43 protein-coding genes and 1 tRNA gene (1 of these 44 only partly in view) are annotated in these 57,671 nt (G+C 71.5%); 35 read left to right on the top strand and 9 right to left on the bottom strand.

Going from position 1 to position 57,671, the window contains the following annotated elements; genetic code table 11:
- From ACFW9Z_RS02450 to ACFW9Z_RS02425, 6 genes are all read left to right on the top strand, one after another.
- Window positions 1–3,562, top strand: the 3' portion of a protein-coding gene (locus ACFW9Z_RS02450) for an Rne/Rng family ribonuclease (protein ID WP_384633067.1). 728 nt of this gene lie to the left of the window's left edge; only the last 3,562 of its 4,290 coding nucleotides appear in the window; its start codon lies off the left edge, out of view; it ends in the stop codon at window positions 3,560–3,562.
- 334 nt (window positions 3,563–3,896) lie between these two features.
- Entirely contained in the window at window positions 3,897–5,015 is a 1,119-nt protein-coding gene (locus tag ACFW9Z_RS02445) for a DegT/DnrJ/EryC1/StrS family aminotransferase (RefSeq protein ID WP_384633064.1), read from the top strand.
- Window positions 5,012–6,037 (top strand): Gfo/Idh/MocA family protein, encoded by a 1,026-nt coding sequence (locus ACFW9Z_RS02440; protein WP_384633061.1) that lies wholly within the window; start codon window positions 5,012–5,014, stop codon window positions 6,035–6,037. Before ACFW9Z_RS02445 ends, ACFW9Z_RS02440 begins: the two co-directional genes overlap by 4 nt.
- Window positions 6,034–7,650: a glycosyltransferase family 2 protein gene (locus ACFW9Z_RS02435; RefSeq protein ID WP_384633058.1), complete on the top strand. Its 1,617-nt coding sequence runs from the start codon at window positions 6,034–6,036 to the stop codon at window positions 7,648–7,650. Before ACFW9Z_RS02440 ends, ACFW9Z_RS02435 begins: the two co-directional genes overlap by 4 nt.
- A gap of 5 nt (window positions 7,651–7,655) precedes the next feature.
- Complete coding sequence (locus ACFW9Z_RS02430) at window positions 7,656–8,939, top strand: nucleotide sugar dehydrogenase (protein ID WP_384633055.1); 1,284 nt, start codon at window positions 7,656–7,658, stop codon at window positions 8,937–8,939.
- A 28-nt stretch (window positions 8,940–8,967) separates the two neighbouring features.
- Entirely contained in the window at window positions 8,968–10,524 is a 1,557-nt protein-coding gene (locus ACFW9Z_RS02425) for a glycosyltransferase family 4 protein (protein ID WP_384633052.1), read from the top strand.
- A gap of 112 nt (window positions 10,525–10,636) precedes the next feature.
- Here the strand turns inward: ACFW9Z_RS02425 and wecB are convergent, their stop codons facing one another.
- The 3 genes from wecB to ACFW9Z_RS02410 all read right to left on the bottom strand — a co-directional run bounded on the left by wecB (window position 10,637) and on the right by ACFW9Z_RS02410 (window position 13,655).
- Window positions 10,637–11,731, bottom strand: coding sequence for a non-hydrolyzing UDP-N-acetylglucosamine 2-epimerase (wecB, locus tag ACFW9Z_RS02420; protein ID WP_384633049.1), 1,095 nt, complete (start codon window positions 11,729–11,731; stop codon window positions 10,637–10,639).
- 196 nt (window positions 11,732–11,927) lie between these two features.
- On the bottom strand, window positions 11,928–12,938 hold the full coding sequence (locus tag ACFW9Z_RS02415; protein ID WP_384633046.1) for an acyltransferase family protein: 1,011 nt from the start codon (window positions 12,936–12,938) through the stop codon (window positions 11,928–11,930).
- A gap of 114 nt (window positions 12,939–13,052) precedes the next feature.
- Window positions 13,053–13,655 (bottom strand): acyltransferase, encoded by a 603-nt coding sequence (locus tag ACFW9Z_RS02410; protein WP_384633043.1) that lies wholly within the window; start codon window positions 13,653–13,655, stop codon window positions 13,053–13,055.
- A 290-nt stretch (window positions 13,656–13,945) separates the two neighbouring features.
- On the opposite strand from ACFW9Z_RS02410, the gene rplU reads away from it, so the two are divergent.
- The 12 genes from rplU (at window position 13,946) to ACFW9Z_RS02350 (ending at window position 30,313) form a co-directional block, all read left to right on the top strand.
- Entirely contained in the window at window positions 13,946–14,266 is a 321-nt protein-coding gene (rplU, locus tag ACFW9Z_RS02405) for a 50S ribosomal protein L21 (RefSeq protein WP_008738952.1), read from the top strand.
- Window positions 14,267–14,280: 14 nt separating this feature from the next.
- Entirely contained in the window at window positions 14,281–14,538 is a 258-nt protein-coding gene (gene rpmA / locus ACFW9Z_RS02400) for a 50S ribosomal protein L27 (RefSeq protein ID WP_015608479.1), read from the top strand.
- A gap of 143 nt (window positions 14,539–14,681) precedes the next feature.
- Window positions 14,682–16,118, top strand: coding sequence for a GTPase ObgE (obgE, locus tag ACFW9Z_RS02395; protein WP_384633038.1), 1,437 nt, complete (start codon window positions 14,682–14,684; stop codon window positions 16,116–16,118).
- A 307-nt stretch (window positions 16,119–16,425) separates the two neighbouring features.
- Complete coding sequence (locus ACFW9Z_RS02390; protein WP_384633035.1) at window positions 16,426–17,922, top strand: SDR family NAD(P)-dependent oxidoreductase; 1,497 nt, start codon at window positions 16,426–16,428, stop codon at window positions 17,920–17,922.
- 227 nt (window positions 17,923–18,149) lie between these two features.
- The gene (locus ACFW9Z_RS02385) at window positions 18,150–20,252 is read left to right on the top strand and encodes a hypothetical protein (protein ID WP_384633032.1); all 2,103 of its coding nucleotides are present in this window, start codon (window positions 18,150–18,152) and stop codon (window positions 20,250–20,252) included.
- Between the two features lie 229 nt (window positions 20,253–20,481).
- The gene (locus ACFW9Z_RS02380; protein WP_384633029.1) at window positions 20,482–21,717 is read left to right on the top strand and encodes a glycosyltransferase family 2 protein; all 1,236 of its coding nucleotides are present in this window, start codon (window positions 20,482–20,484) and stop codon (window positions 21,715–21,717) included.
- Window positions 21,718–21,893: 176 nt separating this feature from the next.
- Window positions 21,894–24,662 (top strand): CDP-glycerol glycerophosphotransferase family protein, encoded by a 2,769-nt coding sequence (locus ACFW9Z_RS02375; RefSeq protein WP_384633026.1) that lies wholly within the window; start codon window positions 21,894–21,896, stop codon window positions 24,660–24,662.
- Between the two features lie 293 nt (window positions 24,663–24,955).
- On the top strand, window positions 24,956–26,074 hold the full coding sequence (gene proB / locus ACFW9Z_RS02370; protein WP_384633378.1) for a glutamate 5-kinase: 1,119 nt from the start codon (window positions 24,956–24,958) through the stop codon (window positions 26,072–26,074).
- Between the two features lie 127 nt (window positions 26,075–26,201).
- Window positions 26,202–26,693 (top strand): hypothetical protein, encoded by a 492-nt coding sequence (locus ACFW9Z_RS02365; RefSeq protein ID WP_384633023.1) that lies wholly within the window; start codon window positions 26,202–26,204, stop codon window positions 26,691–26,693.
- A gap of 96 nt (window positions 26,694–26,789) precedes the next feature.
- Window positions 26,790–28,073 (top strand): glutamate-5-semialdehyde dehydrogenase, encoded by a 1,284-nt coding sequence (locus ACFW9Z_RS02360; protein ID WP_384633020.1) that lies wholly within the window; start codon window positions 26,790–26,792, stop codon window positions 28,071–28,073.
- Between the two features lie 314 nt (window positions 28,074–28,387).
- Window positions 28,388–28,963, top strand: a complete 576-nt coding sequence (locus ACFW9Z_RS02355; protein WP_384633017.1) for a hypothetical protein — start codon at window positions 28,388–28,390, stop codon at window positions 28,961–28,963.
- Window positions 28,964–29,140: 177 nt separating this feature from the next.
- Window positions 29,141–30,313 carry a hypothetical protein gene (locus ACFW9Z_RS02350; protein ID WP_384633014.1) on the top strand — a complete coding sequence of 391 codons (1,173 nt, stop codon included), beginning with the start codon at window positions 29,141–29,143 and terminating at the stop codon, window positions 30,311–30,313.
- Here ACFW9Z_RS02350 and ACFW9Z_RS02345 read toward each other — a convergent pair.
- A complete protein-coding gene (locus tag ACFW9Z_RS02345; RefSeq protein WP_384633011.1) occupies window positions 30,240–31,379 on the bottom strand; it encodes a M48 family metallopeptidase in 1,140 nt (379 codons plus the stop codon). The genes ACFW9Z_RS02350 and ACFW9Z_RS02345 overlap by 74 nt on opposite strands.
- 111 nt (window positions 31,380–31,490) lie before the next feature.
- Between ACFW9Z_RS02345 and ACFW9Z_RS02340 the strand changes: the two genes are divergently transcribed.
- The 8 genes from ACFW9Z_RS02340 to ACFW9Z_RS02305 all read left to right on the top strand — a co-directional run bounded on the left by ACFW9Z_RS02340 (window position 31,491) and on the right by ACFW9Z_RS02305 (window position 36,382).
- Window positions 31,491–31,643: a hypothetical protein gene (locus tag ACFW9Z_RS02340; protein ID WP_384633009.1), complete on the top strand. Its 153-nt coding sequence runs from the start codon at window positions 31,491–31,493 to the stop codon at window positions 31,641–31,643.
- An 84-nt stretch (window positions 31,644–31,727) separates the two neighbouring features.
- Window positions 31,728–31,889 carry a hypothetical protein gene (locus ACFW9Z_RS02335; protein WP_384633006.1) on the top strand — a complete coding sequence of 54 codons (162 nt, stop codon included), beginning with the start codon at window positions 31,728–31,730 and terminating at the stop codon, window positions 31,887–31,889.
- A gap of 38 nt (window positions 31,890–31,927) precedes the next feature.
- Entirely contained in the window at window positions 31,928–32,545 is a 618-nt protein-coding gene (gene nadD, locus ACFW9Z_RS02330; RefSeq protein ID WP_093693259.1) for a nicotinate-nucleotide adenylyltransferase, read from the top strand.
- A 19-nt stretch (window positions 32,546–32,564) separates the two neighbouring features.
- On the top strand, window positions 32,565–34,421 hold the full coding sequence (locus ACFW9Z_RS02325) for an LCP family protein (protein WP_384633002.1): 1,857 nt from the start codon (window positions 32,565–32,567) through the stop codon (window positions 34,419–34,421).
- A 149-nt stretch (window positions 34,422–34,570) separates the two neighbouring features.
- A complete protein-coding gene (gene rsfS / locus ACFW9Z_RS02320) occupies window positions 34,571–35,002 on the top strand; it encodes a ribosome silencing factor (RefSeq protein WP_384633000.1) in 432 nt (143 codons plus the stop codon).
- Window positions 34,999–35,652: a histidine phosphatase family protein gene (locus ACFW9Z_RS02315; RefSeq protein WP_384633375.1), complete on the top strand. Its 654-nt coding sequence runs from the start codon at window positions 34,999–35,001 to the stop codon at window positions 35,650–35,652. The genes rsfS and ACFW9Z_RS02315 overlap by 4 nt, the downstream gene beginning before the upstream one ends.
- Window positions 35,653–35,785: 133 nt before the next feature.
- Window positions 35,786–35,858, top strand: a tRNA-Ala gene (locus ACFW9Z_RS02310).
- A 290-nt stretch (window positions 35,859–36,148) separates the two neighbouring features.
- A complete protein-coding gene (locus ACFW9Z_RS02305; protein ID WP_073216832.1) occupies window positions 36,149–36,382 on the top strand; it encodes a hypothetical protein in 234 nt (77 codons plus the stop codon).
- Window positions 36,383–36,726: 344 nt separating this feature from the next.
- On the opposite strand, the gene ACFW9Z_RS02300 is transcribed toward ACFW9Z_RS02305, so the two are convergent.
- Window positions 36,727–38,304, bottom strand: coding sequence for an NADH-ubiquinone oxidoreductase-F iron-sulfur binding region domain-containing protein (locus ACFW9Z_RS02300; RefSeq protein ID WP_384632997.1), 1,578 nt, complete (start codon window positions 38,302–38,304; stop codon window positions 36,727–36,729).
- Window positions 38,301–39,899 (bottom strand): hypothetical protein, encoded by a 1,599-nt coding sequence (locus ACFW9Z_RS02295; RefSeq protein ID WP_384632995.1) that lies wholly within the window; start codon window positions 39,897–39,899, stop codon window positions 38,301–38,303. The genes ACFW9Z_RS02300 and ACFW9Z_RS02295 overlap by 4 nt, the downstream gene beginning before the upstream one ends.
- A 532-nt stretch (window positions 39,900–40,431) precedes the next feature.
- On the opposite strand from ACFW9Z_RS02295, the gene leuS reads away from it, so the two are divergent.
- From leuS to ACFW9Z_RS02270, 5 genes are all read left to right on the top strand, one after another.
- Entirely contained in the window at window positions 40,432–43,305 is a 2,874-nt protein-coding gene (gene leuS / locus ACFW9Z_RS02290) for a leucine--tRNA ligase (RefSeq protein ID WP_384632992.1), read from the top strand.
- 157 nt (window positions 43,306–43,462) lie between these two features.
- A complete protein-coding gene (locus tag ACFW9Z_RS02285; RefSeq protein ID WP_384632989.1) occupies window positions 43,463–44,260 on the top strand; it encodes a hypothetical protein in 798 nt (265 codons plus the stop codon).
- 159 nt (window positions 44,261–44,419) lie between these two features.
- Window positions 44,420–45,265 (top strand): DegV family protein, encoded by an 846-nt coding sequence (locus tag ACFW9Z_RS02280; protein WP_384632987.1) that lies wholly within the window; start codon window positions 44,420–44,422, stop codon window positions 45,263–45,265.
- Between the two features lie 773 nt (window positions 45,266–46,038).
- The gene (locus ACFW9Z_RS02275) at window positions 46,039–46,704 is read left to right on the top strand and encodes a helix-hairpin-helix domain-containing protein (RefSeq protein WP_384633372.1); all 666 of its coding nucleotides are present in this window, start codon (window positions 46,039–46,041) and stop codon (window positions 46,702–46,704) included.
- Window positions 46,701–49,469 carry a ComEC/Rec2 family competence protein gene (locus ACFW9Z_RS02270; RefSeq protein ID WP_384632984.1) on the top strand — a complete coding sequence of 923 codons (2,769 nt, stop codon included), beginning with the start codon at window positions 46,701–46,703 and terminating at the stop codon, window positions 49,467–49,469. The genes ACFW9Z_RS02275 and ACFW9Z_RS02270 overlap by 4 nt, the downstream gene beginning before the upstream one ends.
- A gap of 67 nt (window positions 49,470–49,536) precedes the next feature.
- On the opposite strand, the gene ACFW9Z_RS02265 is transcribed toward ACFW9Z_RS02270, so the two are convergent.
- Window positions 49,537–50,025, bottom strand: a complete 489-nt coding sequence (locus tag ACFW9Z_RS02265; RefSeq protein ID WP_384632981.1) for a pyridoxamine 5'-phosphate oxidase family protein — start codon at window positions 50,023–50,025, stop codon at window positions 49,537–49,539.
- Window positions 50,026–50,348: 323 nt separating this feature from the next.
- On the opposite strand from ACFW9Z_RS02265, the gene ACFW9Z_RS02260 reads away from it, so the two are divergent.
- The gene (locus tag ACFW9Z_RS02260) at window positions 50,349–51,233 is read left to right on the top strand and encodes a YceI family protein (RefSeq protein ID WP_384632978.1); all 885 of its coding nucleotides are present in this window, start codon (window positions 50,349–50,351) and stop codon (window positions 51,231–51,233) included.
- Between the two features lie 12 nt (window positions 51,234–51,245).
- Here the strand turns inward: ACFW9Z_RS02260 and ACFW9Z_RS02255 are convergent, their stop codons facing one another.
- Window positions 51,246–51,491, bottom strand: coding sequence for a hypothetical protein (locus ACFW9Z_RS02255; RefSeq protein ID WP_239475925.1), 246 nt, complete (start codon window positions 51,489–51,491; stop codon window positions 51,246–51,248).
- A 112-nt stretch (window positions 51,492–51,603) separates the two neighbouring features.
- Here ACFW9Z_RS02255 and holA point away from each other — a divergent pair, with 112 nt between their 5' ends.
- Window positions 51,604–52,590, top strand: a complete 987-nt coding sequence (holA, locus tag ACFW9Z_RS02250; protein ID WP_384632975.1) for a DNA polymerase III subunit delta — start codon at window positions 51,604–51,606, stop codon at window positions 52,588–52,590.
- 437 nt (window positions 52,591–53,027) lie between these two features.
- Here holA and rpsT read toward each other — a convergent pair whose 3' ends face one another.
- Window positions 53,028–53,294 carry a 30S ribosomal protein S20 gene (gene rpsT / locus ACFW9Z_RS02245; RefSeq protein WP_384632972.1) on the bottom strand — a complete coding sequence of 89 codons (267 nt, stop codon included), beginning with the start codon at window positions 53,292–53,294 and terminating at the stop codon, window positions 53,028–53,030.
- A 228-nt stretch (window positions 53,295–53,522) separates the two neighbouring features.
- On the opposite strand from rpsT, the gene lepA reads away from it, so the two are divergent.
- Together lepA and ACFW9Z_RS02235 are read left to right on the top strand one after the other, a co-directional pair.
- Window positions 53,523–55,397 (top strand): translation elongation factor 4, encoded by a 1,875-nt coding sequence (gene lepA, locus ACFW9Z_RS02240; RefSeq protein WP_384632969.1) that lies wholly within the window; start codon window positions 53,523–53,525, stop codon window positions 55,395–55,397.
- A 322-nt stretch (window positions 55,398–55,719) separates the two neighbouring features.
- Window positions 55,720–57,609 (top strand): AMP-dependent synthetase/ligase, encoded by a 1,890-nt coding sequence (locus ACFW9Z_RS02235; RefSeq protein ID WP_384632966.1) that lies wholly within the window; start codon window positions 55,720–55,722, stop codon window positions 57,607–57,609.
- The last annotated feature ends 62 nt before the right edge of the window (window positions 57,610–57,671 follow it).

Raw genomic sequence — 57,671 nt, 5'->3', positions numbered from 1 at the left:
CGCCCCGGCCGGAGCCCCGCAGGCCGCCGCCTCGGAAGCCGTGAACGAGCCCGCGCCCGCCGCGGAGCCTTCTTCTGAGGCCGTCGAGCCCGCCGAGGAGGCCCCGGCGCCGCGCAGCCGCCGCCGTGCCTCCCGTAAGGCCTCCGCCCCTGCCGGTGCCCCGCAGGTCACCGAGGCCGCCCCTGTGGAGGAGCCCGTCGAGACCGGCGAGAGCCTGCCCGCCGCCGTGGCCGAGGAGCTCGCCGCCGAGGTGGAGGAGGTCGAGGAGGCCGCTCCGCGCGGACGCCAGCGCCGCCGGGCCACCGCCGCCGCGGGCCGCCCCGAGTTCACCGCCAAGACCGAGGAGCCGACCCGCAAGGGCCGCCGCGCCACGCGCCCCGCCGTCGCCGTGTTCCAGGCCCCGGTCTTCGCCGAGCCGATGTTCCAGACCCCCGAGACGGCGGCCGCCGCCGCTGCCGCGGCCGGTTCCTCCTCCCCGTACGACGAGGTCGAGGAGGCCGAGGAGCAGCAGACCGCCGAGGCCGAGCAGACCCCCGCACCCGCCGAGGCCGCGCCGCAGGGCGGCTCGCGCCGCCGTCGCCGCCGCCGTGGTGAGGCCGCCGAGGCCGAGCAGGCCGCCGCACCCGCCGCCCCGGTGGAGGCGCCCGCCGAGCAGAGCGCCGAGGACGCCCCCGAGGCCGAGGCGGACGAGCACGAGGGCGAGGAGACCGACGAGTACGGCGACCGCCCCTCGCGCCGTCGTCGTCGCGGTGGCCGCCGTCGCCGTCGCGGCGAGGCCAGTGACACGGACGAGGCCGAGCAGCAGCACGCCGACGAGGCGCCCGCGCCGTCCCGCGCCGAGGACGACCAGGCACCGGCCCAGGTCCAGGAAGCCGACGACGAGGAGGAGGACGACCACGACTCCGCCGCCTCCGGTTCGAGCAGCAGCAGGCGTCGCCGCCGCCGTCGTCGTCGCAGCGGTGAGGGCGCGGCCGAGGCCGACAACGGCACGGACGACCCGGAGCGTACGGTCGTCAAGGTCCGCGAGCCCCGCAAGAAGGAGGAGCGCGAGCCGGGCACCGGTTTCGACGAGGTCCAGTCCATCAAGGGCTCGACCCGTATGGAGGCCAAGAAGCAGCGCCGCCGCGAGGGCCGCGAGCAGGGCCGCCGCCGCGTCCCGATCATCACCGAGGCGGAGTTCCTGGCCCGCCGCGAGGCCGTCGAGCGGGTGATGGTCGTCCGCCAGAGCGGCGAGCGCACCCAGATCGGCGTCCTTGAGGACAACGTGCTCGTCGAGCACTACGTCAACAAGGAGCAGGCCACCAGCTACGTCGGCAACGTCTACCTGGGCAAGGTGCAGAACGTCCTGCCCTCCATGGAGGCCGCCTTCGTCGACATCGGCAAGGGCCGCAACGCCGTCCTGTACGCCGGTGAGGTCAACTTCGAGGCGCTCGGCATGGCCCACGGACCGCGCCGCATCGAGACCGCGCTCAAGTCCGGCCAGTCGGTCCTGGTCCAGGTGACCAAGGACCCGATCGGCCACAAGGGCGCCCGCCTCACCAGCCAGGTCTCGCTGCCCGGCCGCTACCTGGTCTATGTGCCCGAGGGCTCGATGACCGGGATCAGCCGCAAGCTGCCCGACACCGAGCGCTCCCGCCTCAAGACGATCCTGAAGAAGATCGTCCCCGAGGACGCGGGCGTCATCGTGCGCACCGCCGCCGAGGGCGCCAGCGAGGACGAGCTGCGCCGTGACGTCGAGCGGCTCCAGGGGCAGTGGGAGGAGATCCAGAAGAAGGCGAAGGGCACCAGCGGCTCCAACGCGCCGACGCTGCTCTACGGCGAGCCGGACATGACCGTCCGGGTCGTCCGCGACATCTTCAACGAGGACTTCTCCAAGGTCATCGTCAGCGGTGACGACGCGTGGGAGACCATCCACGGGTACGTCTCGCACGTGGCGCCCGACCTCACCGAGCGGCTCTCCCGCTGGACCTCCGAGGTGGACGTCTTCGCGACGTACCGCATCGACGAGCAGCTGATGAAGGCGCTGGACCGCAAGGTCTACCTGCCCAGCGGCGGTTCGCTGGTGATCGACAAGACCGAGGCGATGGTCGTCGTCGACGTCAACACCGGCAAGTTCACCGGCCAGGGCGGCAACCTGGAGGAGACCGTCACCAGGAACAACCTGGAGGCGGCCGAGGAGATCGTGCGCCAGCTGCGGCTGCGCGACCTCGGCGGCATCGTCGTCGTCGACTTCATCGACATGGTGCTGGAGTCCAACCGGGACCTCGTCCTGCGCCGCCTCCTGGAGTGCCTGGGCCGCGACCGCACCAAGCACCAGGTGGCCGAGGTCACCTCGCTGGGCCTGGTCCAGATGACCCGCAAGCGGGTGGGCCAGGGGCTGCTGGAGTCCTTCTCCGAGACCTGCGTCCACTGCAACGGGCGCGGTGTGATCGTCCACATGGAGCAGCCGACGTCCGTCGGTGGCGGCGGCGGTGGCAAGAAGTCCAGGAAGCGCCGCGGTGGTGCGGGCCAGGAGCACGAGCACGGTCACGAGCAGGACCACGGCCACGACGACCACGCCGCTGCCGAGCCGGCCGAGACGGAGGCCGAGCTGGCCGCCGAGGTCGCCGCCCCGGTCGCCCTGGCCGATCTGGAGCCGGTCGCCGCCGACGAGGAGTTCTACAGCAGCCCGGCCGAGGCCGAGGCGGCCGCCGGCCGCCGGGGCCGCCGCAGGGCGTCCCGCAAGGCGTCGGCCCCGGCCGGTGCGCCGAAGTCCGAGGCTCCGGTGGCCCAGGCGCCCGCTCCGGTCGCCGAGGCGGAGCCGGTCTCCGACACGCCCGAGCCGCAGGCTCCGGAGGTTCCGGTCGCGCAGGAGGTCGCCCAGCCGGTGGCCCAGGAAGCCGCCGAGGTCCCCGAGGCCGCGCCCCAGGGCCGTACGCGCCGTCGCGCCACCCGTAAGGCGTCCGCTCCGGCGGGTTCGCCGAAGCAGGCCGAGCCCGCCACGGAACCGGTTGCCGTCGAGGAACCGGTCGCCGTCGAGGACCCGGTCGTCGAGGCGCCCGCAGAGGCACCGGCCGCCGAGGCCGCTCCCGTACAGGAGATGCCCGAGACGCCCGAGGCGGAGGCCCCCGAGGAGGCCGCTCCGCCGCGTGCCCGGCGCCGGGTGACCCGTAAGGTCACCGCTCCGGCGGGCTCGCCCACGGGTGCGCAGGACGCGGCGGTCGTCGTGGTCGAGTCGGCCCCCGAGACGAAGGCCTCGGAGGCCGATGCCCCGCAGGCGGAGGCCCCGCAGGCGGAGGCGGCGGCCCCCGAGGCCGGTGCGTCCGGCGAAGCGGCCGAAGCGTCCGAAGCGGCTCCGGCGAAGAAGACGGCCCGCAAGGCCGCCGCCAAGAAGGCTCCGGCGAAGAAGGCGGTGGCCAAGAAGACGGCCGCCAAGAAGACCGCCGCGAAGAAGACGACCGCGAAGACGACGGCCAAGACGGCCGCCAAGAAGGCGACGAAGAAGACCGTCGCCGCCGAGCAGTCGTCGCCTTCCGTAACCGCTTCGGCGTCTTCCGTAGAGGGGGACTCGTCGGGCAACTGACGAATCCGTAATCGGTTGTTCATTTTCCGTGGCCCGCCCCGATACTTTCGGGGCGGGCCACGGTCTTTGTTTCTGAACTGATGCAAGCACCGGTTAACGGGCCCGAAATGGGATGAGAAATCCCTGATAATGTGACGGCGGTCGCTGGACTGTGAGGATTCTTCACAGAAACTACAACCGGTGACCGGCCCGGTGAGTCAGACAAGCCGGGGACCAGTTTCCTCGGCAGGGCGTCGGCATCGCGCCGGTGGGGTTACGCGCGGCCTCGTAAGACGTCCCGCACCCCAGAGCTCTGCCCTGTAACGAGCTCTTGCGGTGTTCAAGGAGGACGTCCATGACGAGCATCAACGAGCAGCCGATTCCTGCTGCCCGTCCGGTCATCGGGGAAGACGAGATCGAGGCCGCCGTACGCGTACTGCGCAGCGGCCGGGTCGTGCAGGGGCCCGAGGTCGCGGCCTTCGAGGAGGGCTTCTCGCGCCTGGTCGACGGCCGGCACTGCGTCGCCGTCAACTCGGGCACCTCGGCCCTCCAGCTGCTGCTCCTCGCGCTGGGGATCGGCCCCGGCGACGAGGTGATTGTCCCCTCGTTCTCCTTCGCGGCCTCCGCCAACGCGGTCCGCCTGGTCGGCGCCGACGTGGTCTTCGCCGACATCGAGCCGGGCAGCTTCGGTCTGGACCCGGCGGCCGTCGAGGCCGCGATCACCCCGCGCACCGCCGCGATCATGCCGGTCCACCTCTACGGCCACCCCGCGGCGATGGACAAGATCATGCCGATCGCCCAGAAGCACGGGCTCGCTGTGGTCGAGGACGCCTGCCAGGCCCACACGGCGGCGCTGAACGGCACCCCGGTCGGCGCGTTCGGCGCGGGCGGCACCTTCAGCTTCTACCCGACCAAGAACATGCACTCCCTGGAGGGCGGCATGGTCTCCACGGGCGACGCCGAGCTCGCCCGTACGCTGCGCCTCCTGCGCAACCAGGGCATGGAGCAGCGGTACGCCAACGAGATCGTCGGCGCCAACATGCGGATGACGGACGTCAACGCGGCCGTCGGCCGGGTCCAGCTCGCCAAGGTCGAGGGCTGGACCGAGCAGCGCCGTGCCAACGCCGCCTACCTCGACGCCCACATCACCGCTCCGAGCGTCACCACCCCGCCGGTCGCCGAGGGCGCGCGCCACATCTACCACCAGTACACCGTGCGCGTCCGGGGCGACCGGGACGCCGCGATGGCCAAGCTCACCGAGGCGGGCGTCGGCAACGCGGTCTACTACCCGACGCCGATCCACCGGCTCAAGCCCTACTGGGAGCCGGACCAGAAGGCGGGCCGCACCTGGGAGCTGCCCGAGACCGAGAAGGCCGCGGCCGAGGTCGTCTCGCTCCCCGTGCACCCCTCGCTCAGCCGAAACGACCTGGAGCGGATCGTCACCGCCGTGAACGCGCTGGGGGAGAACCTGTGAGCGCCGTACTGAAGGCCGGGCTCATCGGCCTCGGCTCCATGGGCCGCCACCACGCCCGCATCCTCGCGAGCCTGGAGGGCGTCGAGCTGGTCGGCGTCGTCGACCCGATGGGCGACAGGAACGGCTGGGCACAGGGCGCCCCGGTGCTCTCCACCGTCGAGGAGCTCATCGCCCGGGGCGTCGACTACGCCGTCGTCGCCTGTCCCACCGGCCTGCACGAGGAGGTCGGCCTCCAGCTCGCCGACGCCGGTGTCTGCGCCCTGATCGAGAAGCCGCTCGCGGACACCGTCGAGGGCGCCCGCCGCCTCGTCGAGGCGTTCGAGACCCGCGGTCTGGTCGCGGGCGTCGGCCACATCGAGCGCTGCAACCCCGCCCTGCTCTCGCTGCGCAGCCGCCTGGAGGCCGGCGAGCTGGGCGATGTCTACCAGGTCGTCACCCGCCGTCAGGGGCCCTTCCCGCACCGGATCGCGGACGTCGGCGTGGTCAAGGACCTCGCCACGCACGACATCGACCTGACGGGCTGGGTCACCGGCCAGACGTACACGTCGATCGCCGCGCGCACCGTCTCCAAGTCCGGCCGCCCGCACGAGGACATGGTCTCCGCCGTCGGCCAGCTCTCCGACGGCACGATGGTCAACCACCTCGTCAACTGGCTGAGCCCGCTCAAGGAACGATTCACCTCGGTCACCGGCGAGCGCGGCTGCTTCATCGCCGACACCCTCACCGCCGACCTCACATTTCACTCCAACGCCGCGGTCACCACCGAATGGGAGGCGTTGCGCGCCTTCCGCGGGGTATCCGAGGGCGACATGATCCGTTATGCGATCCCGAAGCGCGAGCCGCTGCTTGTCGAGCACGAGCTCTTCCGTGACGCTGTACAGGGCAAGCCTGCCGATATCTGCACCTTGCGCCAGGGGCTTCGTACGGTGGAGGTGGCCGCCGCGGTCATCGAGTCGGCGAGGACCGGCCTCTCGGTGTCGCTCAGGACCGCGGACGAACCGCTTCAGGGGGTGGCCAATTGACCGAACCCGATGTCACCGTCGTCGTTGCCGTCTACAACACCATGCCGTATCTCACCGAGTGCCTGAATTCACTCGTGGGACAGAGCATCGGTACGGAACGGCTCCAGGTCATCGCCGTGGACGACGGGTCCACCGACGACAGCGGCCGGGAGCTGGACCGGTTCGCCGAGCGCTACCCCGGCACGGTCACGGTGATCCACCAGGAGAACTCCGGTGGCCCCGCCGCGCCCAGCAACCGGGCCCTGGAGCTGGCCACCGGCCGTTTCGTGTACTTCATCGGCTCGGACGACTACCTCGGCGACGAAGCCCTGGAGCGCATGGTCGCGTGCGCGGACGCCAACGAGTCCGACGTGGTCATCGGCAAGATGGTCGGCACCAACGGGCGCTACGTCCACCAGAAGCTGTACACCGGCGAGCGGGCCGACATCAGCCTCTACGACTCGGAGCTGCCCTACACGCTCGCCAACACCAAGCTCTTCCGCCGTGAACTGGTGGAGAAGCACGGGCTGCGGTTCCCCGAGGACCTGCCCGTCGGCAGCGACCAGCCGTTCACCATCGAGGCGTGCGTCCGGGCCCGGAAGATCTCCGTGCTCTCCGACTACACGTACTACTACGCGGTCAAGCGCGGCGACGCGAGCAACATCACCTACCGGGCGGACCACCTGGACCGGCTGCGCTGCACCGCGCGCATCATGGACCACACGGCGGGGCTCGTCCCGGCCGGGCCCCGGCGCGACGCGGTGCTCAAGCGGCACTTCGACTGGGAGCTCTCCAAGCTCCTGAAGAAGGACTTCGCCGCCCTCGGCGCCGACACCCGGCGCCAGGTGTGCGAGGGCGTCGGCGCGCTGGTGGACACGTACTTCACCGACGCGCTGCGCGACGGTACGGGGGTCAAGCGCCGGGTGCGGTTCGGCCTCGCCCAGCGCGGTGCCGTCGACGAGCTCACCCGGGCCATCGAGGACGAGGCCGAGCACGGAGCGCCGCCCTTCCTGCTGGAGGGGAACCGTGCCTTCGCGCTCTACCCGGGCTTCCGGGAGGCCGGAGTCGGCCTCGACGAGCGGTGGTACGAGGCGCACGAGACGGTGGCGGGCAGGCTCGCGGCCGGTACGAAGCTGGAGTCGGCGCAGTGGGAGCAGGACGGGGAGCAGCTCACGCTCGCCCTGAAGCTGCGCCTGGGTGTCGCCGGTGACACCTCGTCGGCCTTCGTCGCCCTCGCCCAGGGCGCCATGCCGAACACCGCCGACAAGCCCGGCGCCCGCAAGCTGCCCAAGGCCGCCCTGCGCCCGAAGGCGCTCGGCACGTTCACCGCCCAGCCCGCCGAGGACGGCACCGGCACCCTGCTGGACGCCCGTGTCCCGGTCCAGGCCGCCCGGGCCAAGCGCGGCGTCCGCGTCTACGTCGACGTCGCGGGCTCCACGTACGAGATCCCGGTCCGCACCGAAGGGCTGCCGATGCCGCTGGCCCGCCGGTGGGGGAGGACCACACCCCACCGGGTCGCCGCGAGCCCGAACACGAAGGGGCGGCTCGTGATCACCACGGCCCCCCTGTGGGAACCCAAGCCCGGCGTGGGCGCACGGCTGCGCCGAACGCTTTCCAGGTCGAAGAGGAAGTAACCCCGATGAACATCTGTGTAGTCGCGCTCGGCAAGATCGGACTTCCGCTCGCCGTGCAGTTCGCCGCCAAGGGCCACAAGGTCATCGGCGCGGACGTCAACGAGAAGGTCGTCGAGCTCGTCAACGCGGCCACGGAGCCGTTCCCCGGCGAGCACGACCTCGACGTCAAGCTCAAGGAGACGGTCGCCGCCGGTCTGCTCTCCGCCACGACGGACACCACCGCCGCGGTCGCCGCGTCCGACGCCGTCGTGGTCGTCGTCCCGCTCTTCGTGGACGCCGAGGGCACCCCGGACTTCGGCTGGATGGACTCCGCCACCAAGGCCATCGCGGCGGGCCTGAAGCCCGGCACCCTGGTCAGCTACGAGACCACGCTGCCCGTCGGCACCACCCGGGACCGCTGGGCGCCGATGCTGGCCGAGGGCTCCGGCCTGACCCCGGGCGAGGACTTCCACCTGGTCTTCTCCCCGGAGCGGGTGCTCACCGGCCGGGTCTTCGCCGACCTGCGCCGCTACCCCAAGCTCGTCGGCGGCATCGACGAGGCGTCGTCCGCGCGCGGTGTCGCCTTCTACGAGGCCGTGCTCGACTTCGACGAGCGCGAGGACCTGCCCCGCCCCAACGGCGTCTGGGACCTCGGCACGGCGGAGGCCTCCGAGCTGGCCAAGCTCGCCGAGACCACCTACCGGGACGTCAACATCGGGCTGGCCAACCAGTTCGCCCGGTTCGCCGACAAGAACGGCATCGACGTCAAGAAGGTCATCGAGGCCTGCAACAGCCAGCCCTACAGCCACATCCACCAGCCCGGCATCGCCGTCGGCGGCCACTGCATCCCGATCTACCCGCGGATGTACCTGTGGAACGACCCCGAGGCGACCGTCGTGCGCTCGGCCCGCGAGGCCAACGCCGCGATGCCCGCGTACGCCGTTGACCTGCTGGCCGCCGCCTACGGCGACCTGGACGGGGTCGGGGTCCTGGTGCTGGGTGCCGCCTACCGCGGCGGTGTGAAGGAGACCGCGTTCTCCGGTGTCTTCGGCACCGTCGAGGCGCTCAGGGCGCGCGGCGCGGTGCCGTTCGTCTCGGACCCGATGTACACCGCCGAGGAGCTGACCGCCCACGGCCTCGTCCCGCACGAGGGCCAGGCCGTCACCGCGGCGATCCTCCAGGCCGACCACGCCGAGTACCGCGAGCTCTCCGCCGCCGACCTGCCGGACGTCCGCGTCCTGGTCGACGGCCGCCGCACCACGGACCCGGCGAAGTGGGCGGGCGTACGCCGCGTGGTCATCGGTGGCTGAACGCCCACTTACAGAGAAAAAGGAAACCATGCAGGAGAGACGACCCGGACGAGTCGTGATGCTCGTCGACAACACCATCGACGGTGATTCGCGCGTTCAGAAGAGCGCCCGGGCCATGGCCGAGGCGGGCTGGGAGGTCCACCTCATCGGTCGGGCGCCCGCGTCCGGCCCCGACAAGTACAAGATCGGCGACGCGCGGATCCACCGGCTGACGCTGCGTCGGCTGCCCCCGCGCAAGACGCTGCGGCGGCGGCTGTCCCGGCTCCGTTACCCGCTGTCCTACCCGACGCAGGACCGGGCCATACTCAAGACCCAGAGCATCAAGGTGATCTGGGCTGAGCTGGAGATGAACAAGGTGGCCTCCGGTGCCCGCACCGGTATTTCCAAGGAGCCGCAGACCAAGCAGCTGCCCATGCTCGCGCAGCGCGCCGCCGGGAAGCTCCGCCGCACCACGATCAAGGTCCGGGCCCGTCAGACGACGGCGCGCACGGGCAGCTGGGGCGACCAGGACGGGGCCTGGGAGGAGGTGGAGCGCCGCTTCTGGAGCACCGCCATGGGCGACCGTGCCTGGCGGCGCCTGGACCCGCTGCCGCTCCGTTACGAGCTCAGCTACCGGGAGAAGATCGAGAAGCTCAAGCCCGACCTGATCCACGCCCACGACTTCCGGATGATCGGTGTCGCCGCCCGCGCGGCGGTCCGGGCCCGGCAGTCCGGCCGTGACGTCAAGGTGATCTACGACGCGCACGAGTTCGTGCCCGGTCTGGCCCAGGCCAAGCGGTCGCGGAAGTGGCTGGCCTCGCAGGTCGCCTACGAGCGCGAGCACATCGGGTTCGTGGACGCGATCGTGACGGTCTCCCCCGCCCTCGCGGAGATGCTGGAGACCGAGCACGGCCTGGCCGAGCGGCCGGAGGTGACGCTCAACGCGCCGCCCAAGCTGGTGCCGGGCGAGGAGGGCGAGCGGGCGGACTGGACCACGGCCGAGGGCGCGCGGGACGTCCGCGAGGCGTGCGGCCTGGCCCCGGACGTTCCCCTGGTGGTCTACTGCGGCGGGGCGGCACCCCAGCGGTGCCTGCACACCATCGTGGAGTCGCTCCAGCACACGCCCGACGTGCACGCCGCGTTCATGATCAACAACCTGGACGGCGACTACGTCAACTCCCTGCGGGCGCTCGCCGCCGAGCTGGGGGTCGCGGACCGGATCCACCTCATGCCGTACGTCCCGTACGACGTGCTGGTGCGGTTCCTGTCCACCGCGGACGTCGGCATCCACCCGCTGCGCAAGGGCCCGGTCAACCACGAGGTCGCACTGAGCACGAAGTTCTTCGAGTTCATGCAGGCGCGGCTCCCCGTGGTCGTCAGCGACGTCAAGGCCATGTCCGACGAGGTCACCCGGGTCGGCAACGGCGAGGTCTTCCGCTCCGAGGACAGCAAGGACCTGGCCCGCGCCGTCGGCATGGTCCTCAACGACCGGGACCGCTACACCGCCGCCTACGACGAGCCCGGCATGCTCGACCAGTGGAGCTGGGAGGCGCAGGCGGAGAAGTACGTCGTCCTGTACGAGCGCCTCCTGAAGCACCTCGGCTGATCCACCGCGCCGGCCGGTCTCCCCGGCCGGTCCGGGGGCCTCTCCGGACCGCCCCCGAACACCGAAGGGCTCACCCGCCGCAGCGGATGAGCCCTTCGGTGGTTTCACGGGGTCAGGCGCGGCGCGTGGCCTGCTCCATGAGCTTCACGACGCGCTGGGCGGCCGTGCCGTCCCCGTACGGAGCACCGTGCGGGGCCTCGGGGGCCGGACGGGTGGCCAGGGCCGACCAGTCGGCGGGGGCCATCGTGTGCGGGTCCGGGACGAGGTGGTTCCAGCCGTCCTCAAGGGTCTCGACCCACTCGGTCTCCGGCCGGATCGTCGTGCAGACGCGGTCCAGCAGGTACGCCTCCTTCTGGAGCCCGCCGGAGTCCGTCACCACCCCGGACGAGGCCAGGACGGCGGCGACGAGCCCGGCGTACGGCAGCGGCCGGCCCACGTGGACGGAGCCCTGCGCCAGGTCGATGCCGTGCTGCTGGGCCCGGGCGACCAGCCGGGGGTGCGCCAGGAGCGCCACCGGCACCGGCAGCGCGGCCAGCGCCCCGATGATGGCGGACAGCCGCTCCGGGTCGTCGGTGTTGTCCGGGCGGTGCAGGGTCGCCAGCAGGAACGGCCGGTCGGGGTCGATGCCCTCGGGCAGCGCCGGAGCGGGGTGCTCCCCGGCCAGCACGGCGTCCCTGATCCGCAGGCAGATGTCGACCATCACGTCACCGGCCAGCTCGGCCCGATCGGCCAGCCCCTCGTTGGCGAGGTGGCGCATGGCCTCCTCGGTCGGCGCGAGCAGCAGATCGGCGCAGTGGTCGGTCAGCACCCGGTTGTGCTCCTCCGGCATCCGCCGGTTGAACGACCGCAGCCCTGCTTCGAGGTGCGCGACCGGAAGGTGCTGCTTCACCGCCGAAAGCGCCCCGGCGATCGTGGAGTTGGTGTCGCCGTACACCAGGACCCAGTCGGGCTGCTCCGCGTCGAGCACGGGGTCGAGCGCGGAGAGCACCGACCCGGTCTGCACCCCGTGGCTCCCGGAACCGACACCGAGGTGCACGTCCGGGTCGGGGATGCCGAGCCCGGAGAAGAAGACGTCCGAGAGGTCCGCATCGTAGTGCTGTCCGGTGTGGACGATCACGTGCTGGTGCTCGGTCTGGGCGAATGCCGCCGCCACGGCGGCCAGCTTCACCAGCTGGGGGCGGGCACCGACGATGCTGATGACTTTCATTGCACGCTCTTCTTCTGGGTCGTACGACGATGGGACGGGTAAGGGCTTCGCCTGCTCGGCTGCGGGACCACGGGCTCCTGCGCCCCGGCCTGTTCCGCACGAGCTCCGGGAGCGGCCCCACCAGGGCCCCGGCGACGGAGCAGGCGTTCGAGCGGATGTTCCACGCCATGGTAAGCAATCGCGGCCAGGGCCAGACTCAGCACCAGCGTGGCGCTCCAGATCGTGACGGTGTCGAGCAGCCCCACCGGTTTGCCGAACACACCCAGCAGGGCCTGAGCACGATCTCGTGGAACAGGTACCAGGCGAACGACCACTGCCCGAGCTTGACCATGCCGGGTCCGGAGAGGCCGGTCCGGCGCCGCTCGACATCGGCGGTCGCCGCCGCCGCGACCAGGAGCGCGAAGAACGGCGTGGCCAGCAGCTGGGAAGCGGTGTAGGGGCTGTACCAGAGACTGTCGGGTACGGCGTTCGACCACGGGATCAGCACCAGGTGCCAGGCCACGACCAGCACGACGGCGGTACGCAGCCCGACCGGCGGGCGCCAGCCCCGCTTGACGGCGAGCCCGGCGGCGACGCCCAGGACGAACTGGAGTGTCCGGGTCGGTGGGAAGTAGTCCAGGGCCCACAGCCGCACCAGCGAATCGCTGATCAGGGCGCTGCCCAGCCAGACGCCCACGGAGGCGACGCACACGAAGACGGCGATGCCCACGCGCCCCCGGGAGCTCCGCATCAGCGGCAGCGCCATGAGGAGGGGGAAGAGCAGATAGAACCACGCCTCGTCGCTGAGCGACCAGGCGGCGGGGTTCCCGCCCACGAGATACGGGCGTTCGGGGACCCAGGCGTTCACCAGGGCCAGGGTGGCGGCGGTGCCCCGCAGCGATATGTCGGTGCCCAGCGCCCGCCATACGGCGAGGGAGGCGACCGTCGAGACGGCGAGCAGTGGCCAGATCCGGGCGAACCGACGCCAGAGGAAGACGACGACCGGCACGGACTTGCCGTCGTACGTCCACGCCAGCACGAACCCGGAGAGGACGAAGAAGAAGGTCACCCCGCTCCGCCCGTACCAGGTGAGATCACTGATCCAGGGGAGCTCACCGGCCTGCCGCGACAGGTGGTAGAGCACGACGGCCAGTGCCGCCCAGAAGCGCAGTCCGGTGAGTGAGTCCAGCCGCGAACGCCCGGCCTCCGACAGGGGGCCCTTCGCCATCGGCGTCATCCTTCTCTGGCTTCTCTGAGCCGGCGTATGAGCGGTCGGCGCAAGAGCTTCTGGGGGAGCGGTGTCACGAGCGTGGTGGCGAAGTCGTGTCGTACGGTCACGGAGTCAGCCCGCCCGCTCGGTGAGGACGCCGTCGTGCTCCTCGTACAGGCCACCGCTCTGCGGGCACTCCCACACGCCCGGCTCTCCCTCGCGGGCCACCAGGCGTACGCCGCTGCGGCCCACCCAGCCGATCTGCCGGGCCGGTACGCCGACGACCAGGGCGAAGTCGGGGACGTCCTTGGTCACCACCGCGCCCGCCGCGACCATCGCCCACCGGCCGATCCGGACCGGGGCCACGCAGACGGACCGGGCGCCGAGCGACGCGCCCTCGGCGACCTTGACGCCGACGGCCTCCCAGTCGCCGCCGCGCTTCTGCTTGCCGTCGGGGTCCACCGAGCGCGGGTTGTGGTCGTTGGTGAGGACGACGGCGGGGCCGACGAAGACGCCGTCGCCGAGCTCGGCGGGCTCGTAGACGAGGGCGTAGTTCTGCAGCTTGACGTTGTCGCCGATCCGGACCCCGGTGCCGACGTACGCGCCCCGGCCGACGACACAGCCCTCGCCGAGCTTCGCCCCCTCACGGATCTGAGCCAGCTCCCAGACGCTGCTGCCTGCGCCGATCTCGGCGGTCTCGTCGACCTGGGCGGTGGGCTGGACCCTGTAGTTCACGTCGTACCTTCCGGAGAGCTGACTGGCCCGGAAAGCATAGGTGGGGCCGGGTGTACGGGGGAGCCGCGGCGGGCCGCCGGGCCGGTTTGACCCCCACACCCCCGCCCCGTAACCTTGACCCTCGGTGTGTTTTCCATACGCGCCTACCCCTGAGCACATCCCTCCCGGTCACGGTCGGTGTTCGCGCCGTCCGCCAGGAGAGGCCGCTCATCCTTCCGGATCGTCCCGGGCCCCGGCCCGTGCGAGCGGCTGGCATCAGGGGATCCGTTCCGAGCGAGAGAGAGATCCGCGTGTACGCCATCGTGCGCAGCGGTGGTCGCCAGCACAAGGTAGCTGTCGGCGACATCGTTGAGGTTGACAAGATTTCCACTGCCAAGGTTGGCGACACGGTCGAGCTCTCGACCCTGCTCGTTGTCGACGGCGACGCCGTGACCAGCGACCCGTGGGTGCTGGCCGGGATCAAGGTCCAGGCCGAGATCGTGGACCACCACAAGGGCGCGAAGATCGACATCCTTCGCTACAAGAACAAGACCGGCTACCGCCGTCGCCAGGGTCACCGCCAGCAGTACACGGCGATCAAGGTCACCGGTATCCCCGCGGCTGCGAAGTAAGGGACTGAGAACACATGGCACACAAGAAGGGCGCATCGTCCACTCGGAACGGGCGCGATTCCAATGCTCAGCGGCTCGGCGTGAAGCGCTTCGGCGGTCAGGCCGTCAACGCCGGTGAGATCCTGGTCCGCCAGCGTGGCACCCACTTCCACCCGGGCACGGGCGTCGGCCGTGGCGGCGACGACACGCTGTTCGCGCTGACCGCCGGTGCGGTGGAGTTCGGTACGCACCGCGGCCGCAAGGTCGTGAACATCGTTCCGCTCGCCGTCTGATCCTCTTAGACGCGCGCAGAACGGCACAGCACCTTCCGAGGGCGGATCTCAGCTTTCCCGGCGAACGGGGAAGCGGGTCCGCCCTCGGCGTGTTACGACAGAGACAATTCCGTATTTCCCCGCAGTACCTGGAGGCACCAACCATGACCACCTTCGTGGACCGCGTCGAGCTGCATGCCGCCGCGGGTAACGGAGGCCACGGCTGCGCCTCCGTACACCGTGAGAAGTTCAAGCCGCTGGGCGGCCCCGACGGGGGCAACGGCGGACGGGGCGGCGATGTCATCCTCGTCGTCGAGCAGTCCGTGACCACGCTGCTGGACTACCACCACAGCCCCCACCGCAAGGCCACCAACGGCCAGCCCGGCGCCGGTGACAACCGCTCCGGCAAGGACGGTCAGGACCTCGTCCTGCCCGTGCCCGACGGCACCGTCGTCCTCGACAAGGCCGGGAACGTGCTCGCCGACCTCGTCGGCCAGGGCACCACCTTCGTCGCCGGACAGGGCGGCCGCGGCGGCCTCGGCAACGCGGCGCTGGCCTCCGCCCGCCGCAAGGCGCCCGGGTTCGCGCTGCTCGGTGAGCCGGGGGAGAGCCGGGACATCGTCCTGGAGCTCAAGACCGTTGCCGACGTGGCCCTCGTGGGGTACCCGAGCGCGGGCAAGTCCTCGCTGATCTCGGTGCTCTCCGCGGCCAAGCCGAAGATCGCGGACTATCCGTTCACCACGCTGGTGCCCAACCTCGGTGTCGTCACCGCGGGCTCGACCGTCTACACCATCGCCGACGTCCCGGGCCTCATCCCCGGCGCCAGCCAGGGCAAGGGCCTCGGCCTGGAGTTCCTGCGCCACGTCGAGCGCTGCTCGGTGCTCGTCCACGTCCTGGACACCGCGACCCTGGAGTCCGACCGGGACCCCGTCTCCGACCTCGACATCATCGAGGAGGAGCTGCGCCAGTACGGAGGTCTGGACGACCGGCCCCGCATCGTCGCCCTGAACAAGGTCGACATCCCCGACGGCCAGGACCTCGCCGACATGATCCGCCCCGACCTGGAGGCCCGCGGCTACCGTGTCTTCGAGGTCTCCGCGATCGCCCACAAGGGCCTCAAGGAGCTGAGCTTCGCGCTCGCCGGGATCATCGCCGAGGCGCGTGCCACCAAGCCGAAGGAGGAGGCGACCCGTATCGTCATCCGCCCCAGGGCCGTGGACGACGCGGGCTTCACCGTCACCCTGGACGACGAGGGCATCTACCGGGTGCGCGGCGAGAAGCCCGAGCGCTGGGTGCGCCAGACCGACTTCAACAACGACGAGGCCGTCGGCTACCTCGCGGACCGGCTCAACCGCCTCGGTGTCGAGGACGCCCTGATGAAGGCGGGCGCCCGGGCCGGTGACGGCGTGGCCATCGGCCCCGAGGAGAACGCGGTCGTCTTCGACTGGGAGCCGACCGTCAGCGCCGGTGCCGAGATGCTGGGCCGCCGGGGTGAGGACCACCGCCTGGAGGAGCCGCGCCCCGCCGCCCAGCGCCGCCGGGACCGCGACGCCCAGCGCGACGACGCGGAGAAGGAGTACGACGAGTTCGACCCCTTCTAGCGCCACGATGACCGGACGGCTCGGCTCCGTATGGGGCGGGCCGTCCGGTAGCCTCACGCCCGGGTGCCGGACGTTCCCGCCGTTCCGGCCGGTCACCCCGGGTGCACGTGCTGTGGATGTGCCGATTACGCAACGTCTCTGTGGATTCGGTCACCCCGCGTACGGCCCGGCGCCGCCCAACCTCCCTGGCCAGAGGGTGAACTGCGGGTTTCCGCAGGACGATCGGCGGACGACGTCCACCTTGCGAGACGGTCACGGAGAGTGCGACCATCACACTGTTCCTCCGTCATAGCAAGGTAGGTCGTCTGTGTCTGTGCCGCACGAAGCCAAGCCCCGGACCACAGCGGTCGTACTCGCCGGTGGTACCGGACAGCGCGTGGGACTGTCGATCCCCAAGCAGCTCCTGAAGATCGCCGGCAAGGCCGTCATCGAGCACACGCTGACCATCTTCGAGAACGCCGAGGACATCGACGACGTCATCGTGCTGATGGCGCCCGGGTTCGTGCCCGACGTCGAGAAGATCGTCGCCAAGGCCGGACTGGCCAAGGTCACCCGGATCATCGAGGGCGGCTCCACCCGCAACGAGACCACCGAGCGCGCCATCGCGGCCCTCGGCGAGGGCCTGGCCGAGGGCGAGGACCGCAACGTCCTCTTCCACGACGCGGTGCGCCCCCTGCTCTCCCAGCGCGTCATCAAGGACTGCGTCGACGCCCTCGACCGCTACCAGGCCGTCGACGTCGCGATCCCGTCGGCGGACACGATCATCGTGACCCGCACCCACGGCGGGGACGGGGAGTTCATCACCGAGGTCCCCGACCGCTCCCGGCTGCGCCGCGGCCAGACCCCGCAGGCCTTCAAGCTCTCCACCATCCGCAAGGCCTACCGGATCGCGGCCGGAGACCCCAACTTCCAGGCGACCGACGACTGTTCGGTGGTCCTCAAGTACCTCCCCGACGTGCCGATCTACGTGGTCGCGGGCGACGAGTACAACATGAAGGTCACCCAGCCGGTCGACGTCTTCATCACCGACAAGCTCTTCCAGCTCGCCTCCACCGCCGCCCCGCGCCAGGCCGACGAGGCCGCCTACCGCGAGCTGCTCTCCGGCAAGACCCTCGTCGTCTTCGGCGGTTCGTACGGGATCGGCGCCGACATCGCGACGCTGGCCGAGAGCTACGGCGCGAGCGTCTACGCCCTGGGCCGCTCCACCACCGGCACCCACGTGGAGAACCCGGAACACGTCGAGGAGGCGCTCTCCAAGGCGTACGCCGAGACGGGCCGCATCGACTACGTCATCAACACGGCGGGCGTCCTGCGCATCGGCAAGCTGGCCGAGACGGACAACGCGACCATCCAGGAAGCGCTGAACGTCAACTACCTGGCCCCCGTCCAGATCGCCCGCGCCTCCTACAAGTACCTCGCCGAGACCCAGGGCCAGCTGCTGCTCTACACCTCCAGCAGCTACACCCGGGGCCGCGCCGAGTACAGCCTCTACTCCTCCACCAAGGCCGCCATGGTCAACCTCACCCAGGCGCTCGCCGACGAGTGGGCGGGCGAGGGGATCCGGGTCAACTGCGTCAACCCGGAGCGGACCGCGACGCCGATGCGCACCAAGGCGTTCGGCCAGGAGCCGGAGGGCTCGCTGCTCTCCTCGGAGGCCGTGGCCCGCACCTCGCTGGACGTCCTGCTCTCCGCGCTGACCGGTCACGTCATCGACGTACGGCAGCAGGACCCGACGGCCGGAGCCGCCGACTCCGGGTTCGAGCAGGCGCTGGCCTCCGTGCTGGACCGTCAAGAAGATGTGTAATAATTCTTGACAATTGTGCTTATCCGGGCCTCTGTTGTCGCTTTCTGCGACCGCAGAGGCCCGAATGCGTGAAGCCGTGCCTTCACATTTCCCTCAATACGTGAATCAAACCGGCACCCCCCTGGAGCAGGTTCTTCGTGATCTCGACAGCCATTCGTCTGGCCCGTGTGGGCAGCAGGTCAGAACTGGCGGCAGCGTTGTTGATGGGGCTGGGATATCCCTGCGTCATGCTTGCCGCGCTCATTCCGCACACCTGGTTGTTCGTGGCGGCCGTGACGGTGACGTATGCCTCGGACTGGTATCTGCACCAGCGGGGGAGCTATCTGATCAACCGGCTCGGCAAGGTCCGGGCCGGGCTGCCCATACGGTTCCTGCTGCGCCAGCTGATGCTCATCCTGCTGCTGGCCCGGCTGGGCCTCGCGGCGGAGCCGCTGTTCTACACGGCGGTCGCCTGCTTCCTGCTCTTCTACGGACTCCAGGCCCCGCACGGCGCCCTGACGACCCTGATCCGGCTCCGCCGCACCATGCCGGTCGTCACCCGCAACGTGGACCTGCACGCCGTCCGCATCCCCGACGCCCCGCCGGCCGTGCTGCTGCGCCGCTCCGCCGAGAAGATGCTGCACCTCGACATCCCGGCGATGCTCGGCATCCTGATCGCCGCCGGGACCGGTGAGGACCTCGTCGGTTACGCGGGCGCCGCGCTCACCCTGCTGCTCGCCCTGGCCTACCTCGCCGCGCTCGTCCCGTACGTACGCCGCAGTCGGCTGGTGCCCTCGGCCCCCGCCGTGCTCAAGGCCGTCGACGGCTGGCTGCGCGAGTACCAGCCGACGGTGGTGCTCTACTTCTCCGGCTCCAACGAGTCCGCCTACCAGGGCAACATGTGGCTGGAGACCATGGCCCGGATCGAGGGCCGGCCGCTGATCATCATGCGGGAGCGCGGTCTGGTCCCGCAGCTGGCCGAGACCTCCGTCCCGGTGATCTGCGTCCCGGCGGGCACGCACCTGATGAACCTGGACCTCTCCACCGTCCGGGTCTGCCTGTACCCGGCCAACGTCGGCAAGAACATCCACATCCTGCGCGTGCCGACCATGAAGCATGTCTTCATCGGCCACGGCGACAGCGACAAGCTCGCCAGCGTCAACCCGTACTCCAAGGTCTACGACGAGGTCTGGACGGCCGGCCGGGCCGGGCGTGACCGCTACGCGCTGGCCGACGTCGGCGTCCGCGACGAGGACATCGTCGAGGTCGGCCGCCCGCAACTGGAGCCCATCAAGAGCTGGACGGGCGCGGTCAGGAACCCCATCCCGACCGTGCTGTACGCGCCCACCTGGGAGGGCTGGGACGACAACCCCGGCAACACCTCCCTGCTGCTCGCGGGCGAGAACATCGTGCGCCGGCTGCTCGCCGCCGACGACCAGGTCCGGATCATCTACAAGCCGCACCCCTTCACCGGTATCCGCAGCGCCAAGGCCAAGGCGGTCGACGCCCGGATCCGCGGGATGCTGGGGAAGGCCGCCACCGAGCGCGCCGCCGAGCCCCGCTGGGCCAAGGAGGCCGAGGGGACGGCCGCCGCCCGGAGCGCCGCCCGCGCCGAGCTGGTCCGGATCGACGCGCGCCTCGCGGAGCTCGCGGCCCTGGGCCACTCCGGCGGGGACGACGCGGAGGAGTCGCGGGTCTCGCTCGCCGACCCGGCCCGTGAGGCGGAGGCGGCGCGGCTGCGGGCCGAGTGGAACGACGCCTACTGGCGCTCCTTCGGCTGGTGGGAACACCGTACGGTGACGGGCGCGCAGCCCAAGCTGTACGACTGCTTCAACGAGTCCGACGCGATGGTCTCGGACATCTCCAGCGTGGTGTCCGACTTCATCGCGAGCGGCAAGCCGTACGCGGTCACCGACTCCGCGGGGCTGGGCGCCGAGGAGTTCAAGCGGCAGAACACCGCCGTACGGGCCGCGGTCATCCTGTCCAACGGCGCCGAGGAGCTCGACGAGCTGCTGGCCGCGGTCGCCGACCCGGCCAAGGACGCGCTGGCCGGGGCCCGCCGGGAGCTGAAGACCTACCTCCTGGGCCCGGACGAGCCGACCTCCATGGAGCAGTTCAACGCCGCCGTACGGGCGCTCGCCGCCAAGGCCGAGGCCCGCAACGCGGGGGTCGCCCAGCGGATCGGCGACCAGGCCGTGGCCGTACCGGACCGGGAGGCGGACTCCAGCGGCGTCGGCACGGGCGAGCCGGAGGCGCTGGCCGAGGCCGGCCTCGCGGCGGACCCGGACGCGGTGGAGGCGGCGGAGGCGGCGGAGGCCGCTGCCGCCGAGGAGACCTCGGCGGTGCGCTGAAGCGCGTACAGCTGACAGCTCAAGCGCGTACGGCTGGAGCTCGTACGGCCGGAAGATGTCCCGCCGAAGGGCGCACATCTGACCGAACTGGCTGAAAACGACGCAACCCATAGGGCGACCCGTACATCTCCCCTGAGGGGGGGATGCACGGGTCGTTCGGCATGTCGATGCATAAAGAGTGCAGAGTCGGGCAATCCGCCCTCTTTCGTGATCAAATCGACAGGTGCACATGGCCGACATGCCCAGGAAGAACCACGAGCCCGATGTCAGTGTGATCATCGGGGCATACGACGCGATGCCCTACCTGGTCCGGTGCCTGGAGTCCGTGGAGGCGCAGACGATCGGCGCCGGACGGCTGGAGATCATCGCGGTCGACGACGGCTCCACGGACGGCACGGGTGAGTATCTGGAGGAGTTCGCAGCCCGGACGGCCGTCCCCACGCGGGTCGTCCGGCAGGCCAATTCCGGCGGCCCCAGCGGCCCGCGCAACGTCGGTCTGGGCCTCGCCCGAGGCCGGTACGTCTTCTTTCTCGACGCCGACGACTACTTCGGCGAGGAGGCCCTGGAGCGGATGGTCGCCATGGGTGACCGGGCGGGCACGGACGTGGTGCTCGGAAAGATCGTCGGCGTCAACCGCGGTGCGGCCAAGTCGATGTGGAAGGAGACCGTTGAGCGCGCCGACCTGTACTCCTCCAACATCAAGTTCACGCTGAGCGCGCAGAAGCTGTTCCGGCGCGACCTTCTTGTACGGCTCGGCATGTCCTTCGACGAGACGCTGAAGACGGGCGAGGACGCGCTGTTCACCATGGAGGCCTACCTCCGCGGCAACGGCGTCTCCGTCGTCGCCGACTACACCTGCTACTACCTGGTGGGCCGCGAGGACCGCAACCAGATGACCAAGAAGGGCAACTACACCCGGCGGTTCGACTCCGCCCGCGCCCTCATGAAGCTCATCGCCGACCAGGTGCCCGCCGGGCCCCGCCGGGACGCGCTGATGGTACGTCCGTTCGTCATCACGCTGCTGCCCCAGTTCGGACCCGGACTGCTGAAACAGTCCGACGCCGTACGCCAGAGGAAGATGGCGCTCGCCGCCCCCCTCATGGAGGCCTACTGGACGCCGGAGATCGGCCGCCGGCTCAAGGTCCACGAGCGGCTGCGGCTCGCCTGTGTCGCCGAGGGGCGGCTCGACCTGCTGCTCGACATCGTGAGCTTCCTGCGCGCCAAGGAGGAGCCCGCGACCGTACGCCGGGACAACCGCCTCCACCTGGCATATCCGCACTTCGGCGAGGGTTCTTCGGTGCTCCCCGAGCGGGCCTACGAGGTCACCGTCACCGAATGGATCGGCGGCCGGCGGATCGACCCACCGCACTCCGGCTCCCCGGTCTCCCTCGCCCGGCGCGTGATCCGCAAGGCCCGCCGTACGCTGCTGAGCGCCCTGCGCGCCCCCCGCGCACACCGCGTCTGACCGGACGCTCCACGGGCCCGGAGGCCCGTCCCGGCGAGAGTCCGGGGCGGGTCGATCCTGTGATTGGCCTCACGCCATACTGGGGTGCAACCATGAGACCGTTGTAGGCGTCTCATTTACGCCCCGTCTTCCAGGGGTTCATCATCTGCACGTCCCCCCGGAAAGGCCCTCTCCCCGTGGCGTCCCTCGAAGCGATCCCCGAAGAGCTCAGCCGGCTCATGAAGTACTTCCCGGAGACTCCGGCCGAGGAGCGCCCCGCCTTCCACAGCGCGGCCAAGGACTTCCTGGACCGCGCCGCCCCCAAGGTCGTCCGGCAGTTCTCCCCGATGGCCCGGGTCAAGTGGCACCTGGCGGCCAGCGGACGCGGCGAGGAGCTGGCAGGCCTGCTCCACTACGAGCGGGAGAACCCGGGAGCCTTCGCCGTGAAGGGCCTGCGGCGCGCCCGCATCGAGCTGCCCGGCATCGAGAGCTCCTCGCTGCCCTCCTCGGTCCGCAACTTCAACCGCAGCGAACTCCCCGTACGCGGCAAGCTGCTGGACCTCGTCTGGGAGGACGGCAAGCTCCTCGTCAAGGGCTACGCCTACATCCCCAACGTCCCCTCCGCCACCGGCAAGCGCTCCCTGCGCGTCGCCGTGCTGCGCCGGCAGGGCAGCCGCTCCACCCTCCCGCTGCGCCTGCGCACGGTCGAGGAGCCCCGCGCCACCGCCGAGGCCAAGGGCGCCCTGCACAACTACGACTGGTCGGGCTTCGAGATCGGCATCGACCCGGGCCGGCTCCGGGTGCGCGGCCAGTGGCAGTCCGGCACCTGGCGCCTGGGCGTCGGCATCCCGCGCCCCGGCGGCATGTCCGTGGGCAGCATCACCAAGAACACCGCGGGCGCGGCCGGACACAGCTTCACCCGCGTCCTGGACGACGGCGTCCGGCTCGTCGCAGGCTTCGACCGCAACCGCCTCAAGCTCACCGTGGACGTCGTCCCCGCCGAGATCGACGCCCAGGAGGTGGACGGCGACACCCTCACCGTCACCCTCCGCTCCCGCGTCACCGCCCCCGCGGGCAAGTTCCCCAAGGCCCTGCGCATCGACCACGAGCCGAGCGGCTTCACCACCGACCTGCCCCTGGAGCAGACCGGGACCGGCGACGACGGCTGGTTCCGCCACACCGCGAAGCTCCCCCTCGCCGACCTGCCCACCACCGGCATCACCCCCGGCAAGTCCCGCAAGTACCGCACGCTCATCGTCTTCGCCGACGGCACCACCCGCCGCGCCACCAACGGCGAGAACCTGCGCACCGGAGTCCACCCGCTGCCCGACGGGCGCGAGCTGGCCATCGTCACCGACGGCGCCGGGAACTTCACCCCGCAGCTGCGCACCGTCCAGCCGGTCGTCGACAGCGTCGAGTGGAGCGCGGACGGCGAGCTGGTGCTCTCCGGCGCCTACACCGGCCCGGCCGAGCAGATGAAGATGGTCCTGCGCCACACCGGCCGCAACGAGGACCGGCCGCTGCCCGTCGAGTTCGCGGACGGCCGCTTCACCGCCCGGCTCCGCCCGGACACCATGGAGACGTACGAGGGCACCGTGCCGCTGCGCGCCGGCCGCTGGATGCCGCGCCTGCGCCTGCGCACCGAGTGGAACCACGTCCGCGACCTCCCCGTCACGATCCGCCCCGACCTCGTCTCCGTACTGCCGCTCTCCCACCGGGGCGAGCACCGCACGTACACCGTGGAGCGGCTCGACTTCGACCGGATCTTCGTGGAGTCCGGACCGGTCCTCGGCCCGGAGCTGCGCGGCGCCTACCGCCAGCGCCTCATGCGCGACGTCTACACCCCCGAACAGCGCAAGCTGCCGCTGCGCGAGGCCGTGCTCTACAACAGCTTCGGCGGCAAGCAGTTCTCCGACTCCCCGCGCGCGGTCTACGAGGAGCTCAAGCGCCGGGGCACCGACGTCGAGCACATCGCGATGGTCCACGACCAGCAGGTCGTCCTCCCGCCCGGCGTGCGCGGCGTGGAGTGGGGCAGCGAGGAGTGGTACGAGGCGCTGGCCCGCAGCCGGTACGTCGTCACCAACGGCGGCATCCGGGAGTGGTTCGTCCGCCGTGAGGGCCAGGTCGTCGTCCAGACCTGGCACGGCACCCCGCTCAAGCGCATCGGCGCCGACCTGCTGGGCACCCCGAAGGCGAACCTGGCCTACATCGCGAGCCTCCCGCAGCGCTCGCGCCAGTACAGCCTGTTCATCACGCCGAACGCCTTCACCACCCCGATCATGACCAACTCCTTCCGCCTCCAGTGCGAGGTCCTGGAGGCGGGCTACCCGCGCAACGACGTCTTCCACGCCCCCGACCGGGTCAAGCGCGCCACGGCCGTACGGGAGAAGCTCGGCATCCCCGCGGGCAAGAAGGTCGTGCTGTACGCGCCCACGTGGCGCGACGACCAGCGCTACGGCGGCCGCCGGTTCAAGCTGGACAACAAGATCGACGTCGAGGCGGCGAAGCGCGAGCTCGGCGAGGACCACGTGCTGCTCTACCGCAAGCACCACAAGGTCCTGGACTCCATCCCCGGCGCCGGACAGGGCTTCGTCTACGACGTCACGTACTACCCGGACATCGCCGACCTCTACCTGATCGCCGACGTGCTGATCACGGACTACTCCTCGGTGCTGTTCGACTTCGCCCACTCCGGGCGGCCGATGCTCTTCTTCACGTACGACCTGGAGCACTACCGCGACACCCTGCGCGGCTTCTACTTCGACTTCACCTCCCGCGCTCCCGGACCGCTGATCAAGACCTCCGAGGACCTGGTCTCCGCGATCCGGAACATCGACGCGGTGAGCGAGGAGTACAAGGAGAAGTACGCCCAGTTCCGGGTCGACTTCTGCGAGCCCTCCGACGGGCGCGCCGCCGCCCGGGTCGTCGACCGGATGCTCGCCATCAAGGACGAGCAGCAGCGCTGAACCACCCCGGCCGCCCCGAGCCGTCCACCGGTCGAAACCGGCGGGCGGCGGGGGCGGCCGCTCGCGTACTGTGCTGTGCCGGGGGCGGCACGAACGCTCCTCACCGAAGACCGGAACACGGGAACACCGGAACACCGGGGTACCGGGGTACCGGAACACTGCGACAAAGGTTCACAGGTTCACGGGTTCAGCGGTTCACCGGTTCAGTGGTTCACCCGGGGCTATTCAGAGCGAGGAAGCACGTGTCAGAGCGCACGCCGTCGGAGCACGGGCTGTCGGAGCACCGTTCGGAAGTGACCGGCGCCCGCAGGATCGTCGTCAAGGTCGGCTCCTCCTCGCTCACCACGGCCTCCGGCGGACTGGACGCCGACCGCGTCGACGCCCTCGTCGACGTCCTGGCCAAGGTCAGGGACGGTGGCGAACGCGAGGTCGTCCTCGTCTCCAGCGGTGCCATCGCCGCCGGGCTCGCCCCGCTCGGCCTGGTCCGCAGGCCCAAGGACCTCGCCCGCCAGCAGGCCGCCGCCAGCGTCGGCCAGGGCCTCCTGGTGGCCCGCTACACCGCCTCCTTCGCGCGCTACGGCATCCGCGTCGGCCAGGTGCTCCTCACCGCCGACGACACCAGCCGCCGCGCCCACTACCGCAACGCCTACAGCACCCTCGACCAGCTCCTGGAGATGGGCGCGGTCCCCGTCGTCAACGAGAACGACACCGTCGCCACCGACGAGATCCGCTTCGGTGACAACGACCGGCTCGCCGCGCTGGTCGCCCACCTCGTCCACGCCGACCTCCTCGTCCTCCTCTCCGACGTGGACGGTCTCTACGACGGCCCGCCCGGCACCCCCGGCGCCACCCGGATCGCCGAGGTCACCGGCCCCGGGGACCTGGCCGACGTCACCATCGGCAGCGCCGGGAAGGCGGGTGTGGGCACCGGCGGCATGGTCACCAAGGTCGAGGCCGCCAACATCGCCACCGCCGCCGGGGTCCCCGTCGTCCTCACCTCCGCCAGCCGGGCCGCCGACGCCCTCGCGGGCCGCGACACCGGTACGTACTTCCACCGCACCGGCCGCCGCTCCGCCGACCGGCTCCTGTGGCTCGCCCACGCCTCCACCCCGCAGGGCGCGCTCACCCTGGACGACGGCGCCGTACGGGCCGTCGTGGAGCGCCGCACCTCGCTGCTGCCCGCCGGGATCTCCGCCGTCGAGGGCGAGTTCAGCGCAGGCGACCCGGTCGAGCTGCGCGATCTGCGCGGCACTCCGGTCGCCCGCGGGCTCGTCAACTTCGACGCGAAGGAGATCCCCCAGCTGCTCGGCCGCTCCACCCGCGATCTGGCCCGTGAACTGGGCCCCGCCTACGAGCGCGAGGTCGTACACAGGGACGATCTGGTCATTCTCACGCCCCGCCTCACCCCCTGAAACGGCTGAAAGTCCCGCTGTAGGGCAGTGACCTTTACCAAAACCGCCCCACGCCCGGCCGTGGACTGGTCCACTTTGTAGCGGGGAATCAGGGGTCCGCACAGCAACACATCACAGGAGGCCGCCGGTGAGACGAGCGCGCCCGGGGGCGTCGCCCCGAGGCACGGGCAGCCGCGCCCTGACGAGTGTCGGAGCGGGGGCTGATTTCGACCGGAACCCGCCCCTGGGAGGCACCGCCGAACAGGAGCCGGTGCCGGAGCGGCAGGAGGACCGCCCGCAGTCGAAGCTGTGGCACATCACCCTCTGCGTCGCGGGTGCCGAGACCCCGCTGGGGGAGGTCAGACGCGGCCTGGAACAGCTCGCGCACGACCATCCCTTCCTGCTGACCAGCCGCTACGCCAACGACCACGCGGAGATCCGCTACTGGGAAGAGGCCCGCGACCTGCACGACGCGGCCGCGGTCGCGCTGCGGCTCTGGGGCGAGCACCGCTCCAGCGCCCAGCTCCCGCCGTGGAAGATCGTCGGCCTCGAAGTCATCGACCGTGAGACATACCACCAGCGCATCGCCGAGGGGTACGGGCCGCCGCCCGCCGCGCCCGTCGGCGTGCACCCGTACTGAAGGCCGTGTGATGCGAGGCGTCCGCCCCTCGGGTCGGCCGTCTCGCATCACGGGATACGTGCCGTATGCCCGCAGAGCGCGCATTACCCTGCGGGCATGACCACGCTCTCGCCCTACGACAACCTGTCCCCGGTCGCGCAGACCGCCTACCGGGCCCGCGCCGCCGCCGCAGATATCGCGCCACTTCCGCGCGCCGCCAAGGACGACGCGCTGCTGGCCATCGCGGACGCCCTCGAAGTGCGGACCGCCGAGATCGTCGAGGCCAACGCGCAGGACGTCGAGCGGGCCCGCGAGGCCGGCACGAGCGAGGGCATCATCGACCGGCTCACCCTCACCCCGGAGCGCATCCGGGCCATCGCCGCCGACGTACGGGACGTGGCCGCGCTGCCCGACCCGGTCGGCGAGGTGGTGCGCGGCTCCACGCTGCCCAATGGCATCGACCTGCGCCAGGTCCGCGTCCCCCTCGGCGTGGTCGGCATCATCTACGAGGCCCGCCCCAACGTCACCGTGGACGCCGCCGCCCTCTGCCTGAAGTCCGGCAACGCGGTCCTGCTGCGCGGCTCCTCCTCCGCGTACGCCTCCAACACCGCCCTGGTCCGCGTCCTGCGCGACGCGGTCGGCGGCTCGGGCCTCCCCGCCGACGCGGTGCAGCTCGTCCCGGGCGAGAGCCGCGACTCGGTACGGGAGCTGATGCGGGCCCGCGGCCTGGTCGACGTCCTCATCCCGCGCGGCGGCGCCTCGCTGATCCGTACGGTCGTCGAGGAGTCCACGGTCCCCGTCATCGAGACCGGAACCGGCAACTGCCACGTCTACGTCGACGCGGAGACCGACCTCTCCATGGCGGTCGACATCCTGATCAACTCCAAGGCCCAGCGCCCCAGCGTCTGCAACGCCGCCGAGACCCTGCTCGTCCACAAGGACGTCGCCGACGCCTTCCTGCCGCTCGCCCTGGACGCGCTCGCCGAGGCCGGGGTGACCGTGCACGGCGACGAGCACGTCCTCGCGCACGCCGAGGGGACCAAGGCCACCGTGGTCGCGGCGACGACGGAGGACTGGGAGACGGAGTACCTGTCGTACGACATCGCGGCGGCGGTCGTGGACTCGCTGGACGCGGCGGTGGCGCACATCCGGCTCTGGTCCTCCGGCCACACCGAGGCGATCGTGACGACCTCGCAGGCGGCGGCCCGCCGGTTCACCCAGCTGGTCGACTCGACCACGGTCGCCGTCAACGCCTCCACGCGCTTCACGGACGGCGGGCAGTTCGGCTTCGGCGCCGAGATCGGCATCTCCACCCAGAAGCTGCACGCCCGGGGCCCGATGGGTCTGCCGGAGCTGACCTCCACGAAGTACATCGTCACGGGCGACGGCCACACCCGGTAGCGACGCCTTCGCCCGCCCGCCGGTCGGGGCGATCCCGCCCGGCGGGCGGCGGGAGCTGGTACGCGGTGGCAGGGGGCCCGGCGGGGCGCCTGCGGGCCCGGAGGGGCGTGGCGTGGGCCGGGCGTGGTGGCGTGGTCCGGGCCGGGCGTGGCGCGGCGCGGGCCCGGAGGGGCGGCACGGCCCAGGCGTGGCGCGGCGCGGGCCCCGGCGGGACGCGCACGGGTCAAGGACCGGCCGCATGTTCCCCCGGCCGCCCGCCGGGAGAATCGGCGGAGCACCTGCCCAAAAGGTCCCCGCGGGGCTACGCTGAAACCGTGCCGGACGACGTGGGGGGCAAGCCGTTCCCGGACGGCTGGGAGCCCGACGACGACCGCGGGGGCGCGGACGAGGACTTCGCCTCCGTGGTGTTCGACGAGGACTTCGTCCGGGCCGCCACCGTTCATGAACCCACCGCCGTGGAGCGCCTTCTCGCCGCCGCGGAGGCCCGTGCGCAGGCCGACGCCGCCCGGGCCCGCCGCAGCCGCCGCCCCACGGACGGCGAGTACGGCTCCTACGGGCGCTCCCGGGGCTACCACGACCCCCAGGACCTCGACTACGACCCCGAGTGCGACGACGGGGCCGGACAGGGCCCCTACGGGCCGGGCGGCGGAGTGCGGCCCTACCGGGGCGCCGCCCGCTGGCACCGCCCGGTCGCCTGGCTGCTGGCCCTGGTGATGGGCGTCGGGATGGTCGTCCTCGCCTTCACCGCCGTCTACCGGGGCGCCTCGGCCCACCGCCAGGACCCGGTGCCGCCGCCCGTGACCAGCGGGGTGGACAAGCCCGGGTCCGTCCCGTCGGCCTCCGCCGACCACTCCCGCCCGGCGGTCTCCGCCACGCCCCGCACTCCCTGAACGCTCCCGCGTCACCCGTCGACGGTCCCGCGTCACCCGTCCGGCGGCCGTCGCGGGCACCACTTGCCGCCGCTCTCCGCGTTTACGTACGCGCCGATCGACCTACTCTGAAGATGTGCCCCCTCGCTTCCCCGGGGGCTTCTCGCTGACCGGTGGTGCGAGATCGGGAGAGACGTCATGACAGGCCGCTCAGAACCCCCGAACGGCCCGCCCGAGAACCCCGAGGGCGGCGAGGACGAGTACCGCTCGCTCGTCTTCGACGAATCGTTTGTCCGCAGTGCCCGCATGCAGGAGTTCTCGGCCCAGGAGCGGATGGGCGAGCACGCCCGTGCCGTGCGGACGCTGCCGGAGCCGGTGGCCCCGGCCAACCACGGCTCCAGGGCCGCCATCGTGCTGGTCGTCCTGATCGCCCTGGCCTTCGCGACGGCCGTCTACATCGGCTTCCGCAACCCCTATCCGCAGCCCGTCCCCCGCAGGGCCGAGCCGCTGCGCACCACCATCGTGCCCCTCGCCCCGCGAGCGGCCGTGCCCGCCGGATCACCCGAGCGGCTGTACCGGGCCGCCCCGCTCTCCGGCTTCCGGATCGGTGCGGAGGGCATCAACTTCCCCTCCGTACGGCGCACGCAGAACTTCTCCGACAGCCAGATCACCACCGCCCTCGCCACGGTCAAGGACTACCTGGTGGAGTCCTCGCTCAACCCGGACGTCCTCACCGGCCAGGTCCGCCGCCCCGTCGAACAGCTCCTGGACCCGGACCAGCGGGGCCAGTTCGAACGGTCCATGAGCAGCCCCGCCGACGACGGGCTCCACGCCGCCACGGGCTGGCTGGTGCGCTTCGACCCGGCCCGGGTGGAGCTCGCGGACCCCCAGGTCCGGGTCCAGGGCACGCTCGCGTACGCGGAGGACGGCGCGGGCACCCTGGAGGTCGTCTCGGACCACACCTTCACCTACGCGCTGCGCCCGGCGGAAGGCCCCCGGAAGGAGGACGGCGCCTCCCTCTTCACCGTCCGCCGCGAGCTGCACTTCCGCTTCGACCGGGAGGACCTGCGGCTGCACCGGCTGGAGCTGCGCACCGCCCACGTACAGGCCGGTCCGCAGTCCTGCTCGGCCGGTGCCGCGGGGATGCTGCGCCCGCTCCTGGCGGGGGAGCGGGCCGACGACAAGGGCCCCGCGGCCACCGACCCGTACGCCTCGGGCCGGACGGCGGCGGCACTCTGCGGGACCCTCGCACCGCTCGGCACCCCGACCGCCGCCGCCTCGGGCGCCCCCGGTGCCGCTACCCCTTCCGGGGCCCCTCCCCAGGCCCCTGAGACCCCTCAGGCCCTTCGGGAGTTCCGCCCTCGTCTGTAGCGGAACCGCCCGCCGGTCCCTGCGTACCGCCCTTCGCGCCCCCACCGCCGCCGGTGAACTTGTCGCGCAGCTTGCCGCCCAGGTCCCCGGCGCCTCCGGCGATGTCACCGACCAGCTTCATCAGCGGGTCCTTGCTGGTGCGCACCGTGTCGGCGTAGTGCGAGGCGGACTCCCGGAACGAGTCCGACACCGAGGCGTCCTTGTCCTCGTCGCGCCGGGGGTAGTGACCGTCCATGATCCGCTGGTAGTCGCGGGTCTCCGACCACTTCTTCAGCTCGGCGGCCCGCACCGTGGTGAAGGGATGCGTCCGGGGCAGCACATTGAGGATCTTGAGGACCGAGTCCCGCAGGTCCCCGCCCTTCTCGTACTCGTCGGCCTGGGCGAGGAAGGCGTCCACGTTCATCTCGTGGAGGTGGTTACCACCGGCGATCTTCATCAGACCGCGCATCGAGGCCTGGATGTCCTGGCCCACCAGCAGACCGGCCCGGTCGGCGGAGAGCTCCGACTTGCGGAACCACTCGCGCAGCGCCGTCACTATGGCCATGATCGCCACGTTCCCCAGCGGGATCCAGGCGACCTTCACGGCCAGGTTGGTCAGGAAGAGCAGTATCGTCCGGTACACCGAGTGACCGGACAGCGCGTGGCCCACCTCGTGGCCCACCACCGCCCGCATCTCCTCCTCGTCGAGCAGCTCGACCAGGCCGGTGGTGACCACGATGATCGGCTCGTCCAGCCCGATGCACATCGCGTTGGGCTGCGGGTCCTGCTTGACGTACATCGGCGGGACCTTCTCCAGGTCCAGGATGTAACACGCGTCGCGCAGCATGTCGTTGAGGTGCGCGAACTGCGCCTCGCTCACCCGCACGGAGTCGGAGAGGAAGAGCAGCCGCAGACTGCGCTCGGGGAGCAGCCCGCTGAGCGCCTTGAACACGGTGTCGAAGCCGGTGAGCCTGCGCAGGGCCACCAGGGCCGAGCGGTCCGCCGGGTGCTCGTAGGCCCGGGACGAGATCCCGGGGAATCGCCTGCGCGCCCTGCTCGGCACGTTCTCGTGACTGCTGTCGGTCATGGGTGGCCCCCTGTTCGTACGAGACGTCGCTCGTCCCCCGGACAAAACCCAGCGTATGTGCTGGCGCTACGGTGTGCGGGGGGCTGTGGATAACTATGAGGAGCGCCCGAAATGCCGCACACCGCCGTACTGCTCGCCGCCGTCTCCGCCGAGCAGGGGCCGGGCAACACCCTCCGGATCGTGCTGCTGGCCTCGATCGTCGGAGCGGTGCTGCTCGCCTGGTTCCTGCTGCGCGGATACCGCGACAACGATGACAACGACTGAGTCGGCGTGAGCGTGCCCGGGGGCCCCGCATACGATGTGCCCGACGTCTTCCTTCCGATTCACGATCGATAGGTCCTGCCGAAGATGAGCCTCACGAGCACCGCACACCAGCTGGCCACTCTCGCCTCCGGCGGCGGCGAGGGCGGCAACCACGAAAGCCTCAACCCGTACCTCATCGGCGGCGGAGCCCTCCTCGCGCTGTTGTTCCTGCTCTGGGTCACCACCCGCTTCAACCGCGACCGCTGAGTCAGAGGCGTACAGCTGTGCCAGTAGGCTCTGCACGCATGGGAGAGCAGGAAGTGCCTACCGGCCCCGGCAAACGCCGCATCGGCGTCATGGGCGGGACGTTTGACCCGATTCACCATGGACACCTGGTGGCGGCCAGTGAAGTGGCCGCCCAGTTCCATCTGGACGAGGTCGTGTTCGTCCCGACCGGGCAGCCGTGGCAGAAGAGCCACAAGAAGGTCTCCCCGGCCGAGGACCGCTATCTGATGACGGTCATCGCCACCGCGTCCAACCCGCAGTTCTCGGTGAGCCGCAGCGACATCGACCGTGGCGGACCGACGTACACGATCGATACGCTGCGGGACCTGCGCGAGGTCCACGGCGACGCGGACCTCTTCTTCATCACCGGCGCCGACGCGCTCTCCCAGATCCTCACCTGGCGCGACGCGGAGGAGCTGTTCTCGCTCTCCCACTTCATCGGTGTGACCCGGCCGGGTCACGTGCTCACGGACGACGGACTCCCCGAGGGCGGTGTCTCCCTCGTGGAGGTGCCCGCGCTGGCGATCTCGTCCACGGACTGCCGTGAGAGGGTCGCGCAGGGGGAGCCGGTCTGGTACCTGGTGCCGGACGGCGTGGTCCGCTACATCGACAAGCGCCAGCTGTACCGCGGCGACTGAGCCACGGAGAGGGGCACCGGTGAACGACCGACAGAACCCGTACGACCACGACCCGTACTACCAGCAGCCGCAGATCATCGGCTACGACGAGTACGGGCAGCCGGTGTACCAGCAGCAGGGGCAGCAGCAGAGCGGGCAGCAGTACGACCCCTACGCCGCCCAGCAGGGCCAGGGCCAGGCCCCGGGGACGGGGTACGGATACGACCCGTACGGCCAGACCCAGCAGCCTCAGGCCCAGCCGTACGACCCCTATGCGGGCCAGCAGCAGCCCCAGCAGGACCAGGGCGGCCAGAACAACGATCAGACGTACGGGCAGCAGGGTTACGGCTACGGGGGCTACACCGACTACGGCTACGCCACCGGCCAGCAGCAGTCCCACCAGCACCAGCACCAGCAGTCGGCCGCGGTCGACACCGGTGAGCAGTGGAACATCCCGCAGCAGGCCGCCGCCCCCGCACCGGAACAGGCCCCGCAGCCCGCCGCACAGCCCGCCCGTGAGCAGGCCCCTGGGCAAGCCCCCGGCCAGGCAACCGGCCAGGCAACCGGGCAGGCCCCCCGGCGGGAGCCCTCGGCGGAGCCGGAGTCCGACCCCGCCGTCCCCGGGCAGCGCGGTCCCGCCCCGGACTACCGCACCGAGCAGTTCTCGTTCATCGAGGAGCCCGACGAGGACTCCGAGGACGTCATCGACTGGCTCAAGTTCACCGAGAGCCGCAGCGAGCGGCGCGAGGAGGCGCGGCGCAAGGGCCGCAACCGGATGATCGCGCTGATCGTCGCCGCCGTGCTCGTGGTCGTCGGCGGGGTCGGCTACCTCTGGTCCGCCGACCTGCTCCCCGGCCTCTCCGGTTCGGAGGAGAAGAAGGCCGCCTCGGCCGGTGCGCAGGAGCGCGACGTCATCGTGGTGCACCTCCACAACACCAAGAAGGGCGGCACCTCCACGGCCCTGCTCGTGGACAACGCCACCACCAAGCAGGGCACCACCGTCCTGCTGCCGAACACCCTCGCCGTCGCCGGTGAGGACGGGGCCGGCACCACGCTGGGCAAGTCCGTGGACGACGACGGCAGGACCGGCACCCGGGAGGCGATCGAAACCCTCCTCGGTACCAGGATCAGCGGAACGTGGCGGCTGGACACCCCGTACCTGGAGATCCTCGTCGAGCAGGTCGGCAACATCGAGATGGACACCGACACCGATGTGCCCGACGCCAAGAAGGGCGCCGCGCCTCTCGTGAAGAAGGGGGAGGGGCAGACGCTCAGCGGCCCGATGGCCGTCGCGTACGCCACCTACCTGGCCCCCGGCGAGGCCGAGGCCAAGCAGCTGAACCGGTTCGGGGAGGTCATGCGCGCGGTGCTGCGCAAGATCTCCGAGGACCCCAAGGCCGCGACCGTCACCGTGGAGACGCTGGCGCAGGTCCTGGACCCGTCGCTGCCGGAGAAGGACCTCGGGGCCTCGCTCGCCAAGCTGGCCTCGCGCGCCAAGGTCGGTGACTACAAGACGACGATGCTGCCGGTCCAGGACGACGGAACCCTCACCGACGCGGCCACCCGCAGTGTCGTCAAGGACATCCTCGGCGGCACGGTGAAGGCTCCCGAAGCGGGCGCGCCCGTCCGGGTCGCCGTCCGCAACGCCACCGGGGACGAACGCGCCGGGGAGTCGGCCCGGGTCGCGCTCGTCAACGGCGGCTACGCTTTCGTGAGCAGCGGCAAGGCCGACACCGAGGCCGAGTCCGTCGTCCTCTACCGGAGCGCCGAGGACAAGGAGAAGGCCACGGAGGTCGCCAAGACCCTGGGGCTGCCCGCCGGTGCCGTGAAGAAGGGCGAGCCGGCCGCCAACGCCGACGTGTCCGCCGTACTCGGCCAGAACTACAAGATCAAGTGACGCCGTCAGGGTCTCGTCGGCCGGCACTCCGCCGCCGTCCGGCGAGACCCTTTCCGCAGCTCACGGCCGGTGCGCGCCGAGGAGTGAAGGGCTGTCGGCGGTCCGTGAGACCCTAGAGGTTGCATCCGACCGCCGACGAAAGCCTGCATGTGACCGCCACGGACCGCTCCATCGAGCTCATCAACGCCGCCGCTCAGGCGGCCGCCGACCGGCTCGCGCACGACATCATCGCCTACGACGTCAGTGATGTGCTGTCGATCACCGACGCCTTCCTGCTGGCCTCGGCCCCCAACGACCGTCAGGTCAAGTCGATCGTCGACGAGATCGAGGAGCAGCTCCAGAAGCAGCTCGGCGCCAAGCCGGTGCGCCGTGAGGGCGACCGCGACGCCCGCTGGATCCTCCTCGACTACGTCGACATCGTCGTCCACGTCCAGCACAGCGAGGAGCGCGTCTTCTACGCGCTGGAGCGTCTGTGGAAGGACTGCCCGGAGATCGCCCTCCCCGAGGACGCGGTCAAGACCCGCGGCAAGGCCGAGGAGCACGCACAGCTCAACGGCAGCACGGAAGGTGACCAGAGCTGAACGGCAGTCGCAGCGGCAGGGGCCGCAAGATCGTCCTGTGGCGTCACGGCCAGACCGCGTGGAACCTGGAGCGGCGCTTCCAGGGCTCCACGGACATCGAGCTGACCGAAGAGGGCGTCGGGCAGGCCCGCAGGGCCGCCCGGCTGCTCGCCTCGCTGAAGCCCGACGCCGTGGTCGCGTCCGATCTGCGGCGGGCGGCGGCCACGGCCGCCGAGCTGGCCGCCGTGACGGGCCTCACCGTCTCCCACGACGCCGCACTCCGGGAGACGTACGCGGGCGTCTGGCAGGGCCTGACGCACGGGGAGATCATCGAGCGCCACGGCGAGGAGTACGCGGCGTGGAAGCGCGGCGAGCCGGTGCGCAGGGGCGGCGGTGAGCTGGAGACCGAGGTCGCCGACCGGGCCGCTCCGGTCGTCCTGGAGCACGCCGAGAAGCTGCCCGCCGACGGCACGCTCGTCGTGGTCAGCCACGGCGGCACGATCAGGACGACGATCGGCCGGCTGCTGGGCCTGGAGGCGCACCATTGGGAAGGGCTCGGCGGGCTGTCGAACTGCTGCTGGTCCGTCCTGGGCGAGGGCGCCCGCGGCTGGCGGCTGCTGGAGCACAACGCCGGCACGCTGCCGGAGCCGGTGCTCGGCGACGACGACTAGGGCCGGTCGACCAGGACCGGTCAACCAGGGCCGGTCATCGGGCCGTCCCGGCCGGATTTCACTTTCCGGCAGGTCACAGGCTAAAGTTCTTCTTGTTCGCAGCGCGGAAACGCAGGGAAACACAGCGGACAGCGGGGCTATAGCTCAGTTGGTAGAGCGCCTGCATGGCATGCAGGAGGTCAGGAGTTCAATTCTCCTTAGCTCCACAATCAAGATCCCGTCCCCGTTTGGGGGCGGGATCTTCTGTATGGAGACGTGCAGCGGGCTGACCCCCTTGCGGGGCCATGGCAGAATCGGAGCGCCGGAGGGGGCGACGGACCGATCGGGAGGGAGCGCGATGCCTGCGAGTCGCGAGCACGTCCCCGACCTGCCCCTTGCCGACCGGCCTCGTCTCGGCTGTCCGTCCTGTGGTTCGTCCCACGTCGCCCAGGTCCTGGGTGACAACGGAGGGGTCTCCTACGTGTGCACGGCCTGCGGCCACAGCTGGAGCTGACTGATGGGTGCACACAGGCGTAAGTGCGACTGGTGCGGCAGTGGTACGCCCATTGTCCGGGACATGGACCCGGTCAACCCGGAATACCAGTACTGGTGCGAGGAATGCGCCCGGGCGCTGATCATAAAAGGCGACCCCATCGAGACGTACCGGGAGCTTGAGGGGGAGCCGATCTACGGACGGCTCCTGGAGGAGCACTGCACGCTCAAGCGGTTCTACTCCTTCGCGACGGCGTGAGGGCCCGGCGGCCCGGCGGTCTGACGGCCCAGCGGTCCGGCGGTGTGACCCTCTGACCTGCGGCTGACGGTTCAACGCCCGGGATGATTCGGGCATATCGGTACGCACCGGAAGCGATTTGGTGAAGCGCCGGGGGGACCGTGTAATGTTCTCGATGTCGCCAAGGGAGACCGGGCGGCAAACAGCAAGGGGCTATAGCTCAGTTGGAACCCCGCCTGCAGGGCATCCTGTTTGACTGTTCTCCATTACTCCTTCGATCCACTTTAAAAAACCTGGCCACCCGGATCGGGTGGCCCGCTTCTTTTGGTTTGTCGCCCGGTCCGGCGCCCGGCCCCTCGGCCTGTTCAGCCGCGCCCGCTGCCCAGGGCCCGCCGGTTGGGGGCGGGCAGGGCGGGGCGCTGCTCGGTGGGCGGCTGCTCGATCCGGAGCGCCAGCGCGGGGCAGCGCCGTACGGCCCGCTGGGCACGCCCGCGCAGATGCATCGGTACGGAAGCGTCCGCCAGCGCCGGATAGCCGTCGGGGCCCAGTCTGATGAGCTCGGGCACGATGTCCGCGCAGAGGCCGTGGCCCTGGCAGAGCGTCCAGTCCACCGCCAGCTTCTCGCCGCTCGGGATCGACTCCTCCACGTCCTGGTGGCCGGAGGCGGGCAGCGGCAGTACACCGAGCGTCTCGCGGCCGCAGCCGCCGTCCAGGACATGGGCGGCGAGGTCGTCCGTGAACGCCGACAGCGTCGAAAGAAGGAACCGCGCCGAACCGTCCGGATGCTTGCACGCGCCCCGGCCCTTCACGGCCTGAGTCACCTCGCGCAGGGCCTCCAGCGCGGCGGGCCCGCCCCCGTTCAGCACGTCGGAGAGCCCGCCCGCCGCCGCCGGGAGCCCCAGCTTGCACGGGCCGCACTGCCCGGCGGTCTCGGCGGCCAGCCAGTTCGCGATCCGGAGGGACTCGCCCAGCGGGCAGGTCTCCGGCCCGATCGGCAGGATCGCGCCCGCGCCCAGGGCGCCGCCCACGGTGGCCAGGGACTCCCGGGATATGACCGCGTTGTGGGAGGCGACCGCGTCGATCCAGTTGCCGTGATACCCGCCCGTCAGCACCCCTTGGGGCAGCGGCGGGGCTCCGGCCAGTTGGAGGACGTACCGCAGCGGGACGCCGGTCGGCACCTCGACGACCATGGGCCGGGCCACGGCGCCGGAAACGGTGAGCAGGACGGTGCCCGGTTCGTTCGGGAGTCCGGTGTGCCCGTAGCGGCGGGGGCCGATCCGGGCGGCGACGGCGAGCTGCGCGTACGTCTCCGCGTTCGACAGCAGGGTCGGGGAGCCGGCGACCCCGGTCTCCGCCGCCCGCTCGCGCCGTCCCGGTGGCAGGGCCGGGCCGCCGTTCGCCGCCCGGATCACCGAGGACGCCTCGCCGGAGACCATGCGCTCCGGGGTGCGGACCACCCGGGCGCGCAGGTGCTGGCCGCGCCGGTCGGAGAGGCCGCGCTCGGCCAGTGCCGCGCGTACGGAGACCTCGGTGGAGTTACGGGTGACGGCGACGACCAGCGTGCGCGCGCCGAGCGCCTCAGCGGCGAGCAGGGCGCCGTCCAGGATCAGGTGCGGGGCGCGGTTGAGCAGGACGGTGTCCTTGCGGCAGGCGGGCTCGCCCTCGCTCCCGTTGATCACGACGACGGGGCGCACTCCGCGCCGGATGGACGCCTTGGCCACCGCCCGCAGCTTCTTGCCGAAGGGGAACCCGGCGCCGCCGCGCCCGCACAGGGAGATCGCTTCGGCCAGCTCGGCCAGCCGCTCGCCGGTCATCGGTTCGAGAGGTCCGTGCACCTTCAGGTGCATGGCGAGGTCGAGCCGCTCCACCAGGTCGAAGCCCGTGGTCAGTTGCGGCAGGCCGACGACGCGGACCTCGGGAACATCGGGGAGGGGGTCGTTCACGGTCGCTCTCCTGCGGGTGCGTGCCAGGGCTCACCGGCCGGGGGCGCGGAGAACGGGCCGGTGGCCGGCTCGGTGCCGGTTCCGGCGGTGGCTGTGGTGTGGGGTTCGGCGTTGTGGGTCTCGGCCATCGGGGTGGCTCTGTAGGGGGCTTCGTACGGGGAGGAGCCGTAGGCGGCCTGTTGGGGCACCTGGTGCGGCGCTTCGGGGCGTGCTTCGTAGGAAGGCGCTGGGGTGCTGAGGGTCGGGTCGCTGCCGAAGGAAGGCGTCGCGTCGGCTGTGCCGTGGGCCGGTGTGCCGTACGGAGGCGTCGTGTGGAGCGGTGACGCGTACAGGGGTGGTTCCTGCGGGGGCGCGTAGGTGTGCTCGTAGGTGTGTTCGGCTCCGTGTGTGCGGTGGTGGGCCTGCGCGGGGGGAGCGGGGGAGGGCGCGGGCCAGCGGGTGTCCGGCGGCGGCGTGGGGCCACCGGCCTGGGAGACGGCGCGGTATCCGGCCGAGATCCCCGGCCCGGCCGGCGGCCCCATCGTCAGACCGCCCGTCGGCCCGCCCTCCGGGCCGTCCGCGAGCCGGTCGGAACTGCGCGGCGGCGGTTCGTACAGCGCGGACGGTTCGTACGGCGTGGACGGTTCGTACGGCGGCTGGACCCCGTACAGCAGCTCCGTCGGCGCTTCGTGCAGCGCGCCGGACAGCGGTACGGACGGGGGTACGAGCGGCGGTATCGGCGGCGCCGGAGCCGACAGGGTGCGCGGGCGCACCGGAGTGCCCCGGACCCCCCGGCCGGGCTCGCTCCACCCGGCGGGGTCCCCGGAAGCCGCCTCGCGGTCCATGCCGGGCCCGCGCTCCGCGCCCGGCGGCGGGGCGGCCCGCAGGACCGGGTCCGGTACGTCGTAGTCCGCCTCGGGGTTCAGCAGCGCGGTGATCCGGTCGGTGATCCGGCGCTTCGTCGGGCGGGGCAGCAGCCGCAGGCACAGGGCCCCGGCGACGGCGGTGAGGCAGAGGCCGTACATCACGACGACCCAGGTGGCGGGTGCCCGGCCCGCGTACAGGCCGTGGATCAGCGCGGCGCACCAGGCCGGATAGGCCAGGGCGTGCAGGGCGCGCCACCGGCCCGCGATCCCGCCCGTCTCCCGGGGGGAGCCCAGCGACTGCCCGAGCCGGGTGGCCGCGGGCGAGGGCTGGGCGAACGCGCTGCGCAGGGCGCCGGTCGTGGCCGTGACCACCATCAGCAGCCCGGCCAGCGAGCCGAAGCCGATCAGCCCTGCCGTGCCCGTGAAGCCGAGGCCGAAGGGTATGAGGGCGCCGATCACAGAAACGTGCCCCAGGGCGACCTTCACGGTCCCGTGCAGCAGCAGGAAGCCGAGCGCGGCCACGGCCGTGGCCCGGTGGACGCCCTGGCAGATGATCCGCTGACGGGTGGAGAGGAACAGCCGGTCGGTGGCCAGCAGGCCCCAGGCGACGGCCGCGGTGAGCGACACCAGCGACAGGACGCCGGTGGTGAAATCGAGGGTGGCGCGGAAGCCGTCGCTCCCTGCGACGGCGAGCAGAGGGACGAAAACCAGGGCGGTGACAGTCAGGCCGCCCTGTACAGGCCGACTCATTCCGGGGCTCATGGTGGGGGATACGCGGATCTTGCGATGAGGGTTCATGGGGGCGACTCCGAATAGTTCGGCAAAGCGGTCCCGTTGCCGCATGCTAGGACGCCCCATACCAGCCAGTACGGGCTTTGCTCGGTTGCCCCGATAGAAGTCGGTACGCGGAGTAACCGCCGCTTCCCGGGCGTTCCCTCTGCCCCCGGAAGCGCCCCAGGATTCCGCAGAAAACCCATTGGATGCCCGCCGGACGCACACCGCGCACCCACGGAAAGGTCACGCGTCCGCTACTGAAGGTGACGAGTGAGCAGTAGGGTTTCCGCCCCGCGCACGTGAAGTCCGCCCTCCGGTTACTCCCCGCTCCCATCCGGGCTCGTGCGGTACCCTGACGCCATGCGTGCCGTACGCCTTCTGCTTAGCGAGCCGCGCTGAACAGACCCGACCGGTGAGAACGCCTGGTCGGTGTCAGCGCGGCGTCCCCTCCTGTGCGAGGGGATTTTTCGTTTCCCGGCAGATGACGATCGATGGAGCTTTGAGGATCATGAGCGAGACGAATTCCGCAGCCGAGACGGCCGCGCCGCACCGCTACACGGCGGCGATGGCCGCCGACATCGAGGCACGCTGGCAGGACTTCTGGGACGCCGAGGGGACGTACGAGGCGCCGAACCCCACCGGTGACCTGGCGGGCGACCCGGAGCTGGCCGCCCGGCCGAAGAAGTTCATCATGGACATGTTCCCGTACCCCTCGGGCGCGGGGCTGCACGTCGGACACCCGCTGGGCTACATCGCCACCGATGTCTACGCCCGCCACCAGCGGATGACCGGCCACAACGTGCTGCACACCCTGGGCTTCGACGCGTTCGGCCTGCCCGCCGAGCAGTACGCGGTCCAGACGGGCACGCACCCCCGGGTCTCCACCGAGGCCAACATGGAGAACATGAAGGTCCAGCTGCGCCGGCTGGGCCTGGGCCACGACAAGCGCCGCTCCTTCGCGACGATCGAGGCCGAGTACTACAAGTGGACGCAGTGGATCTTCCTGCAGATCTTCAACTCCTGGTACGACACCGAGGCCGACCGGGCCCGCCCGATCGCCGAGCTGGTCGAGCAGTTCGAGAACGGCACGCGGGCGACCCCCGACGGCCGTGAATGGAGCGCGCTGAGCGCCGCCGAGCGCGCCGACCTGCTGGGCCAGTACCGCCTGGCGTACGCCTCCGACGCGCCCGTCAACTGGTCGCCGGGGCTGGGCACCGTGCTGGCCAACGAGGAGGTCACCGCCGACGGCCGCTCCGAGCGCGGCAACTTCCCCGTCTTCAAGGCCAAGCTGCGTCAGTGGAACATGCGCATCACCGCCTACGCCGACCGGCTGCTGAACGACCTGGACGGGCTGGACTGGCCCGAGGCCATCAAGCTGCAGCAGCGCAACTGGATCGGCCGCTCCGAGGGCGCCCGCGTCGAGTTCCCGGTCGACAGCGCGGGCGGCATCACCGTCTTCACCACCCGCCAGGACACCCTGTTCGGCGCCACCTACATGGTGCTGGCCCCCGAGCACGAGCTGGTCGAGCGGATCATCCCGGCCGCCTGGCCCGAGGGCACCCACCCGGTCTGGACCGGCGGCCACGCGAGCCCGGCCGAGGCCGTCACCGCGTACCGCAAGCAGGCCGCGGCCAAGTCCGACGTCGAGCGGCAGGCCGAGGCCAAGGACAAGACCGGTGTCTTCACCGGCGCGTACGCGACCAACCCCGCCAGCGGCGAGAAGATCCCCGTCTTCATCGCGGACTACGTCCTGATGGGTTACGGCACCGGCGCGATCATGGCCGTACCGGCGCACGACGCGCGCGACTTCGCCTTCGCGCGCGCCTTCGAGCTCCCGATGCGCTGTGTCGTCCAGCCGTCGGACGACCGCGGCACCGACCCCTCCACATGGGACGACGCCTTCGGCTCGTACGAAGCGAAGCTGGTCAACTCCGCCAACGACGAGATCTCGCTGGACGGCCTGGGCGTCGTCGAGGCCAAGGCGCGGATCACCGACTGGCTGCGGGAGCGCGGCGTCGGCGAGGGCACCGTCAACTTCCGGCTGCGCGACTGGCTGTTCAGCCGCCAGCGCTACTGGGGCGAGCCCTTCCCGATCGTGTACGACGAGGACGGCATCGCCCACCCGCTGCCCGAGTCGATGCTGCCGCTGGAGCTGCCCGAGGTCGAGGACTACTCGCCGCGCACCTTCGACCCGGAGGACGCGTCCGCCCAGCCCGAGACCCCGCTGTCGCGCAACGCCGACTGGGTCAACGTCACGCTGGACCTGGGCGACGGCGCCGGTCCGCGGAAGTACCGCCGCGAGACCAACACCATGCCCAACTGGGCCGGTTCCTGCTGGTACGAGCTGCGCTACCTGGACCCGACCAACGACCGGCAGCTGGTCGACCCGGAGATCGAGCAGTACTGGATGGGCCCGCGCGAGGGTCAGCCCACCGGCGGTGTCGACCTGTACGTCGGCGGCGCCGAGCACGCCGTGCTCCACCTGCTGTACGCGCGCTTCTGGTCCAAGGTGCTGCACGACCTGGGCCACATCTCGTCGGCCGAGCCGTTCCACAAGCTGTACAACCAGGGCATGATCCAGGCCTTCGTCTACCGCGACGCCCGGGGCATCGCCGTCCCCGCCGCCGAGGTGGAGGAGCGCGACGGCGCCTTCTCTTACGAGGGCGAAAAGGTCAGCCGCGTCCTGGGCAAGATGGGCAAGTCCCTGAAGAACGCGGTCACGCCGGACGAGATCTGCGCCGAGTACGGTGCGGACACCCTGCGCCTGTACGAGATGGCGATGGGCCCGCTGGACGTCTCGCGCCCCTGGGACACGCGTGCCGTGGTCGGCCAGTACCGGCTGCTCCAGCGGCTGTGGCGCAATGTGGTCGACGAGGAGACCGGGGAGGTCACGGTCGTCGGCACGGAGCCCGGCGAGGACACCCTGCGAGCCCTGCACAAGGCCATCGACGGGGTCGGCCAGGACCTGGAGGGGATGCGGTTCAACACCGCCATCGCCAAGATCACCGAGCTGAACAACCACCTGACGAAGGCGGGCGGCCCGCTGTCGCGGTCCGTGGCCGAGCGGCTGGTCCTGCTGATCGCCCCGCTGGCCCCGCACATCGCGGAGGAGCTCTGGCGTCGGCTGGGCCACACCGAGTCCGTCGTCCACCAGGACTTCCCGGTCGCCGACCCGGCGTACGTCGTGGACGAGACCGTCACCTGCGTCGTCCAGATCAAGGGCAAGGTCCGGGCCCGCCTGGAGATCTCGCCCTCCATCACGGACGAGGAGCTGGAGGCGCTGGCCCTGGCGGACGCGGCGGTCGTCGCGGCGCTGGGCGGGGCCGGGATCCGCAAGGTCATCGTGCGCGCGCCGAAGCTGGTGAACATCGTCCCCGCGTGACGCTCCTCCGCTCTGCGTGATGTGCCTCTGTACGTAGTCGGGGCCATCCCCTACGGGCAGGTTGGGGGTTCCGAAGGAACCCTCGGCCTGCCCGTTCCGTTTACCGTGGAGGGGGCGACCGGTATCGGCGGCCGCATCGAGACACCGAGGGGCATCCATGGGAGTCGAAGCCGTGATCGCGGTGGTGGCGTTGCTCTTCTTCGCGTTCGTCGCACTCGGGGTCTACGCGACGGTGAAGGTGGTCGGCGCGGCCAAGCGCGGCGTGGACCGCACGATCACCCAGGCCCGGCGCAGCGTGGAGGACACCACGCTCCGGGCCAAGAGCTTCGGTCAGCCGGGCGTCGCGGGTGAGCTGGCCCAGCTCCGGCTGACCCTGCGCACCTCCATGCGCGCCACCCAGGACGCCCTGCACGCGGGTGTCGCCGAGGACCCCTCGCTCGCCGAGTCGGTGGGCCTCTTCCAGCGGCTGAGCACCCACGGCCTGGAGCTGGACGACGAGCTGAAGCGGCTGGAGCGCGAGCCGGACCGGGCGACGGTCGCCGCGCTGCTGCCGCAGCTGAAGGAGCGCACCCAGCGGATCACGCACTCGGCGGACTCACTGCGGTGGGCGGCGCGCGACCGGGCGCGGCAGTTCGCCGACGACGACCTGGACGCGCTGAACGCACAGATCGACATCGAAGCGGGGGCCCTGCGCCACTGGACGACGGAGGAGCAGTCACCGCGCGCTTCGGGCCCGGGGGCCTCCCGGCGGCCGGGCACCGGAGCCACGCGGGCGGCCGACACCGGGGTGGAGTGGCCCGAGCCGGCCGCCGGGACCGGGAACAGCGCCACGGCGGACGAGTCCTGGGGCGGCCCGGCCGGGGCGGAGGCCCCGCAGGCGATCACCGCGCCGGACCCCCAGCTGCGGACGAGGTACCCGTGGCAGAAGTCGGCCCGGCCGGAGACGACCAACTGAGCCCTACGCGGTTTCCGGCGCTCGGGACTCGGCTCCCGGCGCTCGGGGCGATGCCTCCGTGGTCGTGGGTGAGCAGGATGCGTTCCGAAGTGACCACGAATGATCAGAGTGACGGGGCCGGGCTCCCGCACTCCCAGCTCGGCAGGTAACCTCCGCCTCATGTCCCGCCATGTCGCTGTCGTCACCGATTCAACGGCCTATCTGCCGCGCCAGGCGATGGAACGGCACGGCATCACCGCGGTGCCGCTGACCGTCGTCCTGGGCGGTCAGGCGCTGGAGGAAGGCACGGAGATCTCGGCCCGCTCGCTGGCCCTGGCCCTGCAGAAACGCCACTCCGTGACCACCTCCCGCCCCAGCCCCGAGGTCTTCGCCGAGACGTACCGGGCGGCGGCCGGGGCCGGAGCCGGGGCGGTGGTCTCCCTGCATCTGTCGGCGGAGTTCTCGGGCACGTACGACGCCGCGCTGCTCGCGGCGAAGGACGCCCCGATCCCGGTACGGGTGGTGGACACCGGCATGGTCGCCATGGCCCTGGGCTTCTGCGCCCTCGCGGCGGCGGAGGCCGCGGAGGCGGGCGGCAGCCTGGACGAGGTCGTGGCGGCGGCGGAGAAGCGGGCCGCCGGAACATCCGCCTACTTCTATGTCGACACTCTGGACTATCTGCGCCGGGGCGGCCGTATCGGCACGGCCCAGGCGCTGCTGGGCTCCGCGCTCGCGGTGAAACCGATCCTCCAGCTCGACGGCGGCCGGATCGAGATGCTGGAGAAGGTACGGACGGCGTCCAAGGCCATCGCCCGCCTGGAGGAGATCGTCGCCGAGCGGGCCGGTGAGGCGGCGGTGGACATCGCCGTCCACCACCTCGCCGCGCCGGACCGCGCGGAGCGGCTGGCCGAGCGGCTGCGGGAACGTGTGCCGGGCCTGGCCGATCTGCACGTCAGCGAGGTGGGAGCGGTGATCGGGGCGCACACGGGGCCGGGGCTGCTCGGCGCGGTGATCTCGCCGAGGTGAGGGGCGGGGTGTCCCCGGCGGAGTGCGCCCGGCGGGGTGCCCGGCGGGGCGCCCCGGAGGTCTCGCAGCCCTCGGACGAGTGACCGAGATATCCACAACTGGCCGGTTGTCCACAGGAATCGGGGCTGCTCAGCGGGTTCGGGCGGTTGTGCCTACCGTCGTGAGGCATGGCCCTTCGATCGTCTCGGGTATCGATCCCCGACCACCTGTCCACCGCCCCTGACCAGCAGTCCGCCGCTTCCGCCCCCGCTTCCGTTCCTGCGCCCTCGTCCGCTGCCGTGCCGCCTGCGACTTCTCCGCCTCCGGCCTTCGGTGGTGCGGCTGCGCGAGCGGCGGCCGCCGCCGAACGCGCTCCGGCGGCCGGGTCCCGGGTGCGGCGAGGCCCTGGCAGCCGCCCGAGCGGGAGGGCGGGGCTCCGTCCGGGTGCCCGGCCCGGCGCCCGCCATGGCAGGCAGGGGTCCGCGCGGGGTCGTGCCGCCCTGGCCGCGGCGTCCGCGCGGCGCCGGGCGGACGCGCTGATGGCAGGGGGACCGGGCCCGGGCGTGGCCCATGACCCGGGCCCGTACTCCACCCTCACTTCGAGTTCGAGTTCGAGTTCGAGTCCGCGTACAAGCACGAGCCCGAGCCCGAGTCCGTCCGTCCTGTCCGACGACAGCGTGGGCGAGGGCACGGAAGAGGGTGCTCGGACGCAGGTGCGTGGGCCGGTGCGGGCGTGGCATGTGGCGTCGGGGCTCTGGGACCGGGTGCCGGTATGGGTGCGGCTCAGGTGGGGACTGGCACCACGGACGCTCGCGGCGCTGGCCCTGGTCCTGCTGGCCGCCCTCTGCCTCGCCGCGTTCCACTTCTGGTCCGTGCGGCCGCAGGGTGTGCGGGCGCCCGAAGCGGTGGAGTCGGGGGCGTCCGCGGTGGCCGAGGACGCGTTACGGCCCGGAGGCGTGGATCAGGTGCCCGGGCCGGCTGCCGGTGCACCGCCCTCCCCTCCGCCGGGAGCGGCCGGGCAGATCGTCGTGGACGTCAGCGGCAAGGTGCACCGGCCGGGCGTCCAGCGCCTTCCGGCCGGTTCGAGGGTGGCGGACGCGCTCCGGGCGGCGGGCGGTGTGCGCGCCGGGACCGATGTCACGGCGCTCAACCGGGCGCGCGTCCTCATGGACGGCGAGCAGGTCCTGGTGGGGCTTCCCCAGGACCGGGACGCCCCCGGCGCGGCGGGCGGCGCGGCGGGCGCACCGGGGCCGCCGCCCGGTCCGGCCGCACCGCTCAGCCTGAGCGCGGCGACCAAGGAGCAGCTCGAAGCCCTGCCGGGGATCGGGCCCGTGCTGGCGCAGCACATCATCGACCACCGCACGGAGAGCGGCGGATTCCGGTCCGTCGACGAGCTCCGGCAGGTCAACGGCATCGGCGACCGCCGGTTCGCCGACCTCCGGCCGCTGGTGCAGCCATGAGCAGCCGTGGGGCGGGCAGCGGTGCGGGCGTGGCCGACCGCGTTACCGCCGTAGCCACGAGCGGAGTGCCGGGGGCGGCGGCCCGCGCGCGGGAGGAGGGGCCGGTGGACCTGCGGCTCATCCCGCCCGCACTGGCGGTCTGGGCAGCCGCGGCCCTCGCGCTGGGACTGCCGGGACGCTGGGTGGCGGCGGGGTCGGTGGCCTGTGCCGCTGCGGCGCTCGTGCTGCTGGCCATCGCGTCCGGCGGAAGCAGGCGGGCCGTCGCTCCTGCCCGAAGCGGGCGGGCTGTCACGTCCCCTGAAAGCGGGCAAGGCGCCGTATCTGCCGGAGGCAGCCACTGCGCTTCGTCCGTCGGGGGCAAGCGGACCGCCGTGTCAGCCGGGGGTGGGCAGGCTGTTGCGTCTGCCGGAAGTGGGCAAGGCGCCGCGTCCGTCGGAGGCAGCCACCGCGCCGCGCCCGCCGGGGGCAAGCGGGCCACCGGATCGGCCGGATACGGGTGGGCATCCGTGTCCGTCGGTGGGAGGCGGGCCGCCGCGGTGGGGGCCGTGTTGCTCTGTGCGGCGGCGGGTGGTGCCACGGCGGGCCTGCACGGTGCCGACGTGCGGCGGGGGCCCGTTCCGGGGCTGGCGCAGGAGCATGCGCGGGTCGACGCCGAGGTGCGGGTGACATCGGACCCCCGGACGACCCGCCCCGGCGTGCGGGGGAGCCACAGCACCCCGCCCGCTCTCCTGCTCAACGCCGACATCATCGAGGTGGCCGAACCGGGCGGCCACCGTACCCGGGTCCGTACACCGGCCCTCCTCATGGTCTCGCCCGGGGGCGACCGGGCGGAGTGGCAGAGGCTGCTGCCGTCCACCCGGCTCCGTGTCGGCGGCCGTCTCTCGCCCCCGGCCCACGCCGGTGAACGCCTGGCCGCCGTCCTGCGGGTGGAGACCGAGGGGCCACCCCGGATCACCGGACCTCCCACGCAGGTCCAACGTGCGGCGGGGGAGCTGCGCTCCGGGCTGCGGGAGGCGACGGACGGGCTCGACGCGGACGCGCGGGCGCTGCTGCCGGGGCTGGTGGTCGGGGACACGTCCAGGGTCTCGCCGGAACTGCACGATGCCTTCAAGGCAACCGACCTGACGCACTTGTTGGCCGTTTCCGGATCGAATCTGTCCATTCTCCTCTTCCTTCTCATCGGCCCGCCCGGATCGGCGCTCACCAGTGAACGGCGCGGACTGGCGCCGAAACTGGGCATCTCCCTGCGGGGGACCGCGTTGATCGGCGGGGCGCTGACGCTCGTGTTCATCGTCGTCTGCCGCCCGGAGCCGAGCGTCCTGCGTGCGGCGGCGTGCGGCCTCATCACCCTGCTCGCCATCGGAACCGGCCGCCGCAGATCCCTGATCCCCGCTCTGGCGGCGGCCGTTGTGCTCCTGGTGCTGTACGACCCCTGGCTGGCCCGGAGCTACGGGTTCCTGCTCTCGGTCCTGGCCACGGGCGCGCTGCTGACCCTCGCGCCGAGGTGGAGCGCGGCGCTGCAACGGCGTGGGGTGCCTCCCCGGCTCGCCGAGGTGCTGGCGGCGGCCGCCGCCGCGCAGGCGGTGTGCGCGCCCGTCGTGGTGGTTCTGGCCTCGCGGGTGAGTCTGGTGGCGATCCCGTGCAACCTGCTGGCGGAGTTCGCGGTGGCGCCCGCGACGGTGCTCGGGTTCCTGGCCCTCGCCGTCGCCCCGGTCGCCCCTCCGGTGGCCGAGCTGCTGGCCCGGGTCGCGGGCTGGCCCGTCGGGTGGATCGCCGCGGTGGCCCGTACGGGGGCGGACCTTCCCGGGGCGGAGGTCCCGTGGCCCGGAGGCTGGGCCGGTGCCGCCCTCCTCGCGGCCCTCACCGCCCTGGCGGTGCTCCTCGCCCCTCGGCTGGCACGCCATCCCTGGGTCTGCGCGGCCGTCGCGCTGCTCCTGGTCCTCGTGGTGGTGCGGCCACCCCCGCTGACCCGCATGGTGACCGGGTGGCCGCCGCCGGGCTGGGCGTTCACGCTGTGCGACGTCGGGCAGGGCGATGCGATGGTGCTCGCGGCCGGGGAGGGCGCGGGTGTGGTCGTCGACGCAGGGCCCGACCCCCGTGCCGTCGACCGCTGTCTGCGCGATCTCGGTGTCACCCGGGTACCGCTCGTGATCCTCACCCACTTCCACGCCGACCATGTGCGCGGACTGCCCGGCGTACTGCGGGGGAGGTCCGTGGGCGCCGTCCAGACGACGAGCCTGGACGAGCCGCCCGAGCAGGCGGCGTTCGTGCGGCGTACGGCGGCCTCGGCCCGGGTCGCGACCCTACGGGCGGTGCCGGGCGAGCGACGCAGGGCGGGGCCGCTCGACTGGCGGGTCATCTGGCCGAGCGACGGTCCGGGAGCGGCCGGGGCGGCGCAGGGGCCCAACAACTCCAGCGTGACCCTGCACGTACGGGCTGCCGGAGGCGTGACGCTGCTGCTCCTCGGCGACCTCGAACCACCGGCCCAGCGGGGGTTGCTGCACAGCCCCGCCGGACTGCCCCGGGTGGACGTCCTCAAGGTGGCCCACCACGGCTCCGCCTTCCAGGACGCGGGGCTGCTGCACAGCGCCCGGCCGAGGCTGGCGCTCATCTCCTGCGGCGCGGACAACCCGTACGGCCATCCGGCGCCCCGGACCGTCGACGCGCTCAGGGCCGCCGGTGCGCAGGTCCTGCGTACGGACACCGACGGTGCCATCGCGGTGACGGGCACGGGCAAGGAGCTGCGGGCGGTGGGGCGTTCGTGAAGGGGGACGCGTGTGGTGACGTGAGGGCTGCACCTGGTGAGAGGAGCGGCGCGGGGAGCGCGGGCGTTCAGGACGGGGCGTCTGCCGGGGCGGGGGAGGGCCGGGTCAGCCAGATGCCGGAGAGCATCAGGTCGCGGTCGGCCAGCTCGTTCACCTCCCGCCAGGCCCGGACGGTGTGCGGGGTGATGCGCAGGTACACCCACGGGGAGCGCTTCCGCGGGTCCCACGCGAACTTCGCCGCGAACGCGTCGCCGTCGGCGGAGGGGAGGTCCGCCCCCTTGACGGTCTCCGCGTCCCCCTCGATGAGCACCACGTCACGGGTGGTGCCGAGGGTGACCCTGATCGGGCCGGTGGGGGTCACATTGACCGCCGTGGGGTTGGTCGCCCGTGTCGCCATGAGCAGGGTCTCCCCGTCCCAGAGGAACGACAGCGGCACCAGACAGGGGGTGCCGTCCGGGGAAGCGGTGGCCACCCAGGCGTCCCGGTCGTCGCGGAGACGGCTGAGGGTGTCCCGCAGGCGCTGCTCCGGGCTGCGCGGAGGTTCGGGGTTCGTCATGGGGCGCACGCTAGCCACCGTCTCCCGCACCGCGCCTCGGCCGACAGCCCTAGGTCCTGTCGTCCGTATCCGCATCGGGAAAGGCGCGGTCCGTATCGGGCAGTGCCCGGTGGCCGTCGCGCAAACGCCCAAAGGCGGATCTTCGCGCACACCTCCGTACGGCTCACCCCACCCCCGTACAAGACCTGCCCAGGCACTCCGTTTGCCTCGAACGCCTCAATGGTGATCGAATGCGTACTCGTCGGCGGGCCGCTGTATTCCGACAACGACGTCCACCTGTCAGAGGCCCCGAGGTACGAAGCGCCCCTGGGGGTACGGAGAAGATGTTCGGCCGTTGGCTGGGAAGCAGGAGCCAGGCGGGTGCGGGGCGCGGTGGGGCCCTTGCCGGATTCCGGGTGCACCGTTCCGCGGGCGTCCTCAGCTGCCGGGTGCTGGACCCGGTCAACGAACCGGTGCGGCAGGCCGAGTTCGTCATCACGGACGGGGCGGGCCGCAAGATCGTGGGCGGTGAGACGGACCCCTTCGGGTCGGTGCTGGCCACGGTTCCGGCGGGTGACTACCGGCTGGCGGTGACGGCCGAGGGCTTCACGCCCTTCCACGGGGCGGCGACGGTGACCGAGGGCGGTCACGCGATGCTCGGCGATGTGACGCTCCAGGTCACGGCCCCTCCGCAGCTGCCGGAACCGGGGGACTGGGAGGTCGAGCCGAATCACTCGCAGATCGGGTTCACGGCCCGCCACATCGGCCTGGCCCGTATCCACGGCCGGTTCAACACCTTCGCCGGGGCGGTGCGGATCGCCGACCGCATGGAGGACTCGGCCATGCACGTGATCATCGACGCGGCGTCCATCGACACCAACGTCCAGATGCGCGACGACCATCTGCGCTCCGGTGACTTCCTCGACGTCGGACGCTTCCCGACGCTGGAGTTCTACAGCGAGCGCTTCGTCCACCGGGGCGGCTCCCGCTGGGGCGTCACGGGTGCGCTGACCCTGCACGGGGTCAGCCGTACGGTGACACTGGACACCCAGTACCTCGGCCTCGGCAACGGCCTCCAGGGCGAGAGGCGGGCCGCCTGCCGGGCCACCACCGAACTGCACCGCGAGGACTTCACCCTCACCTGGCAGACCATGCTGGCGAAGGGCATAGCCGTGGTGGGCCCCAGCATCGCCATCGACCTGGACATCCAGATCGTCCCCAAGGGCTGAGCGGGCCGTACGCTACGGCTTCTCCAGCCACCCTTCGTACTCCGCGGCGAACTCGTCCAGCGCCGCGGGGTCCAGGCGTCCGGCCGGGTCCTCCACGACCACCAGCCACTGGGCGTCCTCGGCGTCGTCCTCACCGGCCAGGGCGTCCCGTACGAGCTGGGGTTCCTCGGCGACCCCGAAACGGTCTGCCAGCTCCCCGGCCACCTCCTCGGCGGCGTCGCGGTCCGGCAGTACCAGTACATGTCTCACATCGCTCACCCGGTCATTCTCCGGTACGGGCATCGGTGCCCCACGCCCCGGGGCGGCCGGGGCGGCCCGGGCGTGGATCGGGCTGCCGGGCTGTCAGTGGGTCGTGGGATGCTGGATCGCGATGGCCACCAGGAAGAATTCCACCGACGATCCGCTCGCCCCCCTCACCCTCGCCGTGGGCCAGGAGGACCTCCTCCTGGACCGTGCGGTGCAGCAGGTGGTGGCGGCGGCCCGCGCTGCCGACGCCGATACGGATGTCCGTGATCTGGCGTCCGACCAGTTGCAGCCCGGCACGCTCGCCGAGCTCACCAGCCCCTCGCTCTTCGCCGAGCGCAAGGTCGTGATCGTGCGCAACGCGCAGGATCTCGCGGCCGACACGGTCAAGGACGTCAAGGCGTATCTCGGCGTCCCGGTCGAGGAGATCACGCTCGTCCTGCTCCATGCGGGCGGGGCCAAGGGCAAGGGGCTCCTGGACGCGGCGCGCAAGGCCGGTGCCCGGGAGGTCGCCTGCCCGAAGACCACCAAGCCGGCCGAGCGGCTCTCCTTCGTACGGTCGGAGTTCCGGACCCACGGCCGGTCCGCGACGCCCGAGGCGTGCCAGGCGCTGGTCGACTCCATCGGCAGCGATCTGCGGGAGCTGGCCAGTGCGGTGTCCCAGCTGATCGCGGATGTCGAGGGGACGATCGACGAGGCGGTCGTCGGGCGCTACTACACGGGGCGTGCCGAGGCGTCGTCGTTCACCGTCGCCGACCGGGCGGTCGAGGGGCGGGCGGCGGAGGCGCTGGAGGCGCTGCGGTGGTCGCTGTCGACCGGGGTCGCGCCCGTGCTGATCACCAGTGCGCTGGCGCAGGGGGTGCGGGCGATCGGGAAGCTGTCCTCCGCGCGGGGCGGGCGGCCGGCGGATCTGGCGCGGGAGCTGGGGATGCCGCCGTGGAAGATCGACCGGGTGCGGCAGCAGATGCGGGGGTGGACGCCGGACGGGGTCGCGGTGGCCCTGCGGGCCGTGGCGGCGGCGGATGCGGGGGTGAAGGGTGGGGGGGACGATCCCGAGTACGCCCTGGAGAAGGCCGTTGTCGCTGTTGCGCGGGCTGCGAGGGCGGGGCGGTAGGGGTTTCCCGGTTCGCCGCGGTGTGCGGGCCCTTGTGCGGCGCCGGTTTCGTCCTCAATCGCCGGACGGGCTGAAAAAGCCCCCGGACCGGGCTGGGGCTGCCCCCGGACGGGCTGAAAATGCCCCCGGACCGGGCTGGGGCTGCCCCGGACGGGCCGGGAAGGTGCCCGAGCCGCGGCTGGAGCTGGCCCGCGCGGGCTGAACAGCCTTCACGTACGAACGCGGCCATCACGTGCGGAAGCCCCGGTCACGCGCGGAAGCCCCGGGCGCTGACCTGGGGAGATCTGCGCCCGGGGCTTCCGGGTCACGCTCTTGGTGCGCCGCACCCGCGTGGCGAACGCAGGTTCGGTGTGCGGCGCGGGGTGCCGGTCAGGGGCGGGAGAGAGGGCCCGTCGAGTCCGTTCCGGCGGTCACATCAGTGAGCTTCGGGAGGAAGCTCAGGCCTGCAGGGCGGCAACCTTGGACGCCAGCGCCGACTTCTTGTTGGCGGCGGCGTTCTTGTGGATGACACCCTTCGAGACAGCCTTGTCGAGCTGACGGGAGGCGTCGCGGACGGCCGTGGTGGCCTTCTCGACGTCACCGGCAACGACGGCCTCGCGGGCCTTGCGGATCGCGGTCTTGAGCGACGACTTGACGGCCTTGTTGCGCAGGCGCGCCTTCTCGTTGGTCTTGTTCCGCTTGATCTGGGACTTGATGTTCGCCACGAAAGAGCCTTTTCAGGTTCGATTGGATCTACTAGGTGAGCCACGCCGCTCGTGAGAGCCACGAGGCACAGCTGTCCACGGTAGCAGTCACCCTCCGACCGGCCCAAACCGGTCGCTGTCCCGCAGGCGTGGGACGATGGAGCCTACGTATCGATCCGACCGACGATCCGACCGACCCGACATCGACCCGAGACACGGCGTTCGGCGTCTCAAGAATCAGGACCCTGCGTGCCCGCGACTCCTTCCAACGTGCCCGAGCCGAGCCGTACCGACCCGGCGCTGATCCGCAACTTCTGCATCATCGCGCACATCGACCACGGCAAGTCGACCCTTGCCGACCGGATGCTTCAGCTGACGGGAGTGGTCGACCAGCGGCAGATGCGTGCTCAGTACCTCGACCGGATGGACATCGAGCGCGAGCGCGGCATCACCATCAAGTCCCAGGCGGTCCGGCTGCCCTGGGCGCCCAACACGGGCGAGGACACGGGTGCCACCCACATCCTCAACATGATCGACACCCCGGGCCACGTGGACTTCACCTACGAGGTCTCCCGTTCGCTCGCCGCCTGCGAGGGCACGGTCCTGCTGGTCGACGCCGCCCAGGGCATCGAGGCCCAGACGCTGGCCAACCTCTATCTCGCGATGGAGAACGACCTCACCATCGTCCCGGTGCTCAACAAGATCGACCTCCCCGCCGCACAGCCGGAGAAGTTCTCCGAGGAGCTGGCCAACCTCATCGGCTGCCAGCCCGAGGACGTGCTGAAGGTCTCCGCCAAGACCGGTGTCGGTGTGGACGCGCTGCTCGACCGGGTCGTACGGGACGTGCCCGCCCCGGTCGGCGTCGCGGACGCCCCCGCCCGCGCGATGATCTTCGACTCGGTCTACGACTCGTACCGGGGTGTCGTCACCTACGTCCGTGTCGTCGACGGTCAGCTCAACAAGCGCGAGCGCATCAGGATGATGTCGACCGGCGCCACCCACGAGCTGCTGGAGATCGGGGTGTCCTCCCCGGAGATGACCCCGGCCGACGGCATCGGCGTGGGCGAGGTCGGCTACATCATCACCGGGGTGAAGGACGTCCGGCAGTCCAAGGTCGGTGACACGATCACCTCCCTCCAGAACGGGGCGACCGAGGCGCTCGGCGGCTACAAGGACCCGAAGCCGATGGTGTTCTCGGGGCTCTACCCGCTGGACGGCTCGGACTACCCGGACCTGCGCGAGGCGCTGGACAAGCTCCAGCTCAACGACGCCGCTCTGGTCTACGAGCCGGAGACCTCCGCCGCGCTCGGCTTCGGCTTCCGCGTCGGCTTCCTCGGCCTGCTCCACCTGGACGTGGTCCGCGAGCGGCTGGAGCGCGAGTTCGGCCTCGACCTGATCGCAACCGCCCCCAACGTGGTCTACCGGGTCGAGATGGAGGACGGCAGCGAGCACGTCGTCACCAACCCGAGCGAGTTCCCCGAGGGCAAGATCGACAAGGTGCACGAGCCGGTCGTCCGCGCCACGGTGCTGGCCCCCAGCGAGTTCATCGGCGCGATCATGGAGCTCTGCCAGGGCCGGCGCGGCACCCTGCTCGGCATGGACTACCTCTCCGAGGACCGGGTCGAGATCCGCTACACCCTGCCGCTCGCCGAGATCGTCTTCGACTTCTTCGACCAGCTGAAGTCCAAGACCCGGGGGTACGCCTCCCTCGACTACGAGCCCACCGGCGAGCAGACGGCCAACCTCGTCAAGGTCGACATCCTGCTCCACGGCGACAAGGTGGACGCGTTCTCCGCCGTCACCCACAAGGACAAGGCGTACGCGTACGGCGTCCGGCTCGTCGCCAAGCTGCAGAAGCTCATCCCCCGGCAGAACTTCGAGGTGCCGATCCAGGCCGCGATCGGCGCCCGGGTCATCGCCCGTGAGACGGTCCGCGCCATCCGCAAGGACGTCCTCGCCAAGTGCTACGGCGGTGACATCTCCCGTAAGCGGAAGCTGCTGGAGAAGCAGAAGGAGGGCAAGAAGCGGATGAAGATGGTCGGCAACGTGGAGGTTCCGCAGGACGCCTTCATCTCGGTGCTGTCGACCGACGAGTCCGCGGGGGAGAGCAAGGGCAAGAAGTAGCCCCTTCTCCCACGACCCGCCTCACCGTGCCTCCGCGTGGAGCACCGAAGGGCCCCCTCGCCGCAGTACCGTGCGGCGGTGGGGCCCTTTCGTTATGAAAGCGGCGGCCCGTTGCCTCTTACGTGGTGGCCGAGTGCGCTCTACTCTGATCACGCATCGAGGGTTACTCGTGAGTTAAACAAGCCGAACAAGCAGGTTGCGCAGCAGGACAGCGCCAGCAGTAGTCAAGACAGCAGTAGTCAGGACACCAGCAGTAGCAGTAGTCGCAAGTCGCAGTATCAAAGAAGCCGGTCGTAGCAATGCCGCAGGCCCGGAGGACGTCGTGAGCGACACACAGACCTTGATCGATAACCGGCCGCCCTCCGTGGCGGCCCTCTTCATCGACCGCGTTGCGGCGACCCCCGACGGGGAGGCGTACCGCTATCCGGTCCCGTCGGCCTCGGGCGCGGGCCCCGACGACTGGAAGTCGCTGACCTGGGGACAGGCCGCGAAGCGGGTCTACGCGATCGCCGCCGGGCTGATCGCCCTCGGCGTGCAGCCGGAGGAGCGGGTCGCCCTCTCGTCCGCCACCCGGGTGGAGTGGATCCTCATCGACCTCGGCGTGATGTGCGCGGGCGCCGCGACCACGACGGTCTACCCCTCCACGAACGCCGAGGAGTCCGCGTTCATCCTCGCCGACTCCGAGAGCCGCATCCTCGTCGCGGAGGACGCCGAGCAGCTGGCCAAGGCCCGCGAGCGCCGCACCGAGCTGCCGGACCTCGCCCATGTCATCGTCATCGACCCGGCCGGCGTCGAGCCCGCCGAGGGCGACCCCGAGGGCTGGATCATCAGCCTGGACGACCTGGAGGCACGCGGCAACGAGCTCCTCGCCAAGACCCCGGACGCGGTCACCGAGCGGGTCTCCGCCATCACGGCCGACCAGCTCGCCACCCTCATCTACACCTCGGGCACCACCGGCCGCCCCAAGGGCGTACGGCTGCCGCACGACAACTGGTCGTACATGGCCAAGGCCACCGTGGCGACCGGCCTGATCACCGCCGAGGACGTGCAGTACCTCTGGCTGCCGCTCGCCCACGTCTTCGGCAAGGTCCTCACCTCGGGCCAGATCGAGGTCGGCCACGTCACCGCGATCGACGGCCGCATCGACAAGATCATCGAGAACCTGCCGGTGGTCCAGCCGACCTACATGGCGGCCGTCCCCCGGATCTTCGAGAAGGTCTACAACGGGGTCGCCTCCAAGGCCCGTGCGGGCGGCGGCGCCAAGTACAAGATCTTCCAGTGGGCGGCCGGGGTCGCCCGCGAGTACGCGAAGGTCTCCCAGGACAACTTCCGCCGCACCGGCAAGGCGTCCGTCCCCTTCGCGCTCGGCGCCAAGCACAAGGTCGCCGACGCGCTCGTCTTCTCCAAGATCCGCGACGCCTTCGGCGGCCGGCTGCGCGCCTGCATCTCCGGCTCCGCCGCCCTCGCCCCCGACATCGGTCTCTTCTTCGCGGGCGCCGGGGTGCACATCCTGGAGGGCTACGGCCTCACCGAGAGCAGCGCCGCCTCCTTCGTCAACCCGGGCGAGGCCTACCGCACCGGCACCGTCGGCAAGCCGCTCCCCGGCACCGAGGTGCGCATCGCGGACGACGGCGAGATCCTGCTGCGCGGCCCCGGCATCATGGAGGGCTACCACAAGCTGCCCGAGAAGACCGAAGAGGTCCTGGAGTCGGACGGCTGGTTCCACACCGGGGACATCGGCGAGCTGTCGGCCGACGGCTATCTGCGCATCACCGACCGCAAGAAGGACCTGATCAAGACGTCGGGCGGCAAGTACGTCGCCCCGGCGGAGGTCGAGGGCCAGTTCAAGGCGGTCTGCCCGTTCGTCTCCAACATCCTGGTGCACGGCGCGGACCGGAACTTCTGCACCGCGCTCATCGCCCTCGACGGCCCCACCATCCTGAACTGGGCCGCCGAGAACGGCCTGGAGGGCAAGGAGTACGCGGAGGTGGTCGCCGCCCCGCAGACCGTCGAGCTCATCGACGGGTACGTGCAGCGCCTCAACGAGGGGCTCCAGCGCTGGCAGACCATCAAGAAGTTCCGCCTCCTGCCGCGCGACCTGGACGTCGAGCACGGCGAGCTGACCCCGAGCCTCAAGCTGAAGCGGCCGGTCGTCGAGCGGGAGTACCAGGAGCTGATCGACGAGATGTACGCGGGATCGCGCGAGGCGTAGCGCGGGCCGCCGCCGCTCCGGAGGACCGGCGTACGCGGGCGGGCGGGCCGGACACCCAGGTG

Origin of the sequence: Streptomyces sp. NPDC059452, assembly GCF_042750035.1 — a bacterium.
Classification (GTDB): domain Bacteria; phylum Actinomycetota; class Actinomycetes; order Streptomycetales; family Streptomycetaceae; genus Streptomyces.
This window is presented reverse-complemented; position numbering and strand designations above follow the sequence as displayed.

Coding starts and splice junctions, on each gene's coding strand:
- ACFW9Z_RS02445 (WP_384633064.1), top strand. CDS start 3,897: ATGACGAGCATCAACGAGCAGCCGATTCCTGCTGCCCGTCCGGTCATC.
- ACFW9Z_RS02430 (WP_384633055.1), top strand. CDS start 7,656: ATGAACATCTGTGTAGTCGCGCTCGGCAAGATCGGACTTCCGCTCGCC.
- ACFW9Z_RS02425 (WP_384633052.1), top strand. CDS start 8,968: ATGCAGGAGAGACGACCCGGACGAGTCGTGATGCTCGTCGACAACACC.
- wecB (WP_384633049.1), bottom strand. CDS start 11,731: ATGAAAGTCATCAGCATCGTCGGTGCCCGCCCCCAGCTGGTGAAGCTG.
- ACFW9Z_RS02415 (WP_384633046.1), bottom strand. CDS start 12,938: ATGGCGAAGGGCCCCCTGTCGGAGGCCGGGCGTTCGCGGCTGGACTCA.
- rpmA (WP_015608479.1), top strand. CDS start 14,281: ATGGCACACAAGAAGGGCGCATCGTCCACTCGGAACGGGCGCGATTCC.
- obgE (WP_384633038.1), top strand. CDS start 14,682: ATGACCACCTTCGTGGACCGCGTCGAGCTGCATGCCGCCGCGGGTAAC.
- ACFW9Z_RS02385 (WP_384633032.1), top strand. CDS start 18,150: ATGCTTGCCGCGCTCATTCCGCACACCTGGTTGTTCGTGGCGGCCGTG.
- ACFW9Z_RS02380 (WP_384633029.1), top strand. CDS start 20,482: ATGGCCGACATGCCCAGGAAGAACCACGAGCCCGATGTCAGTGTGATC.
- ACFW9Z_RS02360 (WP_384633020.1), top strand. CDS start 26,790: ATGACCACGCTCTCGCCCTACGACAACCTGTCCCCGGTCGCGCAGACC.
- ACFW9Z_RS02350 (WP_384633014.1), top strand. CDS start 29,141: ATGACAGGCCGCTCAGAACCCCCGAACGGCCCGCCCGAGAACCCCGAG.
- ACFW9Z_RS02345 (WP_384633011.1), bottom strand. CDS start 31,379: ATGACCGACAGCAGTCACGAGAACGTGCCGAGCAGGGCGCGCAGGCGA.
- ACFW9Z_RS02340 (WP_384633009.1), top strand. CDS start 31,491: ATGCCGCACACCGCCGTACTGCTCGCCGCCGTCTCCGCCGAGCAGGGG.
- ACFW9Z_RS02335 (WP_384633006.1), top strand. CDS start 31,728: ATGAGCCTCACGAGCACCGCACACCAGCTGGCCACTCTCGCCTCCGGC.
- nadD (WP_093693259.1), top strand. CDS start 31,928: ATGGGAGAGCAGGAAGTGCCTACCGGCCCCGGCAAACGCCGCATCGGC.
- ACFW9Z_RS02305 (WP_073216832.1), top strand. CDS start 36,149: ATGGGTGCACACAGGCGTAAGTGCGACTGGTGCGGCAGTGGTACGCCC.
- ACFW9Z_RS02295 (WP_384632995.1), bottom strand. CDS start 39,899: ATGAGTCGGCCTGTACAGGGCGGCCTGACTGTCACCGCCCTGGTTTTC.
- leuS (WP_384632992.1), top strand. CDS start 40,432: ATGAGCGAGACGAATTCCGCAGCCGAGACGGCCGCGCCGCACCGCTAC.
- ACFW9Z_RS02285 (WP_384632989.1), top strand. CDS start 43,463: ATGGGAGTCGAAGCCGTGATCGCGGTGGTGGCGTTGCTCTTCTTCGCG.
- ACFW9Z_RS02280 (WP_384632987.1), top strand. CDS start 44,420: ATGTCCCGCCATGTCGCTGTCGTCACCGATTCAACGGCCTATCTGCCG.
- ACFW9Z_RS02270 (WP_384632984.1), top strand. CDS start 46,701: ATGAGCAGCCGTGGGGCGGGCAGCGGTGCGGGCGTGGCCGACCGCGTT.
- ACFW9Z_RS02265 (WP_384632981.1), bottom strand. CDS start 50,025: ATGACGAACCCCGAACCTCCGCGCAGCCCGGAGCAGCGCCTGCGGGAC.
- ACFW9Z_RS02260 (WP_384632978.1), top strand. CDS start 50,349: ATGTTCGGCCGTTGGCTGGGAAGCAGGAGCCAGGCGGGTGCGGGGCGC.
- holA (WP_384632975.1), top strand. CDS start 51,604: ATGGCCACCAGGAAGAATTCCACCGACGATCCGCTCGCCCCCCTCACC.